Origin of the sequence: Blautia sp. HCN-20427 (assembly GCF_037890365.1) — a bacterium.
Taxonomy (GTDB): domain Bacteria; phylum Bacillota; class Clostridia; order Lachnospirales; family Lachnospiraceae; genus Blautia.
In genome coordinates, this window is the sequence record NZ_JBBKBX010000003.1 from 57,672 (window position 1) to 113,336 (window position 55,665).

A 55,665-nucleotide genomic window follows, 5' to 3' on the forward strand; every position below is an offset into this window, starting at 1 on the left:
GCTGTTAATGAAAAAGGCCTTGGAATGGCAGGTCTTAATTTTGTCGGCAATGCGGCATATGAAGAGGCTTTGCCGGAAGATGAAACAGAAGTCAGCCAGGTGGCACAGTTCGAGTTCATCCCATGGATCCTTACACAGTGTGCTACTGTAGCAGAGGCGAGAGAGAAGCTGGCAGCAATGAGACTGACAGGCACAGCATTCAGTGAACAGCTGCCGACAGCACAGCTTCACTGGATCATTGCAGACAAAGACGCCTGTATCGTTGTTGAGTCTATGAAGGATGGGCTGCATGTATATGATAATCCGGTAGGAGTGCTTACCAATAATCCACCATTCCTGGGTCAGATGTTTGCACTGAATAATTATGCCGGAGTATCCAGAAAACAGCCGGAGAGTACTTTTGCAGGAGTATTACAGCTTGATGCATATAGCAGAGGAATGGGTGGAATGGGAATACCTGGAGATCTTTCCAGCCAGTCAAGATTTGTGAAAGTTGCCTTTACAAAATTAAATTCGATCTCCGGTGAAGAAGAGGGTGAGAGTGTAAGCCAGTTCTTCCATATCTTAGGATCTGTAGATCAGCAGCGTGGATGTTGTGAGGTGACAGAAGGCAAATATGAGATCACGATATACACGTCCTGTTGTAATACAGCAAAAGGTATTTATTATTATACGACTTATGATAATCATCAGATCACAGCGGTTGACATGCATGCGGAAAATCTGGATTCAGATCAGCTGATCTGTTATCCGCTTCTGTCCAAGGGCGAAGTCAGATGGCAGAATAAATAATACGAAAATGCACGGAGAAAGCATATCGCAGAACAACAGGAGGAAAGACCATGAAAGAAGTTAAAACACCGAAAAAACCACTGGCATATTATTATGGGATTGTGTTAATAGTGCTGATTGTATTTAATCTGGTTGTCGCACCAATCCTTATGGAGCATCAGGTAAAGGAAACGGATTATGGAACTTTTATGAGCATGATCGAGAAGAAGAATATCGGTGAAGTAGAAGTTAAGGACAATCAGATCATCTTTACAGATAAAGATCAAAAAAATATTTATAAAACAGGTCTGATGAACGATCCGAACCTGACGGACAGGCTATATGAATGTGGAGCAGTATTCGCAAAAGATATCGATAAGCAGATGTCACCGATCATCAGCTTCCTGCTGACCGGGGTTTTGCCATTGATCCTTTTTATCGCACTGGGAAATTATATGGCGAAGAAACTGATGGAGCATGCCGGAGGAAAAAATTCGATGGCTTTTGGAATGGGAAAAAGCAATGCGAAGATTTATGTGCAATCCAGTGAGGGAATCCGTTTTTCAGACGTTGCAGGAGAAGATGAGGCGAAAGAAAACCTTTCAGAGATCGTTGATTATCTTCACAATCCGAAGAAGTATACCGATGTAGGTGCGTCTATGCCAAAAGGTGTCCTTCTTGTAGGACCTCCGGGAACTGGTAAAACAATGCTTGCAAAAGCAGTTGCGGGTGAATCAAATGTACCATTTTTCTCAATGTCCGGATCAGAATTCGTAGAGATGTTTGTCGGTATGGGAGCTTCCAAGGTTCGAGATCTTTTCAAACAGGCAAAGGAAAAGGCACCATGTATCGTGTTTATTGATGAAATTGATGCCATTGGTAAAAAGCGTGACGGACAAATGGGCGGAAATGATGAGAGGGAGCAGACCTTAAATCAGCTTCTTACAGAGATGGATGGATTTGAAGGAAATAATGGTGTCATCATTCTTGCTGCAACGAACCGTCCGGAGTCGTTAGATCCGGCACTTACACGTCCGGGACGTTTTGACAGGCGTGTGCCGGTTGAACTGCCGGATCTTGCAGGCCGTGAAGCAATTTTAAAGGTTCATGCAAAGAAGATAAAAGCATCTGATGATGTTGACCTGCATACGATTGCACGTATGGCATCCGGTGCATCCGGTGCGGAGCTTGCCAATATTATAAATGAAGCAGCATTACGTGCTGTCCGTAGTGGAAGAACCGTTGTAAATGAATCTGATCTCGAAGAAAGTATAGAAGTGGTTATTGCAGGATATCAGAAGAAGAATGCGGTTCTTTCAGATCAGGAGAAGAAGGTTGTTGCATATCATGAGATAGGACACGCTCTGGTAGCTGCATTGCAGAGTCATTCAGCACCGGTCCAGAAGATTACGATCATCCCGCGTACCTCAGGTGCACTCGGCTACACTATGCAGGTTGAGCAGGGTGATAAATATCTGATGACGAAAAAAGAACTTGAGAATAAGATTGTTACATTTACAGGCGGACGTGCGGCAGAGGAGATCGTATTTGGTGAGATCACGACAGGAGCCTCCAATGATATCGAACAGGCAACAAAAATTGCAAGAGCGATGATCACCCGCTACGGCATGACAGATGAATTCGACATGGTGGCAATGGAAACCGTGACCAACCAGTATCTTGGCGGCGATACGTCTCTTTCCTGTTCCACAGATACCCAGAAGGAAATTGATGAAAAAGTCGTGCAGCTCGTAAAAGCAGAGCATGAAAAAGCAAGAAAAATCCTTTCCGAAAACAGGGAAAAACTGGACGAATTGGCTATGTACCTGTATGAGAAGGAAACAATTACAGGTGACGAATTTATGGATATTTTAGACAGAAAATAATGTAGTTAATTAGATAATCAATGTCATTTAGATAAGGTTTTTTATGATGAAAACAGCATATCATATGCGTTCATGCATTGAAAATACTGTTCAGTTAAGAAATGCTGTATTTTTTGTGTATGACAAAAAGACAGATTGCATATCTGCCTCATAACGCAGTATAATGGTAACGAGATTTATGCAACCCGATACATGAAATCCCTATTTCTCTTTGGACTGAGGTGGATAGGATATTTTCGATTGTACCTGACAGGTGTCAGATACTTTTGTATGAGAAGCATGGTCTCTGTTTCATCACCGCCGTGTTTGAGATATGCCCTGCATATGTTTACTGCGGTGGCGAAATTAATTTTATAGACGTGTTTGGTATTTTTAGATGTTTTTACCACAATAAAACAGATTAGATGGAAAGGGAAGAGGCACCGTTACATAGGTACCTCTTCTTTTTAAAGAGTTGGCTCTTTCTCTGATACAGGAATTTGTATCTCCGGAGCATTGAGCAGTGCTGTGAAATTCTGCTGAATGATTTCCAGAGTTTTCAGCTTTTTCTGTAATTCTTGTTTTTCCCGAACAGTAGTAGTCTGTTCAGATTCAAGATTTTCTATACGCTTCTGAATTTTATTAAAGCTTGGTATTTTGGTAACACCGAGATCCTGAAGCTCTTTTTTTAGTGAATCGTGCAGTTGGTATTCTGCTTGATGTTTGGTCCGGTATGCTTTCGGATTTTTAGCAGATTTGCAATCTTCAATCACTTTTCGGCAGAGCCGATAAGAATCACAGTGTTTTTGAATGATTTTCTGTGTGCTCAGATCACTGTTGATTTGTGCTATTCTTTGGTCGGCAACTTTCACAGAAGCTTCAATGTCAGATACATGCTGCCTGAAATCTTCATAATTCAACAGGTTATTTTCGGAAAGATAGTTGAAGGTGCGGGCTGCCTCTTTTAGATTATTTATTTTTGCCCAATGTTCAAATCCTTCTCGATTGCCGGTTGTAACATACGTGGAGATATTGATATACAGGCGAGCTTCTCTGGACAGATGCTTTGGAGTTTTCACTTTGTTACGATTTTTAGCCAAGCGGATGCGGACATTTTCTTCTGAATAATAGCTTCCGAGAGATTTCATATAAGTGAAATTCTTCTGCTCCGGTGCACGGAAGGACAGATGTTTTCCTTGGCGGACTTCATATCCGGCTAACTGCATTTTTTGTAGAAATTCCTCATAATTAATGGAAGTCCAGATTGCCTTATCAACTGCAACACGTAGCTTGGTTTTCCAACTGGTGCCACGATGATATTCCATGTTCTCTTTATAGCTTTTTCCTTTTTCTCCGGTTGGCATACTAGTGGAAAGTCCATTTTCCTGGCAGATGCGATTACTGATCCGGCAGATTTTATGGTAGCTCCGCTTATTGGAAACATACTTGTGATGATCAACAAAACTTGCTGCATTAAAGATGATGTGGTTATGGATATGATTTTTATCAACATGGGTGCTGATCACATATTCATATTTTCCTTTCAGTACTTCGTTTGCAAATTGTTGTCCTAAGCGATGGGCGATTTCTGCATCTGTTTCACCAGGCTTAAAGGACTGAATCAGATGAAATGCCAGATTATCACCTTTATCCATTCCGTTCTTTTTTGTCTGTTCTCTCGTCATGGCAAATTCCAGATCAGCTGTTTCAGGAGAACAGCCAAAACTAGAAATCAATAGTTTTTCATCAGTCTTATCAGGATTGGTAATGTAGTCCAGAGCTTTTTTGTCCGTTACTTTGATTGGGAAGATCTTAATATATGCCATATCTCTTTTACCATCTCTTTCAGTTCTTGCATTTCTTCCGGATACAGATCTCCGGTGGTATTCACTTTCTTCGCAATCTGGTTGATATTTACGCCAATCTTGTGCATTTCCTCATACTGTTTCTTCAGTGGAGTGGTATCGGTGTTGACGATGTAACCGTCGATTGCCATTTTCCGCAGATAAGCTCCCATGTTTTTGGTCTTTGATTCTATCATCTTCCTGCGGATCAGCTTCCGCTCTTCATCTGTGACATAAAAATGAATTTCTTTGTTTCGTTTTCTTTCAGCCATTGGTAATTTCTCCTTTCTGAGAGGGCAGTAGTATCGCTGCTTTCAGCGTTTTTCAATTTAGGGCAGGGTACCCTAAATTGGGATTTTCCGGAAGTGTATCCTCACTTCCTGTCCTTGCTGTTTTACCCCTCTATTAGTTAAAGTCAGGAGAACCGGGAAAATGCAAAAGAATTTGGCAGGTAGTACGGGATACGAAAATGTGGTATGATTATGGGCAGGATATCAGAAGAATCAGGAGTTGAATAGATTGTGAAGAAAGAAGAAATTTTTGAATATGTGCAGAAACAGTATGGCACAATGCCGGAATATTTATGGAGTAAACTACCGGACAGTGCAGTACTTCGACATAAAAATGGGAAATGGTATGCAGTGATCATGACGGTTGAAAAATCGAAACTGAGATTAGAAGGAAAAGATCCGGTTGATATTATGAACGTAAAGTGTGATCCGGACATGACGAATATGATTATTCAGACTTATGGATTTTTACCTGGATACAATATGAACAAGCAACACTGGATCACGATTTTACTGGATGGTTCGGTCAGTGAAGCAAAGATACTGGATTTTTTGGATATGAGTTATGACCTGATTGATGGAGCAGACAGAAAGGAAAACAAATGAGAAAAGCAATCGTATATGCATCTGTACATCATAGAAATACAGAAAAATTAGTAATGGGCGTAACAGAAGAGTGCCAGGTTGATTTAATTGATGCTGTAAAACAGCCAGATGCAGTTCTGAGCAGTTATGATATGATTGGGTTTGCATCAGGAATCTATTTTTCAAAATTTCATCAGTCGATATTGAGATTTGCAGAAAAGAATCTACCGGACGACAAAAGGGTATTTCTGATCTGTACTTATGGTGGAAGTGCGAATTATAAATCCATAGAGCAGATTTTGGATAAAAAACATGCCAGTGTGGTTGGAAAATTTGGTTGTAAAGGGTATGACACATTCGGACCATTTAAACTGGTTGGAGGTATTGCTAAAGACCATCCTAATGAAGAAGATATGAAAAACGCAGTGGACTTTGTAAAAGGATTACACTAATTTTTGAGCAAAAGGAAAACCGGGGATTTTACTCCTCGGTTTTCTGGCTGTTGTGCTTCAATCTTCAACTTGAAAAATATCTTCTACAGGCACTTTCAGGTAATGTGCCAGCCGGATTGCAATCTCAAGAGAGGGATTACGTTCTCCACGTTCGATGCGGCCTATAGTCTGGCTGCAGGAACCTATGGCTTCAGCCAAATCTGCTTGAATGAGATTTCGTTCTTCACGAATATCTTTTAGTGTATTATTGATTGCCATTCAATCACTTCCTTTGCTTATTGTTATCAGCAGGATCATGAACCTGCTGTTGAAATCTAATGGAATCCCGGAATTTCTGCACCTTTGCATTTTCCGATTACTTTTCCAAAAATCTTAAAAGAGTCAGATTCCAAAACTTGGATAGGACGATATTTTTGATTTAAAGAAATCAGATAAACACCATCTGGCTCATCGTGTAATTCCTTGATGTAAGTATTACCGTTGAGATAGAAGATTCCAATTTCACCATTAGCAAGAGAATCTTTTTTCTGAATCCATGCGACATCGCCTGTATGATAAAGTGGTTCCATACTGTCACCGGAGATCCGTACACCAAAGTCAGTCTGCTCAGGAGCAAGGTGTCCTACGTCATAAGTTTCTTTTACAGAATCTTCCAGGTAATTTCCAGTACCAGCAGAAACTGGTTCCCAGGTAATTTCTACAGGATGATGGAATGGGATAATCTTTGCAGACAGTGGAGAAAACTTTTTAGAAGCTTTCAAAATATCAGCAAATTCAATCAATTTATTTCTGCCTTCTTCATTCAATCCACTCATAATGTTATATGGATTTTCTCCAAAGAAAGATTCATATATATCTTCGATATCAAGTAACTGGCAAAGTGTCAGGAAAACATGTAAAGCTGGTTCTCGTGCATTGGTCTCCCATTTGGAGATTGCTTTTGTAGTGACCTGAATACCTTCCTGAGAAAGCAGGTCTACCAGATCTGATTGAGAGTATCCTTTCTTTTTTCTGTTTTCTGCTAATATTTCCCCGAAATCACGCATTTGTTCGCCTCATTTCTATTTGAATTTTCTATATGCATTATACCGTATGTTAGAAATAAAATCAATAATAATCTCCAAAATGGAGAAAACGCAACCAAGATGTTACTTGACTATCTCCGGAATGTCGATATATACTAAACATACAGAAATTGATAAGACATCATGTTGAAGGAAACAGCTGGGAGGTGAAAAGTTTGAGTGAGCGTGTGATCCTGCATAGTGATATGAACTGTTTTGTGTGACTTGAAAGTCACTACATTTATTGTCTTACCGTAAGGTGTAAGACCTGCTGTTCCGTCAGTTGAGTCTAATATCTACAAAGTAGCGGGTAACTGCTATGAGGAAACGAGATATGAAAAATCATCTTTACAGAGATGTAGAACTGATTCCGTGAGGATAAGAACAAGTAAGAGCAACACTGACTTGAGATGATGACTGGGATAGAATGGCTAAGATATCTGAATCACTGGTAAATGCCGTTATGCGCGAACAGGCCAAAGGTTGCTGGGCCTGGCCCAAAATGGGAATGCGGTTTGGTTGGGGGTTGAAACAGTCATCACACGGACTATAGAACCGTCGGCAGAAAGGTGGAGCCTAATCTACCAGCATAAATGTAGTGGAACAAGGTAAGCCCGTATATCTCCATAAAGATACGGAAAGTAACCCGTAAGGGAAACCGATAGATGTGCGGGTAAGGAGGACGGAGAAAGCGAATGCCTTCTTGTAATGAGAAGGATAGAGAATATACTCACCCGAAAGGGGGCAGACTTCCGTCTGGTCTTATGTTGCAAGAGAATTAGCAGAATTTCTGAAAGGAGAAATGCAAATGTACGAGAAATCGTGTGCATCTTCAAATCACATTAAGAGCTGGAAGGATATTGATTTTGGAACAGCTGAATATGAGGTTAAGAAACTGCAGATGCGTATTGCAAAGGCTGTAAAGGAGAACAGAGTAGGAAAAATCAAATCCTTACAATGGACTCTGACTCATTCGTTTTATGCAAAAGCAATTGCTGTAAAAAGAGTAACAGAAAACAAGGGTAAAAGAACACCTGGAGTAGATGGCGTGTGTTGGATAAGTAATGAGGACAAATTTAACGCCATATTCACACTTCAGAGAAGAGGATACCAACCTCAACCGCTCAGACGAATCTACATTCCAAAGAAAAATGGAAAAAAGAGACCACTGAGTATTCCTACAATGAAAGATAGGGCAATGCAAACATTACACAAAATGGCACTGGAACCAGTCACAGAAACTCTGGCAGACGGCACTTCATACGGATTCAGACCCAACAGATGTGTTCAAGACGCTATAGAGCAATGTTTTGTCGACTTGGCTCGAAAAACAGCACCAGAATGGGTGTTGGAAGGTGACATAAAAGGATGTTTCGATAACATAAATCATGAATGGATGCAAAAGAATATCCCTATGGACAAAGAAATTTTGCACAAATTTCTTAAAGCTGGATTTGTGGAAAAGGGAAAACTCAATGCTACTGACCAAGGAACACCACAGGGAGGTACTATTTCACCGACGCTGTGTAATTATGTATTGGACGGATTAGAAAGATTATTGAAGAATAAGTTCAAACGGTATTGGTCGAAAGGTAGACAGATAAATCCAAAAGTAAATCTGGTGCGCTATGCAGATGATTTCATTATTACAGGAGCATCAGAGGAACTATTAAGAAACGAGGTACTACCTTTAGTAAAAGAGTTCATGCATGAAAGAGGATTAGAATTATCGGATGAAAAGACAGTTATTACGAACATACACGATGGATTTGACTTTTTGGGTTGTAATATTCGTAAATATGGGGATAAATTACTTACCAAACCATCAAAACAGAATGTTAAATCAATTATGCGTAAAATTCGTGGAACAATTAAGAAGTTCCGAACGGGCAAGCAATCCGATCTGATCAAATGCCTGAATCCTATTATCAGAGGATGGGTGAACTTTCAGAAGTATAATGTATCTTCGGTTGCATTTAGATATGTGGACTGGCAGACATTCAAGGCGCTATGGAGATGGTGCCGACGTAGACATAAAAACAAACCAGCCGCATGGATAAGAGATAAATATTTCCACAGAATCGGAAACCGTAGCTGGACTTTCTCTGAAAAGCTGACGGAGGATAATTATCTCGCATTAGTATATGCAACCGACACAAACATTACCCGTTTTACACGTATTAAAGCGGAAGCGAATCCCTACGATGAAATTTGGATGGAATACTTCGCTGAACGCAAAAATAAATCCTACAGCAATTTCAAATTTGTATACGAATGATATACAACCGGCTTATTGTGGCAGCAATAGGCTTTATAAGGCTTGAGCCGTATGATGGGAAACTATCACGTACGGTTCTTAGGGGAGGGAAGGACAGTAATGCTCTTCTCTTACCCGACTATGCCAGTGTAGAAATGTTACATCATCCGGAATTTGCCGGAATGCCGCTGGCAGTCGGTGGCGATCCGGAAGCCAGACATGGGATTGTGCTGACAGCAAATTATATTGCAAAGCGAAAAGGTGTAAAGACCGGAATGGCATTATGGCAGGCAAAACAGGTTTGCCCGGAAATTATTTTTGTACCGCCACGGATGGATTTATATTTGCGATTTTCACAGATGGCAAGAGAAATCTATTCAGAGTATACAGACAAAATTGAGCCATATGGAATTGATGAAGCCTGGCTGGATGTATCGGACAGCAGAAATCTGAAAGGAAGCGGGATGACGATTGCAAGAGAAATCAGCCATCGGATTAAACACGAACTGGGTGTAACGGTAAGTATTGGGATTTCCTGGAATAAGATTTATGCGAAACTTGGTTCAGATTATAAAAAGCCGGATGCAATCACAGAGTTTAATCGAGAAAATTATAAAGACAGGATATGGCAGCTTCCAGCGTCAGATTTGCTTTATGTCGGAAGAAAGACAAATAAGAAATTGCAAAAACTTGGAATCCGGTCAATCGGGCAACTTGCGGAATCAGACGAAAAGTTGTTAGAGAGTCATTTTGGAAAAATAGGAAATGTATTATGGGCTTTTGCAAATGGCTGGGATGAAGATCCGGTTTGCAAGGAAGGATATGAAGCACCAGTAAAGTCGATAGGTAATAGCACTACAACACCGAGAGATCTGGAAAATGATCTGGATGTATGGATCATTCAAATAGCATTGGCAGAAAGTGTAGCTGCACGATTGCGGAAACATGGATTTAAATGCAAAACAGTAGAAATTACAGTTCGAGATAATGGATTGTATAGTTTTTCCAGACAGATACATTTACGACAGCCAACGAATATTACAAACGAGATTGTAACTGCAGCATTTCGGCTATTTAAAGATAATTACAAATGGGAACATTCTATTAGAAGCCTGGGAATCCGAGCTGCGGATCTTGTGTTAGATGATATTCCCGTGCAGTTGGATTTATTTGGAAATCAGGAGAAAAAGGAAAAGTTAGAGAAGCTGGATCGTACTGTAGATGAAATCAGACGACGGTTTGGATATTTCAGTATACAGCGAGCGGCAATGTATCAGGATAAAGTCTTATCCCACTTAGACGCTGGTACGCACACGGTCCATCCACACAGTTATTTTCATGGGTAATTGGAGGGATAGATTTGAAAAAAGCATTAACCAGAAAACAGGAAGAAAGTTATCAGTGTATTTTACGATATACCAATGAACATGGATATCCACCGACAATACGGGAATTTGGAAAATTGATCGGGGTGAAATCAACATCATCAGCATTTTCCAGAATCAAACAGTTGGAGTTAAATGGATATATCCGCAGAATCCCGGCATCGCCAAGAGCAATTGAGATTTTATAGAGAGGTGTCGGCATGAACAAAGTATATGTAGATGTAGTAGCAGAGTTTCGTAAAGACGGACAGCTGGTTCCCATATTTTTTACATGGGAGGATGGAAGAAAGTATAGCATTGACAGAATTTTGAAAATCGAGCGATGCGCCAGCAGAAAGGCAGGCGGTGTAGGAATGATGTACACCTGTATGATACAGGGGCAGGAAAGCCACTTGTTTTACGAAGTGGATAAATGGTTTATGGAGAGAAAAACAGCATAAGGAGAGATTGGTATAGACGATATTATTTGGATTATTAACCGGCAGGGATAGTCACTTTCCCTTTATATTCCTGCAGGTTTTACATAAGAAGAGGGATTCCGGTCAGCAAAGGCAGCTCCCACAATGCCTTTTGGATATCCGCTTCTGCAAGTTATAGTAAGTAATTGCTTCCCATCAAAATCATGGGGAAAGCGAACTGGTCTGAAAGACCGCCAGTTAGTGTGATGATGATAAGGAGATTTTGAAACTGATGACAGACAGAGATTATGCAATTAAATCAATGAAAGAAATTACCTTCCAGATGGCAAGTCATGCACAGGATTATCTGGAAGTTACAATCGAAAGACATTATACTGATATTAAAGAATTGATGACAAGCTATCAGAAATTGATTTTGGAAAATCAGATTGTGTTAGAAGAACTGGATATGGAATGCCAGGAGAAAATCAACGAAGATATGGCATATGCATTAAGTTATCTGAGCATTTATAACAACCAGCTGAATGTGCCAAAGATGCACCGGGAGATGAATAATCTGATGATTATTTATGGATTGTCGGACATGATCTATCGGGGAATGACTTTGGTGAAGTTCTATGCACCGAATGGCGTGATGCTCAGTGAAATCCTTCATTCCTGTTTTTGCAGTCATTATAATAAGACAGATGTGGAAGTACAGCAGGAGTTAGGAATAGGCAGGACTTCTTTTTATAAAATGAAGAAGCAGGCACTTGGGTATTTAGGATTTTATTTTTATGAGATCGTAGTACCGCAGGCAAAGGATAAAAGATTTAAACCGTCACTGGGCATTGAGGAAGAGTAGGTGAGTAATATGAGATACGAAGATTCGATGAAAGGTGTAGCTGATCAGATAATCAAAGAACAGCAACGAGCCAGTAAAATTAAAAACAATCCAGAAGAGTTCCGTTGGCATGACGAATATGCAACGTTGAATTTCTTTCGGTTTATCTGCAAAAATATCGGTAACTTGGGAAATGGAGAAATTGAAAAAATGGTCACACGCTTAAAGAGCATAGATCAGAAAGCAGTGGAAAACCATGTGAATGGTGCTGTTTGGGCATTTGATTATGATAAGATGTTCTGTGTATTGATGGAAAATGAAATTTGCCGAAAGGTGTGTGAAAAGAATAAATATAATAGTTGGACGAAGCTGATTGGACAGTATTGTATTTCAATGGCTTAAAGATAAAGAAAGTTGCTGGAGAGAAAAAATATTCTCCAGCAACTTTGTCTTTGCTGAATAAAGGTCAATTTTTCATTTAACTATTCTCACTATTATTTGATTCAGTGATTTTTTTCTTCTTTGGAGAAACCAGTTTGTGACCGGAATAAATGGACATGCCCATACAAAGCAATGAAGAATAGGCAAAGTATTTATGTGCAGTCATAGATTTTTTGATTCCAGAATAAATGCATCCCAACATACAGAAAAGTGCGCCTAAGGACCAGTATTTATGTGATTTCATGATTTGATACCTCCTTTGATTTAACTGATTCAATCATAACGCTTTTTTACGAAAATGCAAAGAAAATCTTGAAATATAGTTCTATAGAATTAGAACTTGGTTTTGCGATTCTGTATATTGAAGACATCCACAAGTATACTAAATCCAGAACGATTATTCGTTCCGGAGGAGGTGTTACGATGGATTTGAAAGCAGTAGGACAGCGAATCAAATCGGCACGAGAAGCAAAAAATCTCACACAAGAGGAACTGGCTGCATTAGTAAATTTAAGTCCGACGCATGTGAGTGTAATAGAGAGAGGCTTGAAAGTTACAAAATTGGATACCTTTGTTGCAATTGCAAATGCATTAGATGTTTCTGCAGATACTCTTTTAATTGATGTTGTGGCACATTCAGTTACAGGTGTTACCAATGAACTGACAGAAAAAATTGAAAAACTTCCAATCAAAGAGCAGAAAAAAATCATCAAAGTAATTTACACATTATTGGAAGAGTGATATGACAAACTGGGAAGAGCAAGTAGCTCTTCTTTTTTTGACCATTTATTCAGATTTAAGTTGTAAAGTGTCTTTTCATGATAATAGAAATATGCTAAATTGGTTCTATAGAACAAGTTGTGAATCCAGTTATATATCGGAGGAAAATGAATGAGAGAAAAAACTATTTATGAGAAGATTGCAGAAAAGTACAACACAACACCAGAAGAAGTACGCAGAGAAATGCAGATAGCCATAGATGCAGGATTTGATAATCCTGATCCGGCTGTGCAGGAAGAATGGAAGAAAATGACACTTAAAGGAGAAAGACCTACACCGGAAGAAGTAATCAATTACGCAGTAAAAAAACTAAAAGGAAAATAAAAATATGAAGAAAAAGATAATTGCATTGATTTCAGGAGCAGTGATCTTGATAATTGCTGCAGGAAGTATTTATGGGAAATCTGAATCTGGTCATAAGGAAGGCGAACCGGATGTAGTTGGAACATTTTCCGTAAATCGAGATGAAAATATTACCGTGGTTGCTAACCGGGGACATATCGAGGATAGAGAAGCTTTCGCAAGAGAACTTTTGCAGATGTACAAGGATGATTCTTTTTATTCGACAAAATTCTCCACAGACAGGGGATATGCGACAAGCCTTGATATGAACATCTATTTATGGAAAGAGGATATTGAAGACGGGAAATCGGTAATGACAGCCGAATATAGACCTTTAGAATATGGAAAGAACTATGATGTTGTCAATAATCCTGATAAATTTCAACTATATATAGATGGAAAAGAAGTAGAAGAATAACACGGTGAACTTTTTACACTGAAATATGTACGATTCTAATAATGAGATGAACTTATAGGAACGTATTGCGGATACTTTGTGAACTTTATCCTGATACAATGATTATGCTGATGAAAGAAGGCATAGATAACTGAATACAATAAAGAGACGAAAGCCTCAGTAGTTAAGAAAAAACTACTGGGGCTTTTTTCGTGCCTGAATTTCTCAGCCAATAACTGCGGGCGTATCCCGGCAGGATAAAGGCGGAATAGGCATGATCCTAAACAGAGGTCCGCCTTCTGGATTTGAAACGAGCAACAAGATTTCAAATTCAGGAGGAACGGATATGTATATTGAACACCCATATTTTTATGAAGGAAAGTATTACGCAAATATTGATGGAGAAATGATCGAGATTACAAAAGAAGTTGCGTATGCGATGAATAATTTTTACAGAAGCAGCAAGGCAAAAAAAGTTGAGATTAAGAATGAACTGGGTGAGGTTGTGGATAAGATGCTGAGAGAAGTACCTTATAGCGGTCAGTCCATTGATGGAGAAGGCTTCATGATTGAGGAGTTTCCAGATTTGAACTGTGATGTGGAGCACTGTGTACTGACAAAAATGGAACAGCAGGATATTCACAAAGTGATCAATCAACTGAACTCAGAGGAACGCATGATTATTTATGGTATTTTCTTTGAAAACAAGACACAGACACAGATGGCGGAGATTATGGGGATTTCCAGACAGATGCTGTCATACAAGCTGAAATCCACTCTTAATAAGATGCGTGAAATGTATATGAATAAATTTTTTTAAAAATTTTTTAAAATCTTTTGCATCTGCCAAAGTCATTTGACTTTAGTAATTAGAGGAAGTTAAAGGACTTCCTAAAATGAACCATGATAACTGAATATCCAATAATAACTGACGTGACATTTCATGCAGAGAGCACGAGGAAGATGCCGCTATAGGATTATAAGACAAAACCAAGATTTTTAGTTCAGTCTGTAATGCTGCGAAAAAGCACTGACCGAAGCCAGCTGGCAGGCTGGTGATGCGATGATATGTATGAGATGCGATACACTTGCAGATCCTGAGAAGTCTGTAACTGGTAAACCTATGAACTGCTGGAGCCTGGAAACGAGAGTTTTCGGGTTGTGGTCCGGAGTATGCATTCGGGCAGGTTATTATTCCCTTCCTGCATATGCGGGAGTAACGATTCGGGGTATCGAGGATAAATAGAATCGAGCGAGCACTGTTTAATAATCAAATTGGCTATAGAGGTTATGCGGCAGAGCTTTCCTTATGGGAAAGAAACTCTGCCGTATTCCTGTGGAGCCAATATAGCGCTATGGATGCTTTACAAATAAAAATAATAGATTGGAGAGAGGACAAATGACAATCCGCAGAGGAGATATTTTATGGGCAGATCTCGGTATGTTTCCTACAACATCTGTTCAGGGTGGTGTAAGACCGGTGATCGTAGTGAGCAATAATAAAGCTAATACATACAGTTCAGTCATAACGGTAGTTCCGCTGACATCAAGAATATATAAGAAACGGTATTTGCCAACACATGTATTTATCAGTAAATATGATATGACGGGAATCCGAAAAGGAAGTTTGGCACTGGCTGAACAGGTTATGAGCATTTCTACGAAATGTATTATTGAGAAATGCGGAAGAGTGAACAAGTGGAGCTTAGATCGGGTACTGAAAGCAGTACGGATTCAGATGGGAATGAACGAAAGAGGAAACTGATATTTCTGCTTTCGACAATTCAACAGAAAATGACGTCGTTAAATGTGGATAACACAAAAGAATGACAATTCAGGACGAGCGGTTCTGGTGATTTTTTAGAGACGATTGAATATGATTTATAAAGGGAGGGATTGCGATGGCATTAAAAATTGTAAGAAGATATGACGCAAATGGTAATGTGATCGAAGATAAAGATTTAGAAAGATTCAGATTGGATTCCCCAGTAGTTCGTCAGATATTATATCAGATGAATAAAGAGATGGGAGCAGTTGATAATATTAAAGTCGATGCATCTGAAAAAGAAATTTCATATAACTTACATTAAAACACAAAATAAGTTGAAATTATTTCTGAAGGATGGTATATTGTACTTGAGAGGAGGAAAGAGAGAGGTGAGAAACATAAGAATCGGAAAGAATACCTCAAATAATAAAAAAACAGGATTATATATCAGAGTTTCTACAAATGTTCAGTTTGAAGAAGGATATTCAGTAGGTGCTCAGACAGAGAAACTTGAAAAGTATTGTAATTATCAGGAAATTGATAATTATGATCTGTACATTGACGGTGGTTATTCGGGAAGTAATCTGAACCGACCGGAGATGAAACGTCTTATTAAAGAAATTCAAGAAGGTAAAGTTGAATCTGTTGTAGTTGTTAAACTTGACCGTTTGTCCAGAAGTCAGAAAGATACGATTTATCTTCTGGAAGATGTGTTTGAAGCAAATGGTGTTGGATTTATTTCTTTAAATGAGAACTTTGATACAACAACACCATATGGAAAAGCAATGGTAGGTATCTTATCTGTATTTGCTCAGTATGAACGTGAAAACATTCGTGAACGTACACAGATGGGAATTACAGAGAGAATCAAAACCGGAAAATGGAGAGGGACGAAACCACCATTTGGTTATGACTATAATAACGGTGATGACGTTCTTGTGCCAAATAAAGATGCAGAAACAGTCAGAAAGATTTTTGAATTATATAAGGAAGGCTATTCCACGTATGCACTGGCAAAGATGTTTGATTTAAAAGGAGACAAGCAAGTGTCCGATATGTTATCCAGAGTGACATACATTGGAAAGCTCAAATATAATAAGGAAATCGTTGATGGTCTTCACGAGCCGATAGTTGATAAAAAATTATTCGATGAAGTTCAGGAATTGCGAAAAACAAGAACAAGAGCAACTTCTCATAAATCACAGTATTTACTAACAGGCTTAATATATTGTGGATTATGTGGGGCAAAGATGCGTTATCAAAAATGGAGTGGCGGAAGAGTGATGATTTATTGTTATTCACTAGATCATAGCAAGCCGCACCTGGTTAAGAATCCTAATTGTCAGAATGGAAAGTTAGATGCAGCTGAAGTTGAAGAAGTTGTTGTTAATGATATGCTGAAATTATCAAAAGAGTATGAAATAATTGAGGGAAAATCAGAACAGCAAAATCAAAAGGGATTTGAAGCTATGAACCAGAGAAAAACAGTTCTTGAAGGAAAGCTGAAATCTTTGTATAATTTATATGCATCTGATACCAATAACAATGTCCTGTTGGAGACGATTGGTGAGATTAACAAGGAACTGGAAAATCTGAATACACAGATTGAACAGTACACCTTAAAGAACACAAGAGCTAAAGATATGGCAGCAAGAGCGAAAGCATTCAAAAGTGTTGCTGACAGCTGGGAGTTCATGTCTTTCAATGAAAGACAAAAGACTGTACGTGAATATATCAAGAAGATCAAAATATCGAATGATTATGTTGAAATTGAGTATAATGATCTTTTGACACGACAGTAAATTACATTTCTATAGTTAATACATCGCAAGGGGATACATCTTCTTGCGTGTAAAATTTCATATATCTTATTCAAGATAATTACCCTATTGGATAAAGGAAATTTCAAAATTTCCACTATAATACATTATCCCTATGATAACCGGAGAAATCAAGCGGTTTTTAAGAGATGACGGCATGGTAAAAGTCAGCCGGTCTTTAAAGGAAACTGCGGCTAAAGCCTACACGGTCCGGGAAGAACTTTTCCTCAAGGAGGGGAAAGAGCCCCGGATGGAAGAAATTGCCCGGGAACTTGGAATCACCAGAGAGGAGCTGGTACTGGCCATGGATTCTCAGGGACAGGTGGAATCTCTGCAGAAAACCATTTACCAAAGCGATGGAAATGAAATTTCGCTGGAGGACAAGCTGCCTTTGGAGGAAAACCAGCAGGAAATGGTGGTGAACCGTATGTTTTTAGAACAGGCCCTCGGAACTTTGGACCGCAAAGAGCGAGAATTGATTTACCTGCGCTTCTTTCAGGACAGAACCCAGAGCAGCATTGCGCAGCAGATGGGAATGTCTCAGGTACAGGTTTCCCGCATGGAGAAAAAAATTTTAAACAGACTGCGGGCAAATCTCTAGGCACAAAAAGGCATATTTTACGGAAAATCAGCCATACTAATCTCCAAAGCAAAAGCAAGGAGGCTGTCAGATGAGTGAAATTTTATATATACAGACAGAGAAAAATGTAGAAGTCTATCAGCCGGAGGTGTATCTGCAGGATGTGGCCAAGCTGGCCTGCGGGGATTCTAAAGTGTTAAACCGCAACAAAATCCGCAAAGTGTTTTCCATTCCCGATGAAAAGCCGGGGCGGTATGTGATTTCCGCGGCAGACCTGGTCTGCGCAGTGGCAAAAGCGGAACCAAACGTAGACGTGACTCATATTGGAGAAGCGGATTTTATTGTAACTTATGAGGGGGAAAATCAACCCAGAAAGTGGATAAGCTGGCTGAAAACAGTTCTGGTATGTGTATTGACCTTCTTTGGAGGCGCTTTTTCCATTATGACCTTTAATACAGATGTAAATATGTCTGGTTTGTTTTTTCAGCTTTACCGTCAGTTTACCGGGGAAATTTCCACGGGTCATACCATTTTGGAATTCTGCTATTCCGTGGGTATCGGTATTGGGGTAGTGTTCTTTTTCAACCACTTCGGACACAGAAAGCTGACCCAGGATCCAACCCCCATGGAGGTGCAGATGCGGGTATACGAAGATGATGTAAACCGTACCCTCATAGCGGTAAAAAACAGAGGAGGAAAACTGTGATGTGGCCCGGTGAAGCTGTGGCGGCAGCAGCGGCTTTCTGCGGCGGCGCTGTGGTAGCTACCGCGCTCGCCGCTTTTATTATTGAGCTGGGTATCATCCCCCGTTTTGCAGGAATCACCCATACAGCCAATCACATCCTTTTGTACGAAACCTGCCTTATGCTGGGCAGTTTTTTGGGAAATCTGGTATCCGTCTATGAGTTTTCGCTGCCTTTTGGTAAGATTTTTCTGGGAATTATGGCGCTGTGCTTTGGCATTTTTTTGGGAAGCTGGATTATTGCGCTGGGCGAAGTGGTCAATGTCTTTGCCATTATGTCCCGCCGCCTGGGTCTGAAAAAAGGAACGGCTCTCATTATCCTGTCCATAGCCCTGGGAAAGATTTTGGGAAGTCTTCTGCAGTTTTTTCTCTGGAAATAACCAGGGAAAACAAACTGGAATAAAAATCGAAAACCCGCACACACTAACTCAGAGTGGGAAAGCGTTCGTTTTCTAAGGACACAGTTCCTCTCTCAAAATACAAAAAGGAGGTATCCTCTCATGCCAACACCACAAAGTGAAGAGCAAAAGAGAAAAGCCAAGGAATACGAAGCATACGTAAAGAAAAAAACACCTACCCACAGCCTGCTTCTGAATATGGCAGGAGCCTTTATCATGGGTGGACTGATTTGTGTGGCAGGACAGGTGATTTTAAATATCTGCAAAAACATGGGGATGAACCAGGAAATAAGCGGTGCATGGACTTCGCTGCTTTTGGTACTGGCCAGTGTCCTGCTTACCGGATTCGGCATATATCCCAAGCTGGCAAAATGGGGTGGAGCCGGAACTTTAGTGCCCATTACCGGATTTGCAAATTCCGTAGCAGCTCCGGCTATTGAATACCAGAAGGAAGGACAGGTTTTTGGCATCGGCTGTAAAATTTTTACCATAGCCGGCCCGGTGATTCTCTATGGGATTTTAACCTCATTCTTTCTGGGACTGATTTATTACTTTCTGCATATGTGGGGGATTGTGTAATGGAACAGATGATAGGGAAACAAAGCATACAGTTTGAACGGGCCGTGCATATTTTAAGCGCAGCCTCTATTGTAGGAAAAAAAGAGGGGGACGGTCCTCTGGGGAAGTGTTTTGACCGGATAGGAGAAGCGGACGGACTTTTTGGCCGCAAATCCTGGGAGGAGGCAGAAAGCTTTCTTCAAAAAGAAGCGGTTTCCATGGCGATTGAAAAGGCGGGGATTGAGAAGTGGCAGCTGCGGATGATTTTTGCTGGAGATTTACTGGCGCAGACCATTGCCTCCTCTTTCGGTATTATGGGATTTCATACTCCGGTATACGGTCTGTATGGAGCATGCTCAACTATGGGAGAGGGACTTTCTCTGGCGTCCATGGCTGTGGCAGGAGGATATGGAGAATATGTGGCAGCAGTCACGTCCAGTCATTTTGCCAGTGCAGAGAAGGAATTCCGTTTTCCCCTGGGATACGGAAGCCAAAGACCTCTTTCTGCTACCTGGACGGTGACGGGAAGTGGGGCCTGCATTTTGGGAACAAAGGGCGGAAAGGCAAGGATTACGGGAATCACCACAGGAAAAATTGTGGACTTTGGTCTGAAGGATTCCATGAATATGGGAGCCTGTATGGCGCCTGCAGCCTGTGATTCCATTTATCAGAATCTCATGGATTTTAACCGGCTTCCAGAAGATTACGACCGGATTATCACCGGGGATTTGGGACAGGTGGGGCAGAGAATTCTGTTTGACTTGCTGAAAGAAAAAGGATTTGATATTGAGAAACAGCATATGGACTGCGGCATAGAAATTTTCGACGCGGATACCCAGGATACCCATGCCGGGGGCAGCGGCTGCGGCTGTGCAGCCGTTACTCTGGCCGGCTATATTCTGCCCAAGGTGGAAAAGGGGGAATGGAAGCGGGTGCTTTTTGTTCCTACGGGAGCGTTGCTCTCCAAGGTCAGCTACAACGAGGGAAAAAGCGTGCCGGGCATTGCCCAGGCTGTTGTGATAGAACATTGTTGAGGAGAAGAGAAGATGGATTATGTAAATGCATTCTGGGTAGGCGGGCTGATTTGCGCTCTGGTACAGATTCTTCTGGAAAAGACAAAGCTGCTGCCGGGAAGAATTATGGTGCTTCTGGTATGTGCCGGAGCAGTGCTTGGGAGTGTGGGGTTGTACGACAAGCTGATTTCTTTTGCAGGAGCCGGAGCCAGTGTTCCTTTGCTGGGTTTTGGCAATACTTTATTTAAAGGGGTGAAGAAGGCTGTGCTGGAACACGGTTTTCTGGGACTTTTCATGGGAGGATTTACCGCCAGTGCAGTGGGAATTTCTGCAGCTTTGATTTTCGGATACGTCGCAAGCATTCTCTTCCGTCCGAAGATGAAGAATTAAGGTAAAGACGGGAAGCGTAAAAAGTAAAATTGTACGAAGAGAAAATGAAAATACGGAGAAAAAAGTAAGTTAGCTAACTAGTTTTCTGAAATGGATAAAAAGATATGGTGGAAATGTATATTAAAACGAAAAAAAGAGGAAAAAACTAAACAAAGTTGACAGAAGCACTTTCGTGTGCTACAATAACAGCAATTTAGGAGTATCTGCGACGCAGCAGGTGCGAATGGATTAATCTAAGAGCGTTGGAGTGTCTTGGTTTTTCGTATTGATTGGATGCGAAGGGAAAACCAGGCACTTTTTTCGTTTCAGAAAGGAGGATTACATTGGGAGAGTTTGTTTTAAAGACCCGGATTTTCATGGGGAAAGACGGGCTGGACGAAATTCTGCAGGGTGTCAGCCGGGCGTTTATTGTAACGGACAGGTTTATGCATGAAAGCGGGAAAGTCAGTTATCTGACAGAACCGCTGGAAGCAAGGAAGATTGCATATCAGATATTTTCTGAAGTAAAGCCTGACCCGGACATTGCTACGGTTACCAAAGGCATTGGAAAAATGCTGGAATTTCAGCCCCAGGTTTTATTTGCACTGGGAGGCGGTTCGCCCATTGACGCGGCGAAAGCCATGAACTGGCTGTCCGTACAGGGCGGTCTGGACAAGAAGAGAATCTTCGTTGCCATTCCTACCACAAGCGGCACCGGTTCTGAGGTCAGCCGGTTCTCGGTTATCAGCGACCCGGAGCAGTCGGCGAAATATCCGCTGGTATCCGATGAACTGCTTCCTGACGCAGCGATTCTGGACGCTGAACTGGTACGTTCTGTTCCGCCGGCCGTTACGGCAGACACAGGAATTGACGTACTGACACACGCCGTGGAAGCCTTTGTATCCACAGGGGCCAATGATTTTACCGACGCTGCGGCTGAGAAAGCGATGAAGCTGGTCAGAAGCAATTTGATGAAGGTCTACAAAAATCCTGACGATTTGCAGGCAAGACAGGAGATGCACCACGCATCCTGCCTGGCGGGACTTGCATTCAGCAACGCGGGACTGGGACTGAATCATGGAATGGCCCATACCCTGGGCGCGCATTTCCATATTCCCCATGGACGGGCAAACGGTATTTTACTTCCCTATGTGATGGCATTTAACGCAGGCTGCCACGAGCAGCTGACGCCAGTGGCGGCGCGTTATGCCAGAATTGCCAGAGTGCTGAGGCTGGACGGACCGAGTATCCGCCAGAGTGCTTTCAGCGTTGTTCGTACCACAAAGCAGTATATGAAACAACTGCATATTCCTGACAGTATTGAAGCAGCGGGGGTTTCCAGGGAGGACTTTGACGCAGTGCTGGATGAGATGGTGGAAGCCGCTTATCAGGACGCCTGCACAAAGACGAATCCAAGAGCATGCTCAAAGGAAGATATTCGGGGCGTATTTTTAAGAGCCTATACGGGACGGCTGATTTAAGGGGAGGCAGACAGTCATGTATGAAGAAAAAAAAGAGAGAATTATACAGGAATTTGTTCCGGGCAAGCAGGTGACGCTGGCCCATGTGATTCCCCACCCTGTAGAAGCGCTGTATGGGAAAATGGGACTGATTGATGCAGAAGGCGCCATTGGGATTTTTACCATTACCCCCAGTGAAGCCGCCATCATCGCAGCAGATGTGGCAAGCAAGGCCGCAGACGTAAAAATCGGTTTTGTAGACCGTTTTAACGGATCCCTGATTATTACCGGAGACGTAGCAGGAGTGGAAGCCGCACTGCACGATGTCATGAGTGTGCTCTGTGATGCCATGGGATTTGCGCCTGCACCGATTACAAGGTCCTGACAGCAGGAAAAGGCAGGAGAGAAAGATGGATAGGAAACAAAAAAGGGTGATTCTCATCGGACGGTCCATGGCCGGGAAGACAACCCTGTGCCAGTACATAAACAATGAGGATTTGAAATACCATAAAACCCAGACCATTCAGGTGGTCAATGGAACTATGATTGATACACCCGGCGAATATCTGGAACGAACTTATTTAAGAGGCGCTCTTACCGTTACGGCCACAGATGCGGATTTGATTATTCTGGTTCAGCAGGCGGATGAGGAAGGCACCATGTTTCCTCCCGGATATTCCAGCACCTTTGCGAAACCCTGTATCGGAGTTGTGACAAAAAGTGACCTGGCAGGGGAAAAGCAGATAGAAGATGCAAAGAAATATTTGAGAAATGCAGGAGCAGGAAAGATTTTTGTTACCAGTAGCTATGCAGGAACCGGATTTGAAGAATTACTGGAGTTTTTATCCCCGGACAGCGGGGAATAAAGGGTACAAGGAAGGACAGGAGACATGCGAGTAATCATTGCAGACGATGAGCCGATTATCAGAATGGATTTAAAGGAAATTCTGGAAAAGGAAGGATATACAGTGGCAGGCGAGGCAGCAGACGGCTTTGATGTGGTGGAAATGTGCAGAAAGGAACAGCCGGATTTGGTTATCATGGACGTGAAGATGCCTCTTTTAGACGGGCTGACCGCCTCTAAGATTATTGCAGAGGAGAAACTGGCAGAAGCCGTAGTGCTTCTCACGGCCTACTGTGACCGGGAATTTGTCCAGGAAGCAAAGGAGGCCAATGTCAGCGCTTATTTTGTAAAGCCGGTAGATGAGAGAACTTTTTTGCCGGGGCTTGAGATTGCGGTAGAGAGGAATAGAACCATGAAGCGGCTGGAAAAGGAGTGTCAGAGCGTAACCAGGCGGCTGGAAAGCCGAACCCTGGTGGAGCAGGCAAAAGGAGTCATTATGAGTAAAAATGGACTTTCTGAACAGCAGGCTTATGACTACATACGCAACATCAGCCGGGAAAAGAATATTTCCATGAAAAAAGTTGCAGAGATTATTTTGATACGCAGAGGAAAATAGGATGCAGAAGTTGATACAGCAGCTTTGCAGGGAATACACAGACCTTTCAGAGGAGGAGATTCAGGTAATTGAAATGATGGCTCAAACCCTTCAGCCTCTGGCTAATCTGGAGGCAGCAGATATTTTTGTGGACTGCCCCTGCAAGGATAAGGACGCCATTGTGGTGGCAGAAGCAAAGCCGGAGGAAGTTCCCTCTGCTTACCGCAGCAGCGTGGTGGGCATGCTTGCAAAAGAGGAAAACGAACCGGCTGTGGCCCGGACTTTTCGTCTGGGAGTTGCCACAAAGTACATGAAAGCAAGGACACAGGAAAATAACTACACCATTCAGTCCGTGGAACCCATCAAGTACAATTCCCGGGTTATCGGGGTACTCATCAGAGAAAAACGCATTGCAGAGGATGAGGAGAACCAGGAGGAAGGAAAGAGTTATGAAGCCATTGAGACACCGCTGAACCATATGATTAACGAGAATGAATGGCTCACAGAGAGCATAGATGAAGCGCTTCTGCTGGTGGACTACAAGGGACGGGTGTCTTTTCGCAACCTGTACGCAAGGGAACTTTTTCAGAATCTGGGTTATGTCAGCGACATCCTGGGGCAGAAGTACAAAAATATCTGCCTGACAGAGTGGAGCGGCACCAAAGACAGCATGGAACGACTGAAGGAGGTTCACTGCGGAAACTATTATCTGCGGGTAAGGCAGATTCCCCTGATGAAAAAGGAGATTCCGTTTGCGGTGATTATCCGGGATATTACCTGGAATCGTGAGCAGGAGAAGAATCTGGTGTTGAAATCCGTTGCAGTGAAGGAACTGCACCACCGGGTAAAGAACAATCTTCAGACCATAGCTTCCCTTTTAAGGCTTCAGGCCAGAAGAGAAGAGCATGAGGAAACCCGGCGGGTGTTAAACGAAAGTATCAGTCGGATTTTATCCATTTCAGCCACACATCAGCTTCTTTCCCAGAGTGGAGAAGCCTGTGTCAGTCTTATGGAAGTCCTGGAAAATGTCAGGCGCAATGCGGTACAGCCTTTTTTGAAGTCAGATTTAAAACTGAATCTGGAAATTACGGGAGAAGACATGACAGTGGATTCTGAGATAGCGACTTCCGTGGCGCTGTCTGTCAACGAACTGCTTCAGAATTGCATGAAATATGCTTTTCGCGACAGGAAACAAGGGAATGTATCTGTTCGTATAGAAAAGGGAAAAGTGTACTCCAGACTTACCGTAACAGATGACGGCGTTGGTTTCGAGCCCGAAAACGTGCGGACAGGCAGTCTGGGACTGAACATAGTCCGTACCATGGTGCAGGACAAGCTGCACGGAAGCCTGAAAATCCGCTCTGACGAAAAGGGAACCGAGGTAAGCTTTGATTTTATCAACGAGACAGCAGACTTTATCAGTATTTCCAAGTGAATGCAAAAGGGAGGGATAGTCTTTGCAGGAAACAATACTAAGTGTGGGAATTGACATTGGGACTTCTACCACCCAGTTGATATTCAGCAGGCTGACCATAGAAAACCTGGCAAGCAATTATACAGTACCCAGAATCAGCATTGTAAACAAAGAGGTCTTTTACCGAAGCGGTATTTATTTTACTCCGCTGAAATCCCAGACGGAGATTGATGCGGCAAAGGTAAAGGAGATTATCCGGAAAGAGTATGAAAAGGCAGGCAGAAAGCCGGAGGATTTGCAGACCGGTGCTGTGATTATCACAGGAGAAACGGCCAGAAAGCAGAATGCCAACCGTGTACTGGAAACCCTCAGCGATATGGCGGGAGATTTTGTAGTGGCAACAGCAGGCCCGGATTTGGAATCCGTACTTTCTGCCAAAGGCGCGGGGAGCGACCGGCTTTCTGAAGAGAAGCGGGAGGTTGTAGCCAACATTGACATTGGCGGCGGTACCAGCAACATTGCGTTTTTTTATAAAGGCATACCAAAGGGCACGGCTTGTCTGGATATTGGCGGACGGCTTATCAAGGTGGAAAACGGAAAGATTTCTTATATTTTCCCCAGTATTCAGAAGCTGGCAGAAAGCCATGGTATTCAGATTCAGGTGGGCGACCGTGCCTGTGAAAAAACGCTGTACCGGGTTTGCGAATACATGGCCCAGCAGCTTGCCATGGCTCTGTACATAGAAGAACCCGACGGATTTCATGCAGGGCTATACACCAATAACGGAAAGCCTCTGCCCCGCCAGCCGGTGATTCAGGCCGTAACCTTTTCCGGCGGTGTGGCAGATTGTATGCTTCATGAAGAAGAGGAGGTGTTCCGTTATGGAGACGTGGGAATCCTCCTGGCAAGGGCAGTGAAAAACTGCAGTGCCTTTGAGAAAATCAAAATTTATCCTGCTGCGGAAACCATACGGGCCACGGTAGTAGGGGCGGGAACCCATACCACGGACGTCAGCGGCAGTACCATTCATTATGCCAGAGAAAAACTGCCGATAAAAAACATTCCGGTGCTGAAGATTTCCGAGGAGGACGAAGAAAATCCGGTGCTCTTTGCAGAAGCAGTGAAGAAGGGATTGGCTTTGTATGAATCAGAAGGAGAACCGGAACAGCTGGCCATTGCTTTTTCGGGAAAGTATCATACCAGTTTCCGGCAGATTCAGGAACTGGCAGCCCTGGTGATGGAAGGGGCCGAGCGGGTGATAAAAGGACCGTATCCTCTGATTCTGGTCATTGAAAACGACATTGCCAAGGTTCTGGGGAACGCACTCAACGTCCTGATGGAGAGAAAAAAAGATGTGATTTGTATTGACGGAATCCATGCACAAAGCGGTGACTATATTGACATCGGCGAGCCTGTCGCAGACGGACATGTGGTGCCGGTGGTGACAAAGACGCTGATTTTTAATTCCTGAAGCTGGAAAGGGCAGAAGCCAAAGCAGCAGGGAACCATAGAAAAGTAGAGGTGAAATGAGTTGATTCTTAAAACTAAATTATTTGGAAAGGTATATGAATTTAAATCTCTTCGGGAAGTTATGGCAAAAGCCAATGAAGAGAAATCCGGTGACAAGCTGGCAGGTATTGCAGCAGAATCAGCAGAAGAGCGTGTAGCAGCAAAGGTAGTGCTTTCCCACATTACCCTGGAGGATTTGCGGAACAATCCTGCCGTGCCTTATGAAGAGGATGAAGTGACCAGAATCATTCAGGACGGTGTAAACGAGGCGATTTACAGAGAACATAAAAATAAAACCGTGGCAGAGTTCAGAGAATGGCTTCTGGATACAGAAACCACAGGCGATATGATTAAGCGTGCTTCCAGAGGTCTTACCAGTGAAATGGTAGCAGCTGTCTGCAAACTGATGAGCAACCTGGATTTGATTTATGCGGCAAAGAAAATCCGGATTTCCGCACACTGCAACACCACCATCGGACTTCCGGGAACCTTCTCTTCCCGTCTGCAGCCAAACCATACCACAGATGACCCGAAAGGTATTATGGCCTCTGTCATGGAAGGTTTAAGCCTTGGCTGCGGGGATGCGGTTATCGGTCTGAATCCCGTAGACGATTCTGTGGAAAGTGTAGCGAGAATTTTAAAGAGTTTTGATGAATTTAAAAATAAATGGGAAGTTCCTACCCAGATTTGTGTACTGGCCCATGTGACCACCCAGATGGAGGCTATTCGTAAAATGCATGCGCCCATTGATTTGATGTTCCAGTCTATCGCAGGTTCTCAGAAGGGAAATGAAGCCTTTGGTCTGACCGCAGCTATGCTGGACGAGGCCCATGATCTGATGATGAGAGAAGCCACCAGCACAGGCCCCAACGTTATGTATTTCGAGACAGGACAGGGTTCGGAACTTTCTTCCGAAGCTCATAACGGCTGGGACCAGGTAACCATGGAAGCAAGATGCTATGGATTTGCAAAGAAATACAATCCGTTCCTGGTGAATACGGTGGTTGGCTTCATCGGACCGGAATATCTCTACGACTCCAAACAGGTTACCCGCGCAGGTCTGGAAGACCATTTTATGGGTAAACTGACCGGTATTCCTATGGGCTGCGACGCATGCTATACCAACCATATGAAGACGGACCAGAACGATATTGAAAACCTGGCAACGCTTCTGGTGGCGGCAGGCTGCAACTACATTATGGGGGTTCCGGAAGGCGATGACTGTATGCTGATGTACCAGTGTACCGGTTATCACGAAGCGGCCAGTTTAAGAGAAGTATTCGGACTTCGCCCAATCCGCGAATTCGATATGTGGCTGGAAAAGATGGGATTCTCCAAAGACGGCAAACTGACACCGCTGGCAGGAGATGCATCAGTATTTTTGAAATAGGAGGTAGCATATCTTGGTAAACGAAAACGATTTAAGAACAATCATTGCACAGGTTCTGCAGGAAATGAATCTGGATTCCAATAAAGAAGAAAAAGAAACCGCGGTTACAGGCTGTGCGTCCTGCTGTAAAGAGCCGAAAATCGAAGAGGGCTGCATTCCTGATGTGACAGAAGTGGATATCCGCAAACAGTATCTGGTAGAGAACCCGGTAAATAAAGAAGCTTATTACGATTTGAAACAGTATGCGCCCTGCCGTCTGGGAATCGGCAAGGCGGGGGCAAGATATAAAACAGACCCGGTACTGCAGTTCCGGGCCGCACATTCCGCAGCACAGGACGCCGTATTCTCTGATGTGGACCAGGGTTTTATTGACAGCATGGGACTGTTTTCCGTAAAGACACAGTGTGAGAACAAAGATGTATATCTGACTCGTCCGGATTTGGGAAGAAAACTGAGCGATGAAGCAGTAAAAACCGTGAAAGAAAAATGCAAAATGCACCCAACGGTACAGATTTTCGTATCGGACGGATTGAGCTCTGCAGCCGTTGCAGCCAATGTAGGCGATGTGCTTCCTGCCATTGAACAGGGCTTGAAGAGTTACGGAATCGACACAGGAGTTCCTTTCTTTGTAAAATACGGCCGTGTAGGCGCTATGGACCAGGTTTCTGAAATTACAGGCGCTGACGTGACCTGTGTATTAATCGGAGAACGTCCCGGTCTGATTACCGCAGAATCCATGTCTGCATACATTGCATACAAAGCGACTGTGGGAATGCCGGAGGCCAGAAGAACTGTTGTTTCCAACATTCACAAAGCAGGTACCATACCGGCTGAGGCTGGCGCCCATATTGCAGATATCATTAAAAAGATTCTGGATAACAAAGCCAGCGGAACGGATTTGAAACTGTAAGACTTTATGGCAAGTGAAAATAAATTCAGAGAGTAAGAGGAGGAAAATCCATGAAACGAGACCCAGTAAGAGCTACAGTCCTTGCATCCAAAATTATCCCCAATGTGAGCCCGGATATGGCGAAAGAACTGAATCTGGAGCCGGGAATGAAATCTCTGGCCCTGATTACGGCGGACAGTGATGATGTTACCTATACAGCTCTTGATGAAGCAACGAAAAAAGCAGATGTAAAAGTGGTTTATGCAAAGAGTTTCTATGCAGGCGCTGCAAATGCAAATACCAAACTGGCAGGAGAGATCATCGGAATTCTGGCAGGTCCCAACCCTGCAGAAGTCAGGAGCGGACTGGAAGCCTGCGTGGACATGATTGAAAATCAGGCATATTTCATTTCCGCAAACGAAGATGATTCCATTATTTACTATGCACAGTGCATTTCCAGAACCGGTTCTTACCTTTCCGAAGGCGCAGGCATTCAGGAAGGAGAGGCCCTGGCTTATCTTATCGCCCCGCCTCTGGAAGCGATGTACGGCGTAGATGCCGCTTTAAAAGCAGCAGATGTAAAAATGTGCGTACTGTACGCACCGCCATCAGAAACGAACTTCGGCGGCGCACTGCTTACAGGAAGCCAGTCTGCGTGCAAGGCTGCCTGTGACGCTTTTGCAGCGGCGGTAGAATTTGTGGCTGAGAATCCTAAAGAATAAACAGGGAGAAAGCCGCAGAAAAGAACAGGCGGCATCCCTGGCGGAGGTAAAGCATGAATGCACTGGGAATGATTGAGACATACGGCTACCTTACGGCAGTAGAGGCTTTGGACAGTGCATTAAAGGCTGCCAATGTATTTTTGGTAGATGTGGTTCGGGTAAGAGGCGGTCTGGTGACTGTGCTTATCGAAGGAGACGTAGGTGCAGTGAAAGCTGCGGCAGATGCCGCAGCGGCTGCAGCCGAAAGAGTGGGAGAAGTGGTAAGCGTGCATGTGATTCCGCGGCCTGATAAGGACGTAAAGAGCATGCTCACTGCACACCCTGAACACCGGAAGAAAGCTGACATGGTACCGGAAGAATCCCCGGCAGAAGTATCAGCAGAAGAGCCGGAGAACACACCCGCCGAAGAACAGAAAGAGCAGCCCGTACAGAAGTCCGAAGAGAGCAGGACAGAAAATCCGGTTGAGGCAGAGCTGGTTTATACCAGAGAGGAAATGGGGAAGATGACCGTAGCCAAACTGAGAACTCTGGCACGGAAACTGAAACTCACTGGTCTGACCCCGCAGGAAATCCGCTTTGCCAAGAAGCAGGAACTGATTGAGGCTATCCTGAAATTTACCGGAGAAAAGAGGTAGATTATGCAGTTATATGACAAAGACCTTTTGTCAGTACAGGAAGTACGCGAACTGGTAGAAAAAGCCAAGTCTGCACAGCAGGAACTGGCAGCAAAAAGCCAGGCAGAGGTGGACAGAATCGTGAAATCTGTGGCACAGGCAGGCGTAAGAAATGCACAGCGTCTTGCAAAACTGGCACATGAAGAAACCGGATTCGGCGTAGAGGCTGACAAAGTAATCAAAAACGTATTCGCCAGCGACGGCGTATACCAGCACATCAAAGATATGAAAACCATAGGGGAACTGAGCCGGGACGAAGAACATAAAATTCGTACCATCGCAGTTCCGGTAGGGGTGATTGCAGGACTGATTCCTTCTACAAACCCTACCTCCACCGCATTGTATAAATCAGAGATTGCCATTAAAGCGGGAAATGCCATTGTATTTTCTCCCCACCCCAACGCAAGAAACAGTATTCTGGAAACCGTAAAGGTTATCCGTCAGGCCATTGCAGAGGCAGGTGGAAATGAAAATCTGGTATCCTGTATTACCATTCCGACCATACAGGCGACAGACAATCTTATGCGCCACCCGGACGTCTCTATGATACTGGCTACGGGCGGTTCGGCTATGGTAAGAGCCGCATATTCATCGGGAACTCCCGCTATCGGCGTGGGACCGGGAAACGGCCCGGCCTATATTGAGAAGACAGCAGATGTGAAACTGGCTGTGAAACGGATTCTGGATTCCAAAACGTTTGATAACGGCACTATCTGTGCTTCCGAGCAGTCCGTGGTATGCGAGGAAGGGATGCGCAGGGAAGTACAGGCCGAGATGGAACGACAGGGCGCTTATTTCCTGATGCCGGACCAGATGAAAAAGCTGGGAAGCTTTATTTTAAGAGCCAACGGAACCATGAATCCCATGATAGTGGGAAAATCTGCACAGGTCATTGCAGATTTGGCAGGAATTGAAATACCAAAAGATACCAGAGTGCTGGTGGCAGAGGAAACCGGCATCGGAAGAGGACACCCGTATTCCAACGAAAAACTGGCGCCGATTCTGGCTTTTTACACAGCGCCGTCCTATGTGGAAATCTGTGAACTCTGTACGGAAATCCTTCACTACGAAGGCGCAGGACATACCTTCTCCATGCACACGAAAGATGAGAGCATGGTAACTTATTTCGCACAGAGAATTCCGGCTTCCAGAATTATTGTCAATACCCCCAGCGCGCTTGGCGGTATCGGAGGAACCACAGGGCTGCAGCCGTCTCTGACCCTTGGCTGCGGCGCTGTAGGAGGAAGTGCAACTTCTGAAAATGTGGGACCGAAGCATTTGATGAACCTGCGCTATGTGGCAGAGGGGCTTTCCGAACTGGAAGACATCCGAAACAAGCTTCCGGACTGTTCCGAAGGTATCTGCAAACCGCAGAAATACGATGATATTGATATTGACGCAGTGGTAAGCGAAATTATCAGGCGTCTTCAGAATTCTTAAACATGAGAAAAGCAAAAGGAGGATATGAATATGGCAGCACAACAGGCACTTGGAATGATTGAAACAAAGGGATTGGTAGCGTCCATAGAAGCAGCCGATGCCATGGTAAAGGCAGCAAACGTGACTCTGATTGGAAAAGAGCACGTAGGAGGAGGTCTTGTAACCGTTATGGTAAGAGGTGACGTAGGCGCAGTAAAAGCAGCTACAGACGCAGGAGCAGCCGCAGCGGAGCGCGTAGGCGAGCTGGTTTCCATCCATGTAATCCCAAGACCACATGAAGAAGTAGAGGCAATTCTGCCATCTGTAAACAGATAATCAGAAACAGAACAAAAGGAGGATACGAATATGGCAGCACAACAGGCACTTGGAATGATTGAAACAAAAGGACTGGTAGCGTCCATAGAAGCAGCAGACGCCATGGTAAAGGCAGCAAATGTGACTTTGATTGGAAAAGAACATGTAGGCGGAGGCCTTGTAACCGTTATGGTAAGAGGTGACGTAGGCGCGGTAAAAGCGGCAACAGACGCAGGTGCGGCTGCAGCGGAACGCGTAGGCGAACTGATTTCCATTCATGTAATCCCAAGGCCCCACGAAGAAGTGGAATCCATTCTGCCCTCTCTTGCAAAATAAAAGCGGCCAGCACAGGCTGCTGGCTTTGTAAACAGCAGCGAGAGGAGGTGGATTACCTGATATGAAAGTGATAACAGAGGCTATATTACGCAGTGAACTTCGGGCATCTACCCCAGAAACTTATACTGTGCCGGAGGGAAAAATCCTCTCTCCGGCTGCAAGAGAATACTTACAGCAGTGTAAAATCCGCATTGAGGACGGGAAAGGGATCAAAACCGCAAAGAAAAGTCAGCAGACAGAAGAGCGGGAAGAAAAACCAGAGATGCAGGCCACAAAAGTTCTGCCTATGCCGGAGGTACAGGTGGAAAAGGAGGCAAAGCCGAAATTTGTGGATTATGAAACCGGCGCTTATTATTATGAGAAACCCGAGCATATGACCCATCTGTATGGCAACACACTGGTACCAAAAGACCATAAGCGGATTTTCTTCCGCGGCAAACTGGACAGTCTGGAAACACTTTTTGTCCTGAATCAGACCATTCTTCAGGAAATGGGAGAATCCCAGAAACTGCTTGATGATTTGCAGGACATTCTGGTGAGCCTGAGAGAAATGATGCGGTGTGATGTCATGGACGAACCTTTCCGCAGGGAATGCATCATTGGACTGAGCCATGCGGAACTGAGGGAACATTCTCATAACCCTATGAAGTTTTACAATGTAAAGCAGATGGTGCTTCCGGATTATACACTGGGCAAGGCTTATGCACTTCTGAATCAGCTAAGGGCAGCCGTCCGTGAAGCAGAAGTGGCAGCAGCAACCGCTTTTCATGAGGGAAGAAGCTACAATAGAGAAGATATTATTCAAGAATTGAACCGAATGTCCAGTGCCATGCACATCATCATGTGCAAGTATCTGGCAGAGGGCTATAAGGAGTAAGCATGGAACAGTTGATAGACAAAGTGCTGGACACCATGACAAAGGCCGGACTGGTAGAGGTAGAGGTTTCCGCCCGCCATGTACATCTCACAGAAGAAGATGTGGAAAAACTTTTTGGAAAAGGGCAGGTGCTGCATGAGAAGCGCCCCCTTTCCCAGAAGGGACAGTTTTTAAGCGAAGAGCGGGTGACACTGACAGGCCCGAAAGGGAAAAAGGAACGCGTGGCAGTGCTTGGCCCTGTGCGGAAAGCCACTCAGGTGGAACTTTCTGTCAGCGACTGCGTAGCCCTTGGGGTACAGGCGCCGCTTCGGGAATCCGGAGATGTGAAGGGCTCTGCCCCTATGATTATCGAAGGACCTGCCGGCAGTATTGCTATTTCCGAGGGAACCATTGTGGCGCACAACCACATTCATGTTCCCACAGAGGTGGCAAAAATGCTGCAGATTTCCGATAAAGAGCATGTCAGCGTAAAAATATTAAGCGAGCGTCCGGTAACCTTTGATGATGTCATTGTCCGCGTCAGCGATGCATTTAACTTCAGAATGCACATTGATTTCGACGAGGCAAATGCAGCGTCAGTCCGGGGATTTACCCTGGGTAAGATTATACGGAAACGGTAAGGAGAGCAGTTGCAGATGGATATCAGGCATGTGGAAGAATTTATGAGACGTGTGGCGGAATCAGAGACGAAGACCTTTCCTGCCAAAGGAAAACTGAAAGTGGGATTAGACCTGGGGACTGCCTACATTGTTCTTGTGGTATTAGATGAAGAAAACAATCCGGTGGCATGTGAGAAGCAGGCAGCCAGCGTGCTGCGGGACGGGGTGGTTGTGGATTATTCCGGCGCCCTGGACATTGTCCGCCGCTTAAAGGCAAAGCTGGAGGAAAGACTGGGCAGAGAGCTGATAAACTGTGCCATTGCCATGCCGGCCGGCACGGAGAGCAGCGCAAAAACCCACAGCTATGTGGCAGAAGGGGCGGGCTTTGAAGTCTCAGCCGTGTTGGACGAACCCAGTTCCGCCAACGCCGTGTATGAGATTCAGGACGGCGTTATTGTGGACATCGGCGGCGGGACCACCGGGCTTGCCATTTTAAAAGGCGGAGAAGTGGTACAGGTAGAAGATGAGCCTACAGGCGGCACTCACCTTTCTCTGGTGCTTGCGGGCAATTATCACGTTCCCTTTGCCGAGGCAGAGGAAATCAAACAGGATTACAGCAGACACAAGGAAATTCTTCCCGTGCTGAAAGCCGTGGTAGAAAAAATTGCCACCATCATCAACCGTTATGTAAAAGGGAAAGATATTGATACCATTTACCTGTGCGGCGGCACCTGCTGTCTGACGGGTATTGAAAAAATCATTGAAAAAGAGACAGGAATCAAAACAGTTAAGCCGGAAAATCCGTTCCTGGTAACTCCGGCCGGAATTGCCATGAACTGTCAGCCTGCATAAGACAGGCAGAAAAAAGCAGAAAGGAGGAGAATCGCGTGGACACAGAGTTGTTAAACGAAATCTGTAAAAGAGTGCAGGAAAAACTGCAGGCCATACAACTGCCTTCCATTCTGGTACTCACCGAAGAACACGGAACTATTTGCCATGAAACGCTGGAGAACACAGAACTTGGCAGATATTACCGCATGGAATGCGCTCTGCTTGCCGATTATCAGTGCAGTGTGAAGGACTGTGAGGCCGTGGTGCTCTATACCCTGTCAAACGAAGCGCTGGGAAAAATTTCCCATGGCATTTTTGACAATGGTTTCACCAGACTTCTGGGACAGGCGCTTTTAGAGGGAAAGAAAATCTATGCCGCAGAAGAAGGCATTGAGCTTTACGAATACCGGGATACTGCGCCCAAGGCTTTTTACGGACGGCTGGAAGCCAATCTGCAGATGTTAAAGGACAGCGGCCTGATGATTGCTGCCCATGAGCAGATACCGGATTTGATTCTGCACGGCGCGGACACAGAAGCCCCGGAGGGGTGTCCGGAAGAGCCGGCCTGCAGCCATGCAGAGGCAGCTGCAGACACGGACGGGGATTGTGCAGAAGAACTGCCGGAAGCTGTACTGGACAAGAAAATCATTACAGAAAAGGATATGATTTCTCTGGGAAATCAGCGGATAAAACGGGTGATAATCAGAGAGAAATCCATTTTGTCCGATTTGGCTAAGGAATATGCAGCAAAACATAAAATTCTCATAGAACGCAGAGACATCTCCTCAGGAAAGAGAGAACAGCGCCTATGAAAACAGGAAAAGTTATCGGAACCATCTGGGCAACCAGAAAAGAGGAAAAACTGGCAGGGCTGAAGCTTCTGGTCATTCAGCCGGTAAATCTGCTGGACGATAAACCCATCGAGTATCCCATTGTAGCGGCGGACATTATCGGCGCCGGAGTGGGAGAAAAAGTGATTTATGTAGGCGGAAGTTCTGCCCGGAATGCGGCAGGGGGAAGGGATATTCCCGTGGACGCCACTGTGGTGGGCATTGTAGACGACCAGGAAATAGAGGAAGACAGGATTTAAGCGGAAAGCGGTGAGGCAATGAGTTTCGTAGAAACCATCAAAGAAGCGGGAATCGTGGGAGCCGGCGGCGCCGGTTTCCCCACCTATGTGAAGCTGAATGCGAAAGCAGAGTATTTTATCATCAATGCGGCAGAATGTGAGCCATTGATTGAAACAGACAAGTATCTCTGCAGGACATTTCCCGAAAGAATTATCAGGACGGCAGTGCGGATTGCAGAACATCTGGAAGCAGAGCACTGTGTCATTGCCACAAAGGCAAAATATAAGAGAGAAATCGCTGCTCTGCAGGCGGAAATTGAACGTCAGAACGCCAGAGTGGAGATTTGCGGTATGAGAACTTTTTATCCCGCAGGAGATGAGCAGGTCATTGTACAGGAAGTCACAGGAAGAAGTGTTCCCGAAAGAGGGCTGCCTCTGGATGTGGGCTGTGTGGTAGATAATGTGGGAACCGTGCTTTCCATTGCAGACGCACTGGAGGGAAAACCTGTTTCGGAAAAGTACCTTTCCGTTACCGGCGCAGTGAAGCACACAGGTATGTATCATGTGCCCCTGGGAACCCCCATTACACAGATACTCGGTGACGCAGAACTTGCAGAACGGGAGTACGCAGTCCTTGTGGGCGGTCCCATGATGGGGAAAATGCTGAGAGAAGAGGAAGAAATCCGCAGAGCTGCGGTGACAAAGACTACAGGAAATCTTCTGGTACTGCCCAAAGACCACTATCTGGTAAAGAGAAGCGAACTGCCAAGAGAGCGTATGATTCGCCAGGCTGCGGCAGCGTGTATCCAGTGCAAAATGTGTACGGATATGTGTCCCCGTTTTATGCTGGGGCATGAAGTAAGACCGAACGTAGTCATGAGAAATCTGTGGAAAGAGAGCATGCTCACCGATGCGGCAGAGTATGAAAAAGCGTTTGGCAGTGCAGTGAACTGCTGCAGCTGCGGCGTCTGTGAAATGTTTGCCTGCCCCATGGGACTTTCCCCGAGGAAAATGAATGAATACGCAAAAGGACTGCTGAGAGAAAAAGGCATCAATCCGCAGAAAAACATGCATCCGGAGGCCAGAGAAGCCATACAGAATCGCAAGATTCCCACAGAGCGGCTCATCGCCAGACTGGAACTGACCCCGTATGTCACACATGAACTTCCTGCAGAAAAAGAACTGGAAGTGAAAGAGTGCCGGATTTTACTGTCTCAGCATATCGGCAAACCCGCTCAGGCTGTGGTACACGAGGGTGAGTATGTGGAAAAAAACGATCTGGTGGCCCAGGCGGCGGAAGGTCTTTCGGTAAATATTCATACAGGACTGGCAGGGGTTGTAAAAGAAGTGACAGATACATACATCAGAATCTGTGGAGAGGAGGTATAAAGCATGGGCAAAGCAATCGGTATGGTGGAACTGTCCAGCATTGCAAGGGGAATTGAAACCAGCGACTTTATGGTAAAAGCCGCGCAGGTAGATTTGATACGCTCTTCCACAGTTTGTCCGGGAAAATATATTATCATTGTAGGCGGTGACACAGGAGATGTGAAGGCCGCAATGGAGGAAGGACTGGCAAAAGGCGGCGCTTATGTGGTGGATTCCCTGCGGATTTCCAATGTACACGAACAGCTGATTCCGGCGCTTACCGGAACCGTAGCCGTGGAAAGTCCGGGGGCTGTGGGCGTGTTGGAATTTTATTCCGTGGCTTCTGCCATTCTGGCGGCTGATGAAGCGGCCAAGGCGGCGAACATCACGTTAATAGAAGTGCGTATCGGCTATGCCATTGGAGGAAAGGGTTTTGTAACTCTGACCGGAGATGTAGGTGCAGTACGGGCTGCCGTGGCAGCAGCAAAACAGGATAAAGATTTGTATGTGGAAAGTACCGTTATTCCGCGGCCTTCTCCACAGGTTTTCCAGTCCTTGCTGTAACCACATTGAAAAGAGAAAAAGGCTGCAGCGTCAGACGGGCAGCAGGAGGAGGTAAGTATGTTTCAGGAATTAATTGACAATATTACCAATGTCGAGGTTTTTACACAAAGTATGAAAGACTGGGTTTCCGGTTTATCTGTAAACTCAGTTATCATTTTAGTCATGATGATTTTTATGATTGTGGGCGCCGTGGATAAAATCCGGGGCAACAAACACGGATACGGAGAGCAGTTTGAAGAAGGATTTAACGCTATGGGGCCGCTGGCTATGGCTATGGCAGGTGTTGTTGCCGCAGCACCGGTACTGGCTATTTTATTAAAACCGATTATCGTGCCCATTTACGAACTGTTGGGCGCAGATGCATCTATGTTTGCCACCACACTTCTGGCCTGTGATATGGGTGGATACCCCCTGGCTATGGAATTGGCAGGAACGGAAGCACTGGGTAACTTCTCAGGCTTGATTCTGGGAACCATGATGGGACCTACTCTGGTATTTACCATTCCGGTAGCCCTTTCCATTATTAAAAAAGAAGACAGACCATATCTGGGCGCAGGTATTCTCGCCGGTATGATTACCATTCCTATCGGCTGTATCGTCGGCGGTCTGGTTATGAACATGACCCAGTACAAGATTAACATTCTGACTATTTTAGTAAACCTGATTCCGGTTATTATCATCGCAGGTCTCATTGTTCTGGGGCTGTGGTTTGCACCGGCAAAAATGATCAGCGGATTTAACAAATTCGGTACAGGCGTTACCATCGTTATTACAGCTTTGACAGCCATCGCTGTTTTTGAGTACCAGACAAAAATTAAATTTCCGTTGTTCAATATCATGGTAGAGCCAAACGCAGACGGTGTCATCCCTCTGGAATCCGGACTTTTGACATGTGGGCAGATTGCTATTGTGTTAATCGGTGCCTTCCCTATGGTACTCTGGATTACCCGTACGTTCGGCAAGGCTTTAAATGCCCTGGGCAAGAAATTCGGTATGGACGAAAACGGTTCTGCAGGTCTGGTAGCAACACTGGCCAACAACATTGCCATGTTTAATATTATGGATAAGATGAACCCAAAAGGAAAACTGTTAAACGTTGCATTTGCAGTCAGTGCAGCCTTTGTATTCGGCGATCACCTTGGATTTACCGCAGGTGTCAATTCCGAAATGATTTTCCCGGTTATCGTAGGAAAACTGGTGGCTGGTATTACAGCGCTGATTCTTGCTAATCTTCTTTCGCCGAAGCTGCTGTCCAAGGTACAGAGCACACAGACAGACAAATAGGAAGATAAGACAAAAAGAGCATTCCGAAAGGAGAGGTGACAGAAATGAACGTAAGTGAAGAACTGATTCGTGAAGTAGTAAAGCGGGTACTGGCGGAATCTGCCAAAGCCGAAACTCCCAAAGAAGATTTTGTAAAGGAAAAAGACCCCAGCGGAATCCTGAAAATTCAGACAAACACTGTAAAATGTGAGCCTTTTCAACAGGAAGGCGTGGCGCTGAAAGATGTGGTGACCCTGGAAGAAGCACCCAGAATGGGATGCGGCATTATGGAACTGGACCACACCAGCTTTGAATGGACGCTGACGTATGATGAGTATGACCTGGTCATTGACGGGGTATTGGAAATTGAGATTGACGGACGCGTGGTAACGGGAAATCCGGGAGACATTATTTATATTCCGAAAAATTCCCATATCCACTTCCAGACTCCTTCCAAGACCCGATATGCGTATTTCGTATATCCGGCAGACTGGCAGTAAAAAGGAGAGAGAAGCATGGATATTCGCTTTGTACGGCCTGAAGAAGAAGCGCAGCTTGCGAGAAATGTGGTGACGGGATTTCCCTCTAAAACGCCGGAGGCTCTGCTTCACAATATGGCGGGAGAATTGAAAAGCCCGGAGGAAGGGCGTTATCTGGGCTGCTTTGATGACAGTGGAAATCTGATGGGTTCTTCTCTTCTCATGGATTTTGAAGTGAATGTACGGGGAAAGCGGATGCAGATGGGCGGAACGGCTTATCTGTCCACCGGCTTTCTCCACAAGAAAGAGCACATCGCCAAAAATCTCGTCCGCGTAGGGCTGGGATTTTTCGCAAAGACGGGCAGAACCGTGGGTGCGCTGCACCCTTTTAACCCTGCCTTTTATTACAAAATGGGCTTTGGTTACTGCAATGAAACCATGATGTATTCTCCCCGTCCCCAGTATATCCGTTCCTACGGTGACAAATCCGGCTTGTCCTACGCAAAGCCTGAGGAGGAAGAGGAAATTCTGGAGTTTTACAGGAAATATGCCGGGAAAACCCACGGGGCGACCCTGCATCCCTTTATGGATAGGCATCGGATTTTTGATATGCCCTATGTGGTGGTGTGCAGAAGAGAGGGCAGAATCACAGGATATCTCACCTTTGAATTTGCAGAGGTAGAACACTATACAGATATGTATCATGACTTGGTTGTGCGGGAGCTTATCTGCGAGGACATGGAGACTATGAAGCAGTTTCTGACGTTCTTTGCCTCCCAGACAGACCAGATAGAACGGGTGCGGATTTATACTTATGAAGAATCTTTCCATATGCTGTTTACCAATCCGGATAGCGGGGAGAATCGGGCCTTTGACGGAGCTATTCAGGAAATCGGAAGAAGGAACATGGGGTATATGTTCCGAATTTTGGATTTGAAGGGCTATTTTGCTCAACAGAATCACGGTCAGCAGCCTGTAGAAAGAGAATTCACGCTAAAACTGCAGGTGGAAGATGACTTCATGGAACAGAATAACGGAAGTATTCTTCTCCATATACAGGAGGACAAGGTGCTTCTGACCCGTGACCGGGAAGCTGATGTGGTGCTGAAAACCAATATTGCGGATTTATCCTCCCTTGTTATGGGCGCCATTCCTCTTTCGGCTTTTTTGTGGACAGGAAGAATGGAGTGCAGCGACAGGAAATATGAGGAAGATATTCAAAGAGCCATTGGATGGAAGGAGAAGCCGAAAAACTATACCTATTTTTAAAATTCCAAGAAGTGTGTCCTGGGGAAAAGTTCCGGATACACTTCTTCTTTTGTGCTTGAAATACCTTTTAAATCAAGATATGATGAGAGATAACAACACTTGGAAGAGATTTTATGGGAGGGAACAAAATATGTCAGAATTACGGTTTCAATGTATCAGGATGCAGGGGGCTGATTTGGGGCCGGAATCTTGTGTGCCGGATTTATTGGGGGAACATATTTTACAGAATCATCTGGAATTTCGTCTGGATGAGGAGGATGAAATTTATGAGGGGTACGGGCGCAGAAAAAATGCCTATCCCTACCGGCAGTACAACAGTTATACCAGAAAGCTGAAAGAAAAAGAGATTTCCACGGCAATACTGGAAAATCAGTATTTAAAAGCGGTATTTCTGCCGGAATACGGAGGAAGACTCTGGGAACTGTGGGATAAGACAACGGGTACAAATCTGCTTTATACCAATGACGTTCTTCAGTTCAGCAATCTGGCTGTGCGGAATGCCTGGTTCAGCGGTGGTGTAGAGTGGAATATGGGCATTATAGGCCACACCCCTTATACCACAGCGCCTTTATATACGGCAGTCACAGAAACACAGACAGGGGCGCCGGTGCTGCGTATGTATGAATATGAGCGTATAAGAAAAGTTCCTTACCAGATGGACTTCTGGCTGGAAGAGGAGGACCGGGCTTTAAACTGCAGAATGAGGATTGTGAATGAGAGTGAGGAAGTCATTCCCATGTACTGGTGGAGCAATATGGCAGTTCCGGAATATGAAGACGGCCGAATTGTAGTTCCGGCAGAAAAAGCCTTTACTTATGCAGACGGCGCAGTATTCAAAGGGGATATTCCCATGGTAAATGGCGTTGATGTGACGGATTACAAGAAAATTCCGAAATCTGTAGATTACTTTTTCGCTATTGATGAAGAAAAGCCAAAGTATATTGCAAACCTGAATAAAGAGGGATACGGGCTTTTACATACCTCAACCAAAAGACTAAGGAGCAGAAAGCTGTTTTCCTGGGGGAATGGGCAGGCTTCTGACCACTGGCAGGAATTTCTCACAGACAAGGCAGGAAGATATGTGGAAATTCAGGCAGGACTTGGGAAAACACAGTACGGCTGTGTGCCTATGGCGCCTCACACAGCCTGGGAATGGCTGGAACAATACGGCCCGGTCACACTGCCAAAGCACATAAAAGAGAAATCTCATAAAGAAAGAGAAGCAGAATTAACAGCCGTTTTAGAAGTTGGAAAAAGAACAGCGTCCATGGAAGAAAAGCTGAAAGAAACCAGGCCCATGGCAAAGCGGAAGGCAAAGCTGGTGAACTGCGGAAGCGGATACGGTGCATTGGTCCAGAGAGGCAAATGGTCAGAACATCTGGAATTTTTAGCTGTGTCTGATTCTCTGAACATCTGGAAACACTTTTTTGAGACAGGAGTCCTGCATAAACCGGCTGCCGGAAATGTGCCGGATGAGTTTCTCATAGACGGAGAAAATCTGCAGTTCCTTGTGAATACACTGGAATCTTCCAATAAGGACAACTGGTATGCCTATTATCACGCGGGAATCGGATATTATCAGAAAGAACATTATAAAACTGCGGAGAAACTTCTGCTCCAGTCCTGTGACTTGGAGAAAAATCCGTGGACCAATCACGGGCTGGCCTGTGTCTGTTTGCTTACAGAACGCCCGCAGGAGGCGGCAAAATGGATACTGCAGGGACTGCAAATGGAAAATCAGAATGTATCTTACTTAAAAGAGGGCTTGAAAATTTTGCATCTATGTGAAGCATATAAAGAGATTGTGGACTTCTTTGAGAAACAGGAAAGCCAGGTACAGGAGATAGGAAAACTGAAATTTTACTATATTTCTGCTTTGCACAGACTTGGAGAAGACAGGAAGGCTTATGAAATTCTGGAACAAGACGGAGGACTGGTCATTGACGATATACGGGAAGGTGAGGATTCCATTGCACAGCTCTGGAGTGAATTGTATGAAAACCTGCATTCCGTAAAGGCTGCGATTCCGTACCGCTATGATTTTAAAGCGTTTTAGGATATAGAAATTTAAGAAAACTCATCTATACTTTTATCAGGAACAATAGTATAATAGAAAAGATTACAGTCAAAATACGATATTATAATTACAGGAGGAAACGGAAAATGCTCCATGCATTCTCACGTTCAGAAGAACTATTAGGAAGGGAAGGGCTTCAGAAACTGGCTAATTCCCGCATTGCAGTTTTTGGTATCGGCGGAGTGGGCTCTTATGTGGTGGAAGCTCTGGCAAGAGCCGGGGTAGGCTCTCTGACTTTGGTAGATCATGATGAAGTCAGCCTGACCAATTTAAACAGACAGTTGGTGGCGCTGCGTTCCACAATGGGCAAAAAGAAAGTGCTGGTAGCAAAGGAGAGAATTCTGGATATTAACCGGGACGCGGTTGTCCATACTTACGACACCTTTTTTGGCGAGGAAACAGCAGATTTGTTTGATTTTTCAGCCTTTGATTATGTGATAGATGCCGTGGATACCGTATCGGCCAAGCTGCTTCTGATTGAGAAGGCGAAGGAAGCGGGAATTCCCGTGATTTCCTGTATGGGAACCGGAAACAAGCTGAATCCGTCCTGTTTTCAGATAGCGGACATCTCGAAAACCAGCGTGTGCCCGTTGGCGAAAGTTATGCGCGCGGAGTTAAAAAAGCGAAGAATCAAGAAGGTGAAAGTGCTGTTTTCCACAGAAGTGGTGGCAAAGAAAAAACGGAAAGAGCCGCCGCTGGAAGTCAGAAGCGGCAGCAAAAGACCGGTACCGGGCAGCGTCTCCTTTGTGCCAGGTGCGGCGGGGCTGATGATTGCCGGAGAGGTTATTAGAGACCTGGTATTTCAGAAATAAATAAAAGAGGTATTCAGATGGAAAATAAAATAGAAAATCGATTCTGCAGCTGTCTGGGAAGCGACAATGTGAAATGGAAGGAACCTATGAAAAATCATACGACCTTCCGCATTGGAGGACCGGCAGACTATTATCTCTGCCCCCACAGCACAGCAGAGCTGCAGAAAGTCATAGAAATTTGTAAAGAAGAGAATCTTCCTTTCTTCGTACAGGGAAACGGAAGCAATCTTCTGGTCAGCGACAGAGGGTACAGGGGAGTTGTGATTCAGCTTGGAAAAAACTTCAGTGATATGGAGGTAAAGGACGAGCGGATTCTGGTAAAAGCAGGGGCTCTTTTGTCAAAGACGGCAAAAGAAGCGTTGGATGCAGGTCTGGCAGGCATGGAAGCCGTATCCGGTATTCCGGGAACCATAGGCGGGGCGGTAATGATGAACGCCGGTGCTTACGGCGGTGAGATGAAAGATATTGTGGAGTCTGTCACTGTGCTGAACCAGGAGGGAGAACTTCTTACCCTGTCGGTGGAAGAAATGAAGATGGGATACAGAACCAGCATTGTAAAGGAAAAAGGCTATATTGTAGTCTCTGCTGTGCTGAAGCTGCGCCGGGGCCAGCGGCAGGCCATTCGTGAGCAGATGGAGGACTATAAGGAACGCAGAGTGACAAAGCAGCCTCTGGATATGCCAAGTGCAGGCAGTACGTTTAAAAGACCGGAGGGATATTTTGCAGGCAAGCTGATTATGGACGCAGGACTTCGGGGATTTTCAGTGGGCGGCGCTCAGGTGTCTGAAAAGCACTGCGGCTTTGTGGTGAATAAAGGAGATGCCACGGCCCAGGACGTATTGGATTTGATTCATGAAGTACAGAGACGGGTAAAAGAGCAGTTTGGAGTAGAACTGGAACCGGAAGTGCGGTTTCTGGGAGAATTTTAGGAGGAGCTATGCGGTTTGTAATTGTGACGGGCATGTCGGGAGCCGGCAAAAGTACGGCACTGAAAATGCTGGAGGATATGGAGTATTTCTGCGTAGACAATCTGCCTGTGCCGCTGATTGACAAGTTTGTACAGCTGATTCATGACAGCGGTCCGGGGGAAATCGAAAAAGTAGCCATAGGAGTGGACATCCGAAGCGGAAAATCTCTGGATGAACTGGTATCCGTGCTGGAAAATATTCAGACTCCGGGATTGGGAATGGAAATTCTCTTTCTGGACGCAGATGAGGATGTGCTGGTAAGAAGATATAAAGAGACAAGGCGCAGTCACCCTCTGGCCGGAAATGGAAGAGTAGATGACGGTATTCGCAGGGAACGGGAAAAACTGAGAACCTTAAAAGAATGTGCGGATTATATTCTGGACACCAGTAAACTGCTGACCAGAGAACTGAAGGCAGAACTGGAAAAAATCTTTGTGGAGAACAGGGAATTTAAAAACCTTATGGTAACGGTACTTTCCTTTGGATTTAAGTATGGAATTCCCCAGGATGCGGATTTGGTCTTTGATGTGCGTTTCCTGCCGAACCCCTATTATCTGGAGAATCTCCGTCCTTTAAGCGGGAATGATACCCCGGTTCGGGATTATGTGATGAATTTTGAGTTGGCGCATACCTTTTCAGACAAACTGGAGGACATGATTCGTTTTCTGATTCCGAACTATATTACAGAAGGCAAGACTCAGCTGGTCATTGCCGTGGGCTGTACAGGCGGCAAACACCGTTCGGTAACCCTGGCGAATGAGCTGTACCGCCGTCTGGGCGAAAACGAGGAATACGGAATCAGAGTAGAACATAGAGATATAGAAAAGGATGGAAAAAAATGTCTTTCTCCGGAAACGTAAAAGAGGAGCTGCTTCGCCAGGAAGACCCTGCCAGACATTGCAGGATTGCGGAGCTGGCTGCCATTATTGCCTTTCACGGCGAGATTGTCCGTCTGTCAACCAAAGAAATTATTCTCAGGTTATCTGCGGAAAATGAAAGTATTATAAGAAAGTGCTTTACATTACTGGAAAAAACGTTTAAAATAAATGGCGAAGTTTCTATTGATAAAAGAATAGTCAAAAAAAACAACCGATTTACAATTGACGTAGAGGACCCGGAGGAAACTGTGAAGATTTTACAGGCTGTGAAGCTTTTGACAGCGGACAGAAGACCTATACACAGTGATACCCTGGTCAGCCAAATGGTTATTCAGAAGAATTGCTGCAGACGTGCATTTTTAAGAGGTGCATTTCTGTGTGCCGGCTCTATCAGCGACCCAGAGAAGTTTTATCATTTTGAAATCGTGTGTACGACTCCGGCGAAGGCCCTGCAGCTGCAGGAAATCATCCAGTCTTTTGAAATTGATGCCAAGATAGTAAAACGCAAAAAGTATCATGTTGTTTATGTAAAGGAAGGCGCACAAATCGTAGAACTTTTGGGACTTATGGGAGCAGGAGTGTCTCTTATGAACCTGGAGAATGTCAGGATTCTGAAAGGGATGCGCAACACTGTAAACAGAAAGGTGAACTGCGAAACAGCGAATATTAACAAAACGGTAAATGCCGCTGTGAAGCAGATGGAGGATATTATTTATATCCGGGATACCGTAGGTCTCCACAGACTGCCGGAAAATCTGGAAGAGACAGCTTTATTGAGATTGGAATATCCACAGGCATCATTGAAGGAACTTGGAACTTTACTGTCAATCCCTGTAGGAAAATCCGGTATTAATCACAGACTGCGGAAAATATGCAGCATAGCAGAGGAGCTCAGAGGAGTCAAGGAGGAACAAGTATGATTAGAAAGTCCATTACTATCGGAATCTCAAACGGTCTGGAGGCAAGACCTATCGCAATGCTTGTACAGGTAGCGAGCCAGTACACAAGCAACATTTACCTGGAAAGCGAAGCAAGAAAGGTGAATGCCAAGAGCATCATGGGAATGATGAGTCTTGGATTGGATAACGGGGAAAATGTAACAGTATCCGTAGACGGTGCTGACGAAGAAGAAGCTATGAAGAGCATAGAGGAATACCTGAGTAATAAAGCGAAATAATAGGAAGAGGAAAATATAAAGAGAATGTGAGCGGCCAGCCGGAATTCCATCTGCGAAATCCGGCTGGCTCTTTTTGCGGAAAAGTATCTACTTCTGTCCCTCACAGGGGATATTTTCGCCCCGTGCCACGGAATACTGCTGGCGGAACCAGTAAGTATAAAAATCCTCAAATCCCAGGGCTTCATATAGCTTTTTTGCAGGACGATTCCCTTGCACCACCTGCAGATAAGCAAAAGCCGCACCGCGCTGTCTGGAGGCTTCCAGCAGTGTTTCGCAGATAGCCCGCCCAATTCCTTTTCCGCGGAAGTCCTGGTGTACGTGAATGGCATAAAGCCCTACATAATCCCGGTCCAGAATACCCAGTCCCGTTCCGATGATTCTGCCGCTATGCCATGCGCATACGGCCAGAGTGTCCTTTGGAATGGCTGCATACATGGAAGGGACGATTTTTAAATGGGTCTCGTTTGTCATTCCTTTCATGGCAAATAGCCCTTTCAGCCACTGGTCTGAAATTTCCGTATGAAGGGTGATATTTGGATTCTGCTTTCCGGACGCCTTATATGCATACAGGCTCCGTGTCATTACCTCTGTTACATGAGCCATGAAATACCCGCGTTCCATCAGCCTCTGGTCAAAAGAACTGTCCAGAAGAGGGTTAATCTTGTAAATGGCCGGAGTTCCCCATTTTTCATAAATGTCCTCACAGTAATCCAGCTTGTCCTGTAAGGGAATAGAAGAATGGCCAAGCTGCTCAATACAGTTTGTTCTGTGCGTATAAAAATAAGAAAACCGGAGAATCCAGCCGTCATATATCTGCATTTGATAAGAAGGCCAGGCATTTAGCGAAAGGTCTTCCATGATTTTGATTTTCTGCTTTGTATCCATAGCGGTTTCCACCTTTTGCATTGCTATTTGTTTAAAGCATTAAACAGTAACATTATTATAATGGAAGCCGGGGGAAGAATCAAGACCTGTCTTGCAATCAGGAGAAAGTTGTAGTAGAATCGAGAAAGAACAGAAAATACAGGAGGCAAGATAAAATGAAAACAGAAAACGCTTGGAAAAAATACAGTGACAAAACAGAAGTTTTTGATTTTTGCGAAAAATATAAATCCTTTATGAGCACCTGCAAGACAGAGCGGGAATGTGTGACTGAAATGGTACAGCAGGCAGAAGCAGCCGGATACCGCAATCTGAATGAAGTGATTGAAAATGGCGAGAGCCTGAAGCCGGGAGATAAAGTATATGCCAACAATATGGGAAAATGCCTGGCTATGTACATTATCGGTGAAGAACCCATGGAAAAAGGTATGAGAATCCTGGGCGCGCATATTGACTCCCCAAGACTGGATTTGAAACAGAATCCTTTATACGAAGACCAGGAACAGGCACTTCTGGACACTCATTATTACGGCGGTGTGAAGAAATATCAGTGGGTGACCCTTCCTATGGCGCTTCACGGGGCTGTGGCAAAGAAAAACGGCGAAGTAGTGAATGTGGTTATCGGTGAAGACGGGGATGACCCGGTAGTTGGTATTTCCGACCTGCTGATTCATCTGTCTGCAAAGCAGCTCCAGAAAACAGCTGCAGAGGTCATTGAGGGAGAAAACCTGAACGTGCTGGTGGGAAGCATGCCTTTGGATGGTAAGGAAGAAGAACCGGTCAGGGCGCAGATTCTCTCCATTTTGAAAGAAAAATATGATATGGAAGAGGAAGATTTCCTTTCCGCAGAATTTGAAGTAGTACCGGCAGGTCCGGCCAGAGATTACGGTCTGGACAGAAGCATGATTATGGCTTACGGACATGATGACCGTGTTTGCTCTTATCCTTCCTTTATGGCGACTCTTGCACAGGACAAAGTAAAATATACCTCTGTGTGCCTGCTGGTAGATAAGGAAGAGATTGGAAGTGTGGGAGCTACTGGTATGCAGTCCCGCTTCTTTGAAAATACCACAGCGGAAGTGATGCATGCAGCAGGACAATACAGCGAACTGCTTTTAAGAAGAGCGCTGAAAAATTCCATGATGCTGTCTTCCGATGTAAGTGCAGCTTTTGACCCTAATTATCCGGAAGTGATGGAAAAGAAAAACAGCGCATACCTGGGACACGGTATTACCTTCAACAAATACACCGGCTCCAGAGGAAAAGGTGGCTCTAATGACGCCAACCCGGAATACATTGCGAAACTGCGCAAAATTATGGATGACAACCAGGTTTCCTTCCAGACAGCAGAACTTGGAAAAGTAGACCAGGGCGGCGGCGGAACCATTGCCTACATACTGGCCAACTATAATATGGAAGTCATTGACTGCGGTGTCGCAGTGCTGAATATGCATGCTCCATGGGAAATTGCAAGCAAAGTGGATATCTATGAAGCTTACAGAGGATACTGCGCTTTCCTTGCAGCGGAAACGAAATAATAAATTGGCACTATACATCTGTGCCGAAAAATGTTAATATAAATTATATTATGAAAACATGAAGGCAAAGTTGTAAAGTGAGGAGTACACAAATGTCAAAAATACTGAAAATTATAGTGAATCTGGTGGTTCTCTTTTCCATAATCATTGCAGCCGCTCTTCTGGTACCTCCTTTTGCCGGGGTGGATACGGTTATGAACGACAATACCGGAACAGATACAAACCTTCCGGTAGGTTCTGTGGCCTACGGAAAGAGCGTCAATGTAAAGAAACTGGAAAAGAAGGATAAGATTATCTATAACGAAGGTTCCAGCACCTACATTTATGAGATTCAGGATATGGATGCCAGTGCAGGCGTTTATCAGGTAAAAGATGTCTACAGCAAAAGCAGTGACACTGAAAATATCAACTTGAACAAATCTGTTCCTAAAGTTGTGGTAGTGGTTCCCTTTATCGGATATGCAGCTATCGCCCTTCAAAGCAAAGAAGGTTTGATAGTAGTAGGCGTGGGAATTGTTTTCCTGGTGATTCTCTTTATTCTCTCAGAACTGTGGCGAAAAGACAGGGATGATGAGGAGGAAGACGAAGATGAGGACGGCGATACGGACGAGGAAGAAGATGAGGATGAAGACGAAGAAAAACTCAGCTTCGGGGAACGCCGCCGTCTGAGAAAGGAAGAAAAGCGCCGCCGCAAACTGGCGAAGAAAGGACTTCTGGATGAGGAGGAGGACGAAGAACTTCCGCCGGCTTCCGCAGAGAAAGAAAGTCCGGAACTTCAGGGCTTTGATGATGCCATGAAGGATGCGATGTCTTCCATTGCTATGGGTGTTGCAGCGGTCAGTGAACCGGAGCAGACACCAGATGCTACCATAGTTATGCCGAATGCAGAAGAACTGGAAAAGGCAGCACAGGAAGCGGCAGCAGAGCCGATGGAAAAAACTGTGCAGAGCAGCACGGAAACAGAGCAGCCGGAAATTCCTGTTGAACCGGAGACAGAAATTTCTGATTCTGAGAACTATAATAATATAGAAGAAACAGAATCTGAAGAGGCCGAAGAGGAGATTCCGGTTGATGTAAATGCGGTACCGAAAAGTCCAAGCGTACAGGAACTTCTCGCCAAAGCACAGGCAGCAGGAGAAACTCCGGAAGTCAAGACCGACGAAGAAAATAAAGTTACATTGCTGGATTACTCAGATATTGTATAAGAAGAGAAAACTGTCCTATGGAACAGCCGTCAGGAATACAACAAATTCCTGATGTGCGTTACTGGGGCAGTTTTTTATGGTTCGGACAGTTCTTTGTTATGTATGGGAAAAAATACAAAAAAATATAAAAACTCTTGAAAAAAAGCTTGCATTTTGGAAAAACTTCCATTATACTAACAAGTGCTGTGACATGATAGCTATGAAGCGCGAGGTTGCTGTCAAAGACAGGTTTTCCGTGGAGCGAATGTCAAGTTAGGAAACTGACGACAAGTCACTGTATTACATCTAAAGACTTACCACTAAGGTGGGAGTGTGTGTAGAAATCAAGATGACACACACGGGAATGTGTACAGTCGCCGCTTGTCGTACTAATTAAAAGTGCGAAAAGGAGGAGACTTTTTTTATGGCAAGTCAAGTAATGAGAATCACTTTAAAAGCTTATGACCATCAGTTAGTAGATGCGTCAGCAGGCAAAATTATCGAAACTGTTAAGAAGAATGGAGCAACTGTTAGCGGACCGGTACCGCTTCCTACAAAGAAAGAAGTAGTAACAATCCTGCGTGCAGTTCACAAATACAAAGATTCCAGAGAACAGTTCGAGCAGAGAACTCATAAAAGACTGATTGATATCATTGCACCGACACAGAAAACAGTTGACGCTCTGGCAAGACTGGAAATGCCGGCTGGTGTTTACATTGATATCAAAATGAAACAGAAATAATTCTGTTTAAGGTTAAGAGAGATTATCCTTACAAGGTTGATATAGAAGCAATGCTTTAAGCATCCACTTATGTTGACTGTTTGTCTAGGATGATTGCACATCACAGTGTAATCCGCTGTAGATTCACAGGAGGTAAAAAGAATGAAGAAAGCAATCTTAGCTACTAAAGTCGGAATGACTCAAATCTTCAACGAAGACGGAGTATTAACTCCAGTAACTGTATTGCAGGCTGGTCCTTGTGTGGTAACACAGGTTAAGACCATGGACAATGACGGTTACGAAGCAGTACAGGTTGGTTTTGCTGACAAGAGAGAAAATCTTGTAAACAAACCAATGAAAGGACACTTTGATAAAGCTGGTGTTTCCTGCAAGAGATTCGTCAGAGAATTAAAATTAGAAGGCGAATACACATTAGGACAGGAAATCAAAGCGGACATCTTTGCGGCAGGCGACAAAATCGACGCAACTGCAATCAGCAAAGGTAAAGGATTCCAGGGCGCTATCAAGAGACACGGACAGTCCAGAGGACCTATGGCTCACGGTTCTAAATATCACCGTCATGCAGGTTCCAACGGTGCTTGTTCTGACCCGTCCAAAGTATTCAAAGGAAAAAGAATGCCAGGACACATGGGACATGTAAAAGTAACTGTTCAGAATCTGGAAGTTGTAAGAGTTGACGCTGAAAACAACTTGCTGTTAGTAAAAGGCGCAGTTCCGGGACCTAAGAAATCCTTAGTTACAATCAAAGAAACTGTAAAATGCGGTAAATAAGTTTTCGTTGGAAAGGAGGACCACATAAAATGGCAAACGTATCTGTTTATAATATGGAAGGCAAAGAAGTTGGAACAATGGAATTAAACGATGCAGTGTTCGGTGTTGAAGTCAACGACCACTTAGTGCATTTAGCAGTTGTTCGCCAGCTTGCAAATAATCGTCAGGGAACACAGAAAGCAAAAACACGTTCTGAAGTTTCCGGAGGCGGAAGAAAACCTTGGAGACAGAAAGGAACTGGTCATGCAAGACAGGGTTCAACAAGATCTCCACAGTGGACAGGCGGCGGAGTTGTATTCGCTCCTACACCAAGAGACTATTCCGTTAAGATGAATAAGAAAGAAAGAAGATTAGCTCTTAAATCCGCTCTGACAAGCAGAGTTCAGGAAAACAAGCTTATCGTTCTTGATGAACTGAAATTAGATGAAGTAAAAACAAAAGCAATGCAGAATGTTTTAAATAACTTAAATGTTTCTAAAGCAATGGTTGTTTTAGCTGACAACGATGCAAACGTAGTATTATCTGCAAGAAACATTCCTGATGTTATCACAGCACTGCCAAACACAATCAACGTATATGACGTGCTGAAATACAACACAGTAATCTTAACAAAAGCTTCTGCAGCAGCAATCGAGGAGGTATACGCATAATGGCAAACGTAAAGTATTATGATGTAATCCTGAAACCAGTTGTGACTGAAAAAAGTATGGCTGCTATGGGCGAGAAAAAATATACTTTCTTAGTTCACACAGATGCAAACAAAACAATGATTAAAGAAGCTGTTGAGAAAATGTTCGAAGGAACAAAAGTAAAATCTGTCAACACAATGAACTTAGACGGAAAGAACAAAAGACGCGGTATGACTTTTGGAAAAACTGCTAAGACAAAAAAAGCTATCGTTACATTGACAGAAGACAGCAAAGATATTGAAATCTTTGAAGGACTTTAATTTAAGTCTTTCGGTTACGAAAATATAGACAAGCAGTCGAGAAAAAATAATCCGATATTTGGCTGCGGCAAAGAAACACCAGGGCATGTTGAAAGCCCGATGGTGCAGTTATGAAAGGAGAGACAGTAATGGGAATTAAAACATACAGCCCATATACACCTTCCAGAAGACACATGACAGGTTCTGATTTCTCTGAAATCACAACTTCTACACCAGAGAAATCTCTGGTAGTGTCCTTAAAGAAAAATGCTGGACGTAATAATCAGGGTAAAATTACAGTTAGACACCGCGGAGGCGGAAACAGAAGAAAATACAGACTCATCGACTTCAAGAGAAGAAAAGATGATATCCCTGCAACAGTTAAAACCATCGAATACGACCCGAACAGAACAGCTAACATTGCTCTTATCTCATACGCTGACGGTGAGAAAGCATATATCTTAGCTCCAGAAGGTTTAAAAGTTGGTATGAAGATTATGAATGGTGCTAATGCCGAAGTAAGAGTTGGTAACTGCTTACCATTATCTGAAATTCCGGTTGGTACTATGATTCACAATATCGAGCTGTATCCGGGAAAAGGCGGACAGTTGGTTCGTTCCGCTGGTAACGGAGCACAGTTAATGGCAAAAGAAGGCAAATATGCAACACTTCGTCTGCCATCAGGTGAAATGAGAATGGTTCCATTAAACTGCCGCGCTTCTATCGGCGTTGTAGGAAATGGCGAGCACAGCCTTATCAACATTGGTAAAGCAGGACGTAAACGTCACATGGGTATCAGACCTACAGTTCGCGGTTCCGTTATGAACCCGAATGACCATCCACACGGTGGTGGTGAAGGTAAGACTGGTATCGGACGCCCAGGTCCATGTACACCATGGGGCAAACCGGCTCTTGGCTTGAAGACAAGAAAGAAAAAGAAACAGTCTAACAAGTTAATCGTAAGAAGAAGAGATGGTAAAACATTAGCTAAATAGTAGGAGGTAAGACAATGGCTCGTTCATTAAAAAAAGGACCGTTCGCAGATGAAAGCTTACTGAAAAAAGTAGACGCTATGAATGCTGCTGGCGATAAGACAGTTATCAAAACATGGTCACGTCGTTCCACAATTTTCCCTTCCTTCGTTGGACATACAATCGCTGTTCATGACGGAAGAAAACATGTGCCGGTGTATGTAACAGAAGATATGGTTGGTCACAAACTCGGTGAGTTCGTTGCAACCAGAACATACAGAGGACATGGAAAAGACGAGAAAAAATCAGGTGTTCGCTAATATTTGAAAGGAGGCTTTTATCATGGCAAAAGGACATAGAAGTCAGATTAAAAGAGCAAGAAATGCTAATAAAGATACAAGACCGTCTGCAAAATTATCCTACGCAAGAATGTCCGTACAGAAAGCTTGCTATGTACTGGATGTAATTCGTGGTAAAGATGTTCAGACAGCACTGGGTATCTTAACATACAACCCAAGATACGCTTCCAGCGTAATCAAAAAATTACTGGAATCAGCAATCGCAAACGCTGAAAACAACAACGGTATGAATCCGGAAAATCTTTACATTGCAGAGTGCTACGCTAACAAAGCACCGACAATGAAGAGAATTAAACCGAGAGCTCAGGGTAGAGCTTACAGAATCGAAAAGAGAAACTGCCATATTACTGTTGTGTTAGATGAGAGATAAGGAGGAGTATCATGGGACAGAAAGTTAACCCACACGGACTCAGAGTCGGAGTTATCAAAGACTGGGATTCCAAATGGTATGCTGAAGGCGATTTCGCTGATAACTTAGTAGAAGACTACAACATCAGAACATACCTGAAAAAGAAATTATACAGCGCAGGTGTTTCCAAGATTGAAATCGAAAGAGCATCTGACAGAGTAAAAATCATTATCTACACTGCAAAACCGGGCGTTGTTATCGGTAAAGGCGGTGCAGAAATCGAAAAAGTAAAAGTTGAATTACAGAAATTCACAGATAAAAAAGTAGTTGTTGATATCAAAGAAGTAAAAAGACCGGACAAAGATGCGCAGTTAGTAGCTGAAAACATTGCATTACAGCTGGAAAACCGTATTTCTTTCCGTCGTGCTATGAAATCTACAATGTCCAGAACAATGAAAGCCGGAGCAAAAGGTATTAAAACTTCCGTATCCGGACGTCTTGGCGGTGCTGATATGGCTCGTACAGAGTTCTACAGCGAAGGAACTATTCCGCTTCAGACATTAAGAGCAGATATCGACTATGGTTTCGCTGAAGCAGATACCACTTACGGCAAAGTTGGCGTAAAAGCATGGGTCTACAATGGCGAAGTACTTCCAACAAAAGGAACTAAGGAAGGGAGCGATAAATAATTATGTTAATGCCAAAAAGAGTTAAACGTCGTAAACAGTTTCGCGGTTCCATGAAAGGAAAAGCATTAAGAGGAAATAAAATCAATTACGGTGAATTCGGTTTAGTTGCAACAGAACCATGCTGGATTCGTTCCAACCAGATTGAAGCAGCCCGTGTTGCCATGACTCGTTACATCAAACGTGGTGGTAAAGTATGGATTAAAATTTTCCCAGATAAACCAGTAACAGCAAAACCAGCAGAAACACGTATGGGTTCCGGTAAAGGTGCCTTAGAATACTGGGTAGCAGTTGTAAAGCCAGGCAGAGTAATGTTTGAAATCGCAGGCGTTCCGGAAGAAACAGCTCGTGAAGCGTTACGTCTTGCGATGCACAAGTTACCATGTAAATGTAAAATCGTTTCTCGTGCAGACTTAGAAGGCGGTGATAACAGTGAAAATTAAAAATTATGTAGAAGATTTAAAAACAAAATCAGCTGCAGAATTACAGGAAGA

At 44.2% G+C, this 55,665-nt stretch carries 69 protein-coding genes and 1 pseudogene (2 of these 70 running past the window's edge); 64 read left to right on the top strand and 6 right to left on the bottom strand.

Features of this window, described 5'->3' with window-relative positions; all coding sequences use genetic code 11:
• Both bsh and ftsH read left to right on the top strand, forming a co-directional pair.
• Positions 1-792, top strand: partial view of a choloylglycine hydrolase gene (gene bsh, locus WKT17_RS02300; RefSeq protein ID WP_005360258.1) — the 3' portion only. The gene continues 198 nt to the left of window position 1, outside the view; only the last 792 of its 990 coding nucleotides appear in the window; its start codon lies beyond the left edge, outside the window; it ends in the stop codon at positions 790-792.
• 50 nt (positions 793-842) lie between these two features.
• The gene (gene ftsH, locus WKT17_RS02305; protein WP_204576073.1) at positions 843-2,657 is read left to right on the top strand and encodes an ATP-dependent zinc metalloprotease FtsH; all 1,815 of its coding nucleotides are present in this window, start codon (positions 843-845) and stop codon (positions 2,655-2,657) included.
• Positions 2,658-3,103: 446 nt separating this feature from the next.
• On the opposite strand, the gene WKT17_RS02310 is transcribed toward ftsH, so the two are convergent.
• Positions 3,104-4,462, bottom strand: coding sequence for a relaxase/mobilization nuclease domain-containing protein (locus WKT17_RS02310; RefSeq protein ID WP_121056866.1), 1,359 nt, complete (start codon positions 4,460-4,462; stop codon positions 3,104-3,106).
• On the bottom strand, positions 4,429-4,752 hold the full coding sequence (locus WKT17_RS02315) for a MobC family plasmid mobilization relaxosome protein (RefSeq protein ID WP_117594111.1): 324 nt from the start codon (positions 4,750-4,752) through the stop codon (positions 4,429-4,431). The genes WKT17_RS02310 and WKT17_RS02315 overlap by 34 nt, the downstream gene beginning before the upstream one ends.
• Before the next feature lie 249 nt (positions 4,753-5,001).
• Here WKT17_RS02315 and WKT17_RS02320 point away from each other — a divergent pair, with 249 nt between their 5' ends.
• Entirely contained in the window at positions 5,002-5,376 is a 375-nt protein-coding gene (locus WKT17_RS02320; RefSeq protein ID WP_117594109.1) for an MmcQ/YjbR family DNA-binding protein, read from the top strand.
• Positions 5,373-5,807, top strand: a complete 435-nt coding sequence (locus WKT17_RS02325; RefSeq protein WP_117594107.1) for a flavodoxin family protein — start codon at positions 5,373-5,375, stop codon at positions 5,805-5,807. The genes WKT17_RS02320 and WKT17_RS02325 overlap by 4 nt, the downstream gene beginning before the upstream one ends.
• Before the next feature lie 57 nt (positions 5,808-5,864).
• Here WKT17_RS02325 and WKT17_RS02330 read toward each other — a convergent pair whose 3' ends face one another.
• Together WKT17_RS02330 and WKT17_RS02335 are read right to left on the bottom strand one after the other, a co-directional pair.
• Positions 5,865-6,065 (bottom strand): helix-turn-helix transcriptional regulator, encoded by a 201-nt coding sequence (locus WKT17_RS02330; protein ID WP_005344265.1) that lies wholly within the window; start codon positions 6,063-6,065, stop codon positions 5,865-5,867.
• 56 nt (positions 6,066-6,121) lie between these two features.
• Positions 6,122-6,853, bottom strand: a complete 732-nt coding sequence (locus tag WKT17_RS02335) for a helix-turn-helix domain-containing protein (protein ID WP_008688138.1) — start codon at positions 6,851-6,853, stop codon at positions 6,122-6,124.
• 826 nt (positions 6,854-7,679) lie between these two features.
• Here WKT17_RS02335 and ltrA point away from each other — a divergent pair.
• From ltrA to WKT17_RS02365, 6 genes are all read left to right on the top strand, one after another.
• Positions 7,680-9,149: a group II intron reverse transcriptase/maturase gene (gene ltrA / locus WKT17_RS02340; protein WP_117579884.1), complete on the top strand. Its 1,470-nt coding sequence runs from the start codon at positions 7,680-7,682 to the stop codon at positions 9,147-9,149.
• 17 nt (positions 9,150-9,166) lie between these two features.
• Complete coding sequence (locus tag WKT17_RS02345) at positions 9,167-10,474, top strand: Y-family DNA polymerase (RefSeq protein WP_340271826.1); 1,308 nt, start codon at positions 9,167-9,169, stop codon at positions 10,472-10,474.
• 14 nt (positions 10,475-10,488) lie between these two features.
• Positions 10,489-10,701, top strand: a complete 213-nt coding sequence (locus WKT17_RS02350) for a DNA-binding protein (RefSeq protein WP_024720752.1) — start codon at positions 10,489-10,491, stop codon at positions 10,699-10,701.
• A gap of 12 nt (positions 10,702-10,713) precedes the next feature.
• Positions 10,714-10,953, top strand: a complete 240-nt coding sequence (locus tag WKT17_RS02355) for a hypothetical protein (RefSeq protein WP_005344271.1) — start codon at positions 10,714-10,716, stop codon at positions 10,951-10,953.
• Between the two features lie 250 nt (positions 10,954-11,203).
• Positions 11,204-11,776 carry a hypothetical protein gene (locus WKT17_RS02360; RefSeq protein ID WP_291683196.1) on the top strand — a complete coding sequence of 191 codons (573 nt, stop codon included), beginning with the start codon at positions 11,204-11,206 and terminating at the stop codon, positions 11,774-11,776.
• Between the two features lie 9 nt (positions 11,777-11,785).
• Positions 11,786-12,157: a hypothetical protein gene (locus WKT17_RS02365; RefSeq protein WP_291683195.1), complete on the top strand. Its 372-nt coding sequence runs from the start codon at positions 11,786-11,788 to the stop codon at positions 12,155-12,157.
• 76 nt (positions 12,158-12,233) lie between these two features.
• On the opposite strand, the gene WKT17_RS02370 is transcribed toward WKT17_RS02365, so the two are convergent.
• Positions 12,234-12,440, bottom strand: coding sequence for a DUF6219 family protein (locus WKT17_RS02370; RefSeq protein WP_008688150.1), 207 nt, complete (start codon positions 12,438-12,440; stop codon positions 12,234-12,236).
• Positions 12,441-12,619: 179 nt separating this feature from the next.
• On the opposite strand from WKT17_RS02370, the gene WKT17_RS02375 reads away from it, so the two are divergent.
• The 42 genes and pseudogenes from WKT17_RS02375 (at position 12,620) to WKT17_RS02580 (ending at position 46,761) form a co-directional block, all read left to right on the top strand.
• Positions 12,620-12,937: a helix-turn-helix domain-containing protein gene (locus WKT17_RS02375; protein WP_291683194.1), complete on the top strand. Its 318-nt coding sequence runs from the start codon at positions 12,620-12,622 to the stop codon at positions 12,935-12,937.
• A gap of 150 nt (positions 12,938-13,087) precedes the next feature.
• The gene (locus WKT17_RS02380) at positions 13,088-13,300 is read left to right on the top strand and encodes a sporulation initiation factor Spo0A C-terminal domain-containing protein (protein ID WP_024720749.1); all 213 of its coding nucleotides are present in this window, start codon (positions 13,088-13,090) and stop codon (positions 13,298-13,300) included.
• Between the two features lie 4 nt (positions 13,301-13,304).
• Positions 13,305-13,736, top strand: a complete 432-nt coding sequence (locus WKT17_RS02385) for a hypothetical protein (protein WP_117502278.1) — start codon at positions 13,305-13,307, stop codon at positions 13,734-13,736.
• Between the two features lie 325 nt (positions 13,737-14,061).
• On the top strand, positions 14,062-14,535 hold the full coding sequence (locus WKT17_RS02390; protein ID WP_291683193.1) for a sigma factor-like helix-turn-helix DNA-binding protein: 474 nt from the start codon (positions 14,062-14,064) through the stop codon (positions 14,533-14,535).
• A gap of 579 nt (positions 14,536-15,114) precedes the next feature.
• Positions 15,115-15,480, top strand: coding sequence for a type II toxin-antitoxin system PemK/MazF family toxin (locus WKT17_RS02395; protein ID WP_118576031.1), 366 nt, complete (start codon positions 15,115-15,117; stop codon positions 15,478-15,480).
• A gap of 136 nt (positions 15,481-15,616) precedes the next feature.
• Entirely contained in the window at positions 15,617-15,805 is a 189-nt protein-coding gene (locus WKT17_RS02400; protein WP_118576033.1) for a hypothetical protein, read from the top strand.
• Between the two features lie 67 nt (positions 15,806-15,872).
• Positions 15,873-17,285 carry a recombinase family protein gene (locus WKT17_RS02405; protein ID WP_291683192.1) on the top strand — a complete coding sequence of 471 codons (1,413 nt, stop codon included), beginning with the start codon at positions 15,873-15,875 and terminating at the stop codon, positions 17,283-17,285.
• A gap of 133 nt (positions 17,286-17,418) precedes the next feature.
• Positions 17,419-17,904, top strand: a complete 486-nt coding sequence (locus WKT17_RS02410) for a sigma-70 family RNA polymerase sigma factor (RefSeq protein WP_291683191.1) — start codon at positions 17,419-17,421, stop codon at positions 17,902-17,904.
• Between the two features lie 70 nt (positions 17,905-17,974).
• Complete coding sequence (locus WKT17_RS02415; RefSeq protein ID WP_173748210.1) at positions 17,975-18,589, top strand: stage V sporulation protein AA; 615 nt, start codon at positions 17,975-17,977, stop codon at positions 18,587-18,589.
• Positions 18,589-19,005, top strand: coding sequence for a stage V sporulation protein AB (locus WKT17_RS02420; protein WP_173748212.1), 417 nt, complete (start codon positions 18,589-18,591; stop codon positions 19,003-19,005). Before WKT17_RS02415 ends, WKT17_RS02420 begins: the two co-directional genes overlap by 1 nt.
• A 120-nt stretch (positions 19,006-19,125) precedes the next feature.
• Positions 19,126-19,602, top strand: a complete 477-nt coding sequence (locus WKT17_RS02425) for a SpoVA/SpoVAEb family sporulation membrane protein (RefSeq protein ID WP_173748214.1) — start codon at positions 19,126-19,128, stop codon at positions 19,600-19,602.
• Positions 19,602-20,615 carry a stage V sporulation protein AD gene (locus tag WKT17_RS02430; RefSeq protein ID WP_294460625.1) on the top strand — a complete coding sequence of 338 codons (1,014 nt, stop codon included), beginning with the start codon at positions 19,602-19,604 and terminating at the stop codon, positions 20,613-20,615. The genes WKT17_RS02425 and WKT17_RS02430 overlap by 1 nt, the downstream gene beginning before the upstream one ends.
• A gap of 12 nt (positions 20,616-20,627) precedes the next feature.
• Positions 20,628-20,984 carry a SpoVA/SpoVAEb family sporulation membrane protein gene (locus WKT17_RS02435; protein WP_173748218.1) on the top strand — a complete coding sequence of 119 codons (357 nt, stop codon included), beginning with the start codon at positions 20,628-20,630 and terminating at the stop codon, positions 20,982-20,984.
• Positions 20,985-21,307: 323 nt separating this feature from the next.
• The gene (locus WKT17_RS02440) at positions 21,308-22,444 is read left to right on the top strand and encodes a 1-propanol dehydrogenase PduQ (protein ID WP_226853499.1); all 1,137 of its coding nucleotides are present in this window, start codon (positions 21,308-21,310) and stop codon (positions 22,442-22,444) included.
• Positions 22,445-22,460: 16 nt separating this feature from the next.
• Entirely contained in the window at positions 22,461-22,808 is a 348-nt protein-coding gene (gene eutS / locus WKT17_RS02445) for an ethanolamine utilization microcompartment protein EutS (protein WP_173748220.1), read from the top strand.
• Positions 22,809-22,833: 25 nt separating this feature from the next.
• The gene (locus WKT17_RS02450) at positions 22,834-23,289 is read left to right on the top strand and encodes a EutP/PduV family microcompartment system protein (protein ID WP_173748222.1); all 456 of its coding nucleotides are present in this window, start codon (positions 22,834-22,836) and stop codon (positions 23,287-23,289) included.
• Positions 23,290-23,313: 24 nt separating this feature from the next.
• Complete coding sequence (locus WKT17_RS02455; protein WP_173748224.1) at positions 23,314-23,883, top strand: ANTAR domain-containing response regulator; 570 nt, start codon at positions 23,314-23,316, stop codon at positions 23,881-23,883.
• Between the two features lies 1 nt (position 23,884).
• Positions 23,885-25,297, top strand: coding sequence for a sensor histidine kinase (locus WKT17_RS02460; protein WP_173748226.1), 1,413 nt, complete (start codon positions 23,885-23,887; stop codon positions 25,295-25,297).
• Between the two features lie 22 nt (positions 25,298-25,319).
• Entirely contained in the window at positions 25,320-26,747 is a 1,428-nt protein-coding gene (gene eutA, locus WKT17_RS02465; RefSeq protein WP_291683189.1) for an ethanolamine ammonia-lyase reactivating factor EutA, read from the top strand.
• 60 nt (positions 26,748-26,807) lie between these two features.
• Complete coding sequence (locus WKT17_RS02470) at positions 26,808-28,175, top strand: ethanolamine ammonia-lyase subunit EutB (RefSeq protein WP_173748230.1); 1,368 nt, start codon at positions 26,808-26,810, stop codon at positions 28,173-28,175.
• Positions 28,176-28,188: 13 nt separating this feature from the next.
• A complete protein-coding gene (gene eutC / locus WKT17_RS02475; RefSeq protein ID WP_330489604.1) occupies positions 28,189-29,085 on the top strand; it encodes an ethanolamine ammonia-lyase subunit EutC in 897 nt (298 codons plus the stop codon).
• A 50-nt stretch (positions 29,086-29,135) separates the two neighbouring features.
• The gene (gene eutL, locus WKT17_RS02480; protein ID WP_173748233.1) at positions 29,136-29,786 is read left to right on the top strand and encodes an ethanolamine utilization microcompartment protein EutL; all 651 of its coding nucleotides are present in this window, start codon (positions 29,136-29,138) and stop codon (positions 29,784-29,786) included.
• A gap of 53 nt (positions 29,787-29,839) precedes the next feature.
• Positions 29,840-30,421, top strand: coding sequence for a BMC domain-containing protein (locus tag WKT17_RS16290; RefSeq protein WP_291683188.1), 582 nt, complete (start codon positions 29,840-29,842; stop codon positions 30,419-30,421).
• 3 nt (positions 30,422-30,424) lie between these two features.
• Positions 30,425-31,900 (top strand): acetaldehyde dehydrogenase (acetylating), encoded by a 1,476-nt coding sequence (locus tag WKT17_RS02490; protein WP_173748237.1) that lies wholly within the window; start codon positions 30,425-30,427, stop codon positions 31,898-31,900.
• A gap of 30 nt (positions 31,901-31,930) precedes the next feature.
• Positions 31,931-32,215 carry an ethanolamine utilization microcompartment protein EutM gene (gene eutM / locus WKT17_RS02495; RefSeq protein WP_173748239.1) on the top strand — a complete coding sequence of 95 codons (285 nt, stop codon included), beginning with the start codon at positions 31,931-31,933 and terminating at the stop codon, positions 32,213-32,215.
• A gap of 30 nt (positions 32,216-32,245) precedes the next feature.
• Positions 32,246-32,530 (top strand): ethanolamine utilization microcompartment protein EutM, encoded by a 285-nt coding sequence (gene eutM / locus WKT17_RS02500; protein ID WP_173748241.1) that lies wholly within the window; start codon positions 32,246-32,248, stop codon positions 32,528-32,530.
• 61 nt (positions 32,531-32,591) lie between these two features.
• Positions 32,592-33,407 carry an ATP-binding protein gene (locus WKT17_RS02505; RefSeq protein WP_173748243.1) on the top strand — a complete coding sequence of 272 codons (816 nt, stop codon included), beginning with the start codon at positions 32,592-32,594 and terminating at the stop codon, positions 33,405-33,407.
• Positions 33,408-33,409: 2 nt separating this feature from the next.
• Entirely contained in the window at positions 33,410-34,027 is a 618-nt protein-coding gene (gene pduL, locus WKT17_RS02510) for a phosphate propanoyltransferase (protein ID WP_291683187.1), read from the top strand.
• 15 nt (positions 34,028-34,042) lie between these two features.
• The gene (gene eutJ / locus WKT17_RS02515) at positions 34,043-34,858 is read left to right on the top strand and encodes an ethanolamine utilization protein EutJ (RefSeq protein WP_173748247.1); all 816 of its coding nucleotides are present in this window, start codon (positions 34,043-34,045) and stop codon (positions 34,856-34,858) included.
• Positions 34,859-34,893: 35 nt separating this feature from the next.
• Positions 34,894-35,649, top strand: a complete 756-nt coding sequence (locus WKT17_RS02520) for a hypothetical protein (protein WP_173748249.1) — start codon at positions 34,894-34,896, stop codon at positions 35,647-35,649.
• Positions 35,646-35,927 (top strand): EutN/CcmL family microcompartment protein, encoded by a 282-nt coding sequence (locus tag WKT17_RS02525; protein ID WP_173748251.1) that lies wholly within the window; start codon positions 35,646-35,648, stop codon positions 35,925-35,927. Before WKT17_RS02520 ends, WKT17_RS02525 begins: the two co-directional genes overlap by 4 nt.
• Before the next feature lie 18 nt (positions 35,928-35,945).
• Positions 35,946-37,295 carry a 4Fe-4S dicluster domain-containing protein gene (locus WKT17_RS02530; protein WP_173748253.1) on the top strand — a complete coding sequence of 450 codons (1,350 nt, stop codon included), beginning with the start codon at positions 35,946-35,948 and terminating at the stop codon, positions 37,293-37,295.
• 3 nt (positions 37,296-37,298) lie between these two features.
• Entirely contained in the window at positions 37,299-37,838 is a 540-nt protein-coding gene (locus WKT17_RS02535; protein ID WP_173748255.1) for a BMC domain-containing protein, read from the top strand.
• Between the two features lie 57 nt (positions 37,839-37,895).
• Complete coding sequence (locus tag WKT17_RS02540) at positions 37,896-39,122, top strand: ethanolamine utilization protein EutH (protein ID WP_291683186.1); 1,227 nt, start codon at positions 37,896-37,898, stop codon at positions 39,120-39,122.
• A 44-nt stretch (positions 39,123-39,166) separates the two neighbouring features.
• Positions 39,167-39,601 carry a cupin domain-containing protein gene (locus tag WKT17_RS02545; RefSeq protein WP_173748259.1) on the top strand — a complete coding sequence of 145 codons (435 nt, stop codon included), beginning with the start codon at positions 39,167-39,169 and terminating at the stop codon, positions 39,599-39,601.
• A 15-nt stretch (positions 39,602-39,616) separates the two neighbouring features.
• Positions 39,617-40,849, top strand: a complete 1,233-nt coding sequence (locus WKT17_RS02550) for a GNAT family N-acetyltransferase (RefSeq protein WP_291683185.1) — start codon at positions 39,617-39,619, stop codon at positions 40,847-40,849.
• Positions 40,850-41,009: 160 nt separating this feature from the next.
• Positions 41,010-41,951 (top strand): annotated as a pseudogene (locus WKT17_RS16295) (DUF5107 domain-containing protein); the annotation flags it as partial.
• Positions 41,952-43,012: 1,061 nt separating this feature from the next.
• Positions 43,013-43,738: a tRNA threonylcarbamoyladenosine dehydratase gene (locus WKT17_RS02560; RefSeq protein ID WP_173748262.1), complete on the top strand. Its 726-nt coding sequence runs from the start codon at positions 43,013-43,015 to the stop codon at positions 43,736-43,738.
• A 17-nt stretch (positions 43,739-43,755) separates the two neighbouring features.
• Positions 43,756-44,667: a UDP-N-acetylmuramate dehydrogenase gene (gene murB / locus WKT17_RS02565; RefSeq protein ID WP_291683183.1), complete on the top strand. Its 912-nt coding sequence runs from the start codon at positions 43,756-43,758 to the stop codon at positions 44,665-44,667.
• A gap of 8 nt (positions 44,668-44,675) precedes the next feature.
• A complete protein-coding gene (gene rapZ / locus WKT17_RS02570) occupies positions 44,676-45,566 on the top strand; it encodes an RNase adapter RapZ (RefSeq protein WP_291683182.1) in 891 nt (296 codons plus the stop codon).
• The gene (gene whiA, locus WKT17_RS02575) at positions 45,545-46,504 is read left to right on the top strand and encodes a DNA-binding protein WhiA (protein WP_291683159.1); all 960 of its coding nucleotides are present in this window, start codon (positions 45,545-45,547) and stop codon (positions 46,502-46,504) included. The genes rapZ and whiA overlap by 22 nt, the downstream gene beginning before the upstream one ends.
• Entirely contained in the window at positions 46,501-46,761 is a 261-nt protein-coding gene (locus WKT17_RS02580; protein ID WP_173748271.1) for an HPr family phosphocarrier protein, read from the top strand. The genes whiA and WKT17_RS02580 overlap by 4 nt, the downstream gene beginning before the upstream one ends.
• 87 nt (positions 46,762-46,848) lie before the next feature.
• Here the strand turns inward: WKT17_RS02580 and WKT17_RS02585 are convergent, their stop codons facing one another.
• Complete coding sequence (locus WKT17_RS02585; RefSeq protein WP_173748273.1) at positions 46,849-47,646, bottom strand: GNAT family N-acetyltransferase; 798 nt, start codon at positions 47,644-47,646, stop codon at positions 46,849-46,851.
• A gap of 155 nt (positions 47,647-47,801) precedes the next feature.
• Here WKT17_RS02585 and WKT17_RS02590 point away from each other — a divergent pair, with 155 nt between their 5' ends.
• From WKT17_RS02590 to rpmC, 12 genes are all read left to right on the top strand, one after another.
• Positions 47,802-49,181, top strand: a complete 1,380-nt coding sequence (locus WKT17_RS02590) for an aminopeptidase (RefSeq protein ID WP_173748275.1) — start codon at positions 47,802-47,804, stop codon at positions 49,179-49,181.
• A gap of 92 nt (positions 49,182-49,273) precedes the next feature.
• Positions 49,274-50,386 carry a hypothetical protein gene (locus WKT17_RS02595; protein ID WP_173748277.1) on the top strand — a complete coding sequence of 371 codons (1,113 nt, stop codon included), beginning with the start codon at positions 49,274-49,276 and terminating at the stop codon, positions 50,384-50,386.
• 403 nt (positions 50,387-50,789) lie between these two features.
• A complete protein-coding gene (rpsJ, locus tag WKT17_RS02600; protein WP_003022820.1) occupies positions 50,790-51,107 on the top strand; it encodes a 30S ribosomal protein S10 in 318 nt (105 codons plus the stop codon).
• A 141-nt stretch (positions 51,108-51,248) separates the two neighbouring features.
• Positions 51,249-51,878, top strand: coding sequence for a 50S ribosomal protein L3 (gene rplC, locus WKT17_RS02605; RefSeq protein WP_173748279.1), 630 nt, complete (start codon positions 51,249-51,251; stop codon positions 51,876-51,878).
• A gap of 29 nt (positions 51,879-51,907) precedes the next feature.
• Positions 51,908-52,528, top strand: a complete 621-nt coding sequence (gene rplD, locus WKT17_RS02610; protein ID WP_173748281.1) for a 50S ribosomal protein L4 — start codon at positions 51,908-51,910, stop codon at positions 52,526-52,528.
• Positions 52,528-52,827 carry a 50S ribosomal protein L23 gene (gene rplW / locus WKT17_RS02615; RefSeq protein ID WP_111918166.1) on the top strand — a complete coding sequence of 100 codons (300 nt, stop codon included), beginning with the start codon at positions 52,528-52,530 and terminating at the stop codon, positions 52,825-52,827. The genes rplD and rplW overlap by 1 nt, the downstream gene beginning before the upstream one ends.
• A 128-nt stretch (positions 52,828-52,955) precedes the next feature.
• Positions 52,956-53,801 carry a 50S ribosomal protein L2 gene (rplB, locus tag WKT17_RS02620; protein WP_173748283.1) on the top strand — a complete coding sequence of 282 codons (846 nt, stop codon included), beginning with the start codon at positions 52,956-52,958 and terminating at the stop codon, positions 53,799-53,801.
• A 14-nt stretch (positions 53,802-53,815) separates the two neighbouring features.
• A complete protein-coding gene (gene rpsS, locus WKT17_RS02625) occupies positions 53,816-54,097 on the top strand; it encodes a 30S ribosomal protein S19 (RefSeq protein WP_003022807.1) in 282 nt (93 codons plus the stop codon).
• Positions 54,098-54,119: 22 nt separating this feature from the next.
• Positions 54,120-54,506: a 50S ribosomal protein L22 gene (rplV, locus tag WKT17_RS02630; RefSeq protein WP_003022804.1), complete on the top strand. Its 387-nt coding sequence runs from the start codon at positions 54,120-54,122 to the stop codon at positions 54,504-54,506.
• Positions 54,507-54,517: 11 nt separating this feature from the next.
• Positions 54,518-55,174 carry a 30S ribosomal protein S3 gene (gene rpsC, locus WKT17_RS02635; RefSeq protein ID WP_173748285.1) on the top strand — a complete coding sequence of 219 codons (657 nt, stop codon included), beginning with the start codon at positions 54,518-54,520 and terminating at the stop codon, positions 55,172-55,174.
• Between the two features lie 2 nt (positions 55,175-55,176).
• Positions 55,177-55,614 (top strand): 50S ribosomal protein L16, encoded by a 438-nt coding sequence (gene rplP, locus WKT17_RS02640; RefSeq protein ID WP_003022799.1) that lies wholly within the window; start codon positions 55,177-55,179, stop codon positions 55,612-55,614.
• A protein-coding gene (gene rpmC / locus WKT17_RS02645; RefSeq protein WP_003022797.1) for a 50S ribosomal protein L29 crosses the window boundary here: on the top strand, positions 55,604-55,665 show its start. 142 nt of this gene lie beyond the right edge of the window; the window shows 62 of its 204 coding nt (coding positions 1-62); it begins with the start codon at positions 55,604-55,606; its stop codon lies off the right edge, out of view. The genes rplP and rpmC overlap by 11 nt, the downstream gene beginning before the upstream one ends.

Bases quoted from the DNA above. Each gene is read 5' to 3' on its own strand.
- rpsJ (WP_003022820.1), top strand. From the start codon at position 50,790: ATGGCAAGTCAAGTAATGAGAATCACTTTAAAAGCTTATGACCATCAG.
- WKT17_RS02425 (WP_173748214.1), top strand. From the start codon at position 19,126: ATGCCAACACCACAAAGTGAAGAGCAAAAGAGAAAAGCCAAGGAATAC.
- WKT17_RS02360 (WP_291683196.1), top strand. From the start codon at position 11,204: ATGACAGACAGAGATTATGCAATTAAATCAATGAAAGAAATTACCTTC.
- WKT17_RS02585 (WP_173748273.1), bottom strand. From the start codon at position 47,646: ATGGATACAAAGCAGAAAATCAAAATCATGGAAGACCTTTCGCTAAAT.
- WKT17_RS02375 (WP_291683194.1), top strand. From the start codon at position 12,620: ATGGATTTGAAAGCAGTAGGACAGCGAATCAAATCGGCACGAGAAGCA.
- WKT17_RS02435 (WP_173748218.1), top strand. From the start codon at position 20,628: ATGGATTATGTAAATGCATTCTGGGTAGGCGGGCTGATTTGCGCTCTG.
- rpsS (WP_003022807.1), top strand. From the start codon at position 53,816: ATGGCTCGTTCATTAAAAAAAGGACCGTTCGCAGATGAAAGCTTACTG.
- WKT17_RS02315 (WP_117594111.1), bottom strand. From the start codon at position 4,752: ATGGCTGAAAGAAAACGAAACAAAGAAATTCATTTTTATGTCACAGAT.
- WKT17_RS02535 (WP_173748255.1), top strand. From the start codon at position 37,299: ATGGGCAAAGCAATCGGTATGGTGGAACTGTCCAGCATTGCAAGGGGA.
- eutM (WP_173748241.1), top strand. From the start codon at position 32,246: ATGGCAGCACAACAGGCACTTGGAATGATTGAAACAAAAGGACTGGTA.
- ltrA (WP_117579884.1), top strand. From the start codon at position 7,680: ATGTACGAGAAATCGTGTGCATCTTCAAATCACATTAAGAGCTGGAAG.
- rplW (WP_111918166.1), top strand. From the start codon at position 52,528: ATGGCAAACGTAAAGTATTATGATGTAATCCTGAAACCAGTTGTGACT.
- eutM (WP_173748239.1), top strand. From the start codon at position 31,931: ATGGCAGCACAACAGGCACTTGGAATGATTGAAACAAAGGGATTGGTA.
- WKT17_RS16290 (WP_291683188.1), top strand. From the start codon at position 29,840: ATGAATGCACTGGGAATGATTGAGACATACGGCTACCTTACGGCAGTA.
- WKT17_RS02590 (WP_173748275.1), top strand. From the start codon at position 47,802: ATGAAAACAGAAAACGCTTGGAAAAAATACAGTGACAAAACAGAAGTT.
- eutL (WP_173748233.1), top strand. From the start codon at position 29,136: ATGAAACGAGACCCAGTAAGAGCTACAGTCCTTGCATCCAAAATTATC.
- WKT17_RS02540 (WP_291683186.1), top strand. From the start codon at position 37,896: ATGTTTCAGGAATTAATTGACAATATTACCAATGTCGAGGTTTTTACA.
- rplP (WP_003022799.1), top strand. From the start codon at position 55,177: ATGTTAATGCCAAAAAGAGTTAAACGTCGTAAACAGTTTCGCGGTTCC.
- WKT17_RS02525 (WP_173748251.1), top strand. From the start codon at position 35,646: ATGAAAACAGGAAAAGTTATCGGAACCATCTGGGCAACCAGAAAAGAG.
- pduL (WP_291683187.1), top strand. From the start codon at position 33,410: ATGGAACAGTTGATAGACAAAGTGCTGGACACCATGACAAAGGCCGGA.
- ftsH (WP_204576073.1), top strand. From the start codon at position 843: ATGAAAGAAGTTAAAACACCGAAAAAACCACTGGCATATTATTATGGG.
- WKT17_RS02310 (WP_121056866.1), bottom strand. From the start codon at position 4,462: ATGGCATATATTAAGATCTTCCCAATCAAAGTAACGGACAAAAAAGCT.
- WKT17_RS02455 (WP_173748224.1), top strand. From the start codon at position 23,314: ATGCGAGTAATCATTGCAGACGATGAGCCGATTATCAGAATGGATTTA.
- WKT17_RS02430 (WP_294460625.1), top strand. From the start codon at position 19,602: ATGGAACAGATGATAGGGAAACAAAGCATACAGTTTGAACGGGCCGTG.
- WKT17_RS02550 (WP_291683185.1), top strand. From the start codon at position 39,617: ATGGATATTCGCTTTGTACGGCCTGAAGAAGAAGCGCAGCTTGCGAGA.
- WKT17_RS02530 (WP_173748253.1), top strand. From the start codon at position 35,946: ATGAGTTTCGTAGAAACCATCAAAGAAGCGGGAATCGTGGGAGCCGGC.
- WKT17_RS02365 (WP_291683195.1), top strand. From the start codon at position 11,786: ATGAGATACGAAGATTCGATGAAAGGTGTAGCTGATCAGATAATCAAA.
- WKT17_RS02330 (WP_005344265.1), bottom strand. From the start codon at position 6,065: ATGGCAATCAATAATACACTAAAAGATATTCGTGAAGAACGAAATCTC.
- whiA (WP_291683159.1), top strand. From the start codon at position 45,545: ATGTCTTTCTCCGGAAACGTAAAAGAGGAGCTGCTTCGCCAGGAAGAC.
- WKT17_RS02545 (WP_173748259.1), top strand. From the start codon at position 39,167: ATGAACGTAAGTGAAGAACTGATTCGTGAAGTAGTAAAGCGGGTACTG.
- rplV (WP_003022804.1), top strand. From the start codon at position 54,120: ATGGCAAAAGGACATAGAAGTCAGATTAAAAGAGCAAGAAATGCTAAT.
- WKT17_RS02490 (WP_173748237.1), top strand. From the start codon at position 30,425: ATGCAGTTATATGACAAAGACCTTTTGTCAGTACAGGAAGTACGCGAA.
- WKT17_RS02420 (WP_173748212.1), top strand. From the start codon at position 18,589: ATGTGGCCCGGTGAAGCTGTGGCGGCAGCAGCGGCTTTCTGCGGCGGC.
- WKT17_RS02505 (WP_173748243.1), top strand. From the start codon at position 32,592: ATGAAAGTGATAACAGAGGCTATATTACGCAGTGAACTTCGGGCATCT.
- rpsC (WP_173748285.1), top strand. From the start codon at position 54,518: ATGGGACAGAAAGTTAACCCACACGGACTCAGAGTCGGAGTTATCAAA.
- rapZ (WP_291683182.1), top strand. From the start codon at position 44,676: ATGCGGTTTGTAATTGTGACGGGCATGTCGGGAGCCGGCAAAAGTACG.
- WKT17_RS02325 (WP_117594107.1), top strand. From the start codon at position 5,373: ATGAGAAAAGCAATCGTATATGCATCTGTACATCATAGAAATACAGAA.
- WKT17_RS02560 (WP_173748262.1), top strand. From the start codon at position 43,013: ATGCTCCATGCATTCTCACGTTCAGAAGAACTATTAGGAAGGGAAGGG.
- WKT17_RS02415 (WP_173748210.1), top strand. From the start codon at position 17,975: ATGAGTGAAATTTTATATATACAGACAGAGAAAAATGTAGAAGTCTAT.
- WKT17_RS02460 (WP_173748226.1), top strand. From the start codon at position 23,885: ATGCAGAAGTTGATACAGCAGCTTTGCAGGGAATACACAGACCTTTCA.
- WKT17_RS02385 (WP_117502278.1), top strand. From the start codon at position 13,305: ATGAAGAAAAAGATAATTGCATTGATTTCAGGAGCAGTGATCTTGATA.
- rplB (WP_173748283.1), top strand. From the start codon at position 52,956: ATGGGAATTAAAACATACAGCCCATATACACCTTCCAGAAGACACATG.
- WKT17_RS02410 (WP_291683191.1), top strand. From the start codon at position 17,419: ATGATAACCGGAGAAATCAAGCGGTTTTTAAGAGATGACGGCATGGTA.
- WKT17_RS02580 (WP_173748271.1), top strand. From the start codon at position 46,501: ATGATTAGAAAGTCCATTACTATCGGAATCTCAAACGGTCTGGAGGCA.
- murB (WP_291683183.1), top strand. From the start codon at position 43,756: ATGGAAAATAAAATAGAAAATCGATTCTGCAGCTGTCTGGGAAGCGAC.
- WKT17_RS02335 (WP_008688138.1), bottom strand. From the start codon at position 6,853: ATGCGTGATTTCGGGGAAATATTAGCAGAAAACAGAAAAAAGAAAGGA.
- WKT17_RS02595 (WP_173748277.1), top strand. From the start codon at position 49,274: ATGTCAAAAATACTGAAAATTATAGTGAATCTGGTGGTTCTCTTTTCC.
- WKT17_RS02355 (WP_005344271.1), top strand. From the start codon at position 10,714: ATGAACAAAGTATATGTAGATGTAGTAGCAGAGTTTCGTAAAGACGGA.
- rplC (WP_173748279.1), top strand. From the start codon at position 51,249: ATGAAGAAAGCAATCTTAGCTACTAAAGTCGGAATGACTCAAATCTTC.
- WKT17_RS02380 (WP_024720749.1), top strand. From the start codon at position 13,088: ATGAGAGAAAAAACTATTTATGAGAAGATTGCAGAAAAGTACAACACA.
- WKT17_RS02395 (WP_118576031.1), top strand. From the start codon at position 15,115: ATGACAATCCGCAGAGGAGATATTTTATGGGCAGATCTCGGTATGTTT.
- WKT17_RS02450 (WP_173748222.1), top strand. From the start codon at position 22,834: ATGGATAGGAAACAAAAAAGGGTGATTCTCATCGGACGGTCCATGGCC.
- WKT17_RS02400 (WP_118576033.1), top strand. From the start codon at position 15,617: ATGGCATTAAAAATTGTAAGAAGATATGACGCAAATGGTAATGTGATC.
- WKT17_RS02370 (WP_008688150.1), bottom strand. From the start codon at position 12,440: ATGAAATCACATAAATACTGGTCCTTAGGCGCACTTTTCTGTATGTTG.
- eutS (WP_173748220.1), top strand. From the start codon at position 22,461: ATGTATGAAGAAAAAAAAGAGAGAATTATACAGGAATTTGTTCCGGGC.
- rplD (WP_173748281.1), top strand. From the start codon at position 51,908: ATGGCAAACGTATCTGTTTATAATATGGAAGGCAAAGAAGTTGGAACA.
- eutJ (WP_173748247.1), top strand. From the start codon at position 34,043: ATGGATATCAGGCATGTGGAAGAATTTATGAGACGTGTGGCGGAATCA.
- WKT17_RS02390 (WP_291683193.1), top strand. From the start codon at position 14,062: ATGTATATTGAACACCCATATTTTTATGAAGGAAAGTATTACGCAAAT.